This window comes from Noviherbaspirillum cavernae (genome assembly GCF_003590875.1).
Taxonomy (GTDB): Bacteria; Pseudomonadota; Gammaproteobacteria; order Burkholderiales; family Burkholderiaceae_D; genus Noviherbaspirillum; species Noviherbaspirillum cavernae.
On sequence record NZ_QYUN01000002.1, the window covers coordinates 3,440,661 to 3,494,906 of the forward strand.

The window sequence follows — 54,246 nt, forward strand, 5'->3', positions numbered from 1 at the left end:
TGCTGTCCTGGCTTCGAGTCAAGTTTGCATTTCGAGTCCAGCGAGCGGCGCGCGCTCTTCAGGAACAGGTCGGTGCCTTCACGGCGGGAGAGTTTAGCTTTGGGTCCGATATAACGTGCCACGAAAATTTCCTTTTATAAATGACGCCCCAAGCGAAGCTGACGTTGTGCACGACAGACTGGGCGCTAGTCTGATTCAACTGCCATCAGACGGTGGTCTTAAGAACAAAACCCGCCAAGGTCTTTGGCGGGCAACGTACTACTACTACTGTGATTTACCGCACTAAAGAATCAGATGCGGCGCCGCTTCGGCGGCCGGCAGCCATTGTGCGGAACCGGAGTCACATCTTGAATCTGCGTGATCTTGATACCGAGGTTATTCAATGCACGAACTGCGGATTCACGCCCGGGTCCCGGGCCTTTGATGCGCACTTCCAGATTCTTCACACCGAATTCAACTGCAACCTTGCCCGCTGCCTCTGCGGCAACCTGGGCTGCAAACGGAGTCGATTTCCGCGACCCTTTGAAGCCTGCGCCACCGGAGGTAGCCCAAGACAACGCATTTCCTTGGCGGTCGGTAATTGTGATGATCGTGTTATTGAAGGACGCATGAATATGTGCGATACCTTCGGCAACATTCTTTTTGACTTTCTTGCGCACGCGTGCAGCTGCGGCGTTACTGGGTGCTTTTGCCATGATTGTTTCCTTGAATCGGAATTATTTCTTCAACGAAGCCGCAGCCTTCCGCGGTCCCTTGCGGGTACGGGCGTTAGTACGCGTACGCTGGCCGCGAACCGGCAGACCTTTACGATGACGCATACCGCGATAACAGCCAAGATCCATCAAGCGCTTGATGCTCATCGAGATTTCACGACGCAGATCACCCTCGACGACAAACTTGCCAATCTCGTCGCGCAGCTTTTCCAGCTCGTTGTCGTCCAGATCCTTGACTTTCTTCGTCGTCGGAACGCCTGTCGTTGCGCAAATTTCTTCAGCGCGAGGACGGCCAATACCGTAAATCGCGGTCAAGCCGATAACGGTGTGTTGGTGATTTGGGATATTCACCCCTGCAATACGTGCCATTCGTTATTCCTCGATCAATAACGTTAATTAACCTTGGCGCTGCTTATGACGCGGCTCTGTGCAAATAACACGAACCACACCCTTGCGCTTGATGATCTTACAGTTGCGGCAAATCCGCTTGACTGATGCGAGCACTTTCATTTTTGCCCTCTTTCTTTCAGCTTTTAGTTACTTTACTTTGTACGGAACACGATGCGTGCCCGGCTCAAATCATAAGGCGTCAACTCAACCGTCACCTTGTCGCCCGGCAGAATACGAATATAGTTCATTCGCATTTTTCCGGAAATGTGCCCGAGTACCACATGCCCATTTTCCAATTTGACTCGAAACGTTGCATTCGGAAGATTCTCAAGAATCTCACCTTGCATCTGAATAACGTCGTCTTTTGCCATTCGCTCTGCTCATTCCTCCAACGACTTATCGCGTCGGAATGCCACCCTTGAAATTCGCCTTCCGAAGAAGCGACTCGTATTGTTGCGACATAACATAGTTCTGCACTTGAGCCATGAAATCCATCGTAACCACGACAATGATCAGTAGCGATGTTCCACCAAAATAGAATGGTACTTTCCAACGCGCGATCAAGAACTCCGGCAGCAAGCAGACCAGCGTTATATACACGGCACCAACGAGCGTCAAACGCATCAAGATTTTATCGATGTACCTCGCCGTCTGATCTCCCGGACGAATTCCAGGCACAAAGGCACCACTCTTCTTCAAATTATCCGCAGTTTCTTTGCTGTTAAAAACCAGCGCGGTATAGAAGAAGCAAAAGAACACGATTGCGACGGCATACAACAGGGCGTGAATCGGTTCGCCTGGCGCCATCGATGCCGCCAGATCCTTCAAAAAACGGACAACCGGATTACTCGTATCTCCTGATGTAAACCAACTCGTAATCGTTGCAGGAAACAAGATTATCGACGATGCGAAAATTGGGGGGATTACGCCGGCCATGTTGAGCTTCAGTGGCAAATGGCTGCTTTGACCACCGTAAATCTTGTTACCAACCTGGCGTTTCGCATAATTCACCAAAATCTTGCGTTGTCCGCGTTCGATATACACCACAAGGAAGGTTACTGCAGCAACTATCACGCAGATCAGGATCGCCGACAACGCATTCATCGATCCAGTACGGACAAGCTCGAACAACCCGCCAAGCGCGCTCGGCAAGCCTGCAGCAATACCCGCGAAAATAATGATTGAAATACCGTTACCCAAACCGCGCTCGGTAATCTGCTCTCCCAGCCACATCAAGAACATGGTGCCGGTAACCAGCGTAACCACGGTTGTGAAGCGAAATGCGAGACCCGGATCCAAGACCAAGCCCGCCTGCGATTCCAATGCAACCGCGATGCCCAGCGCCTGAAAAGTTGCGAGAAAAAGCGTCCCATACCGTGTGTACTGCGTTATCTTGCGCCGGCCGGCTTCACCCTCCTTCTTCAGGGCCTCCAATTGCGGCGACACTATGGACATCAGCTGCATGATGATCGATGCCGAGATGTACGGCATGATCCCAAGTGCAAATATCGTAAACCGCGACAACGCACCGCCGGAGAACATGTTAAACATTCCAAGAATACCGCCTTGGTTCTGCTTGAACAATTGAGCCAGCTGATAGGGATCAATTCCCGCAACGGGAATATGCGCGCCAATTCGATAGACCACTAATGCCGCGAGCAAAAACCATAGGCGCCCCCATGGAAATCCACTTGCCGCACTCTTAGCGAGTTGGGGTGTTGTCGCCAATTATCGCTCCGAACTAACCGTTTGCTTAAGCAACCGAACCACCAGCAGCTTCAATGGCGGCTTTGGCACCCTGGGTCGCAATCAATCCCTTGAGCGTAACCTTCTTGCTGATCTCACCTGCCTTGATGACTCGCACTACGCGCGCCAATTCGGATACCAGCCCCGCTTGTTTTAATGCCAGCATATCGATCTCTGCGACCGGCAGCTTTTCCAAGTCGCTCAAACGAACTTCTGCCTTGAATGGCGTTGCAAGCGATTTAAAGCCGCGCTTCGGCAGCCGGCGTTGCAACGGCATCTGACCGCCTTCAAAACCTACCTTGTGAAAGCCGCCCGAACGAGATTTCTGCCCCTTGTGGCCGCGGCCGGCTGTCTTGCCAAGACCTGATCCGATCCCACGTCCGACACGACGCTTGGCATGCTTGGCACCGTCTGCTGGTTGGATATTATTCAATTCCATGATTTGCTCCGCTCGCAAGCACTTGGCTTACGACACCACTTTCACGAGATACGATACTTTGTTGATCATGCCGCGAACTGCAGCCGTATCCTGCAGCTCCGAGACCGAATTTACACGACGCAGACCAAGGCCGCGCACAGTCGCGCGGTGATCTTGACGTGTACCGATCAAGCCTTTAATCAGCTTCACTTTGATTGTGTTTGCCATTCGGATCACCTCAACCCAGAATTTCTTCAATGGACTTGCCACGTTTTGCAGCAATTTCCGATGGCGTATTCATCTTTGACAGACCATCCAATGTGGCACGCACCATGTTGTACGGATTGGTCGAACCATTGGACTTCGCAACAACATTGGTTACGCCCATCACCTCGAAAATTGCGCGCATCGGACCACCGGCGATCACACCTGTACCATCCTTTGCCGGCGAAATCATCACCGAGGAGGCACCATGCTTACCGGTAACCGTATGTTGCAATGTACCGTTTTTCAACGTTACCTTGATCATCTTGCGGCGCGCTTCTTCCATTGCCTTTTGCACAGCGACCGGCACTTCTTTTGACTTTCCCTTACCCATGCCGATACGGCCATCTCCATCACCGACTACAGCCAGCGCAGCGAATCCCATAATACGGCCACCTTTGACGACCTTGGTCACGCGATTAACCGCAATCATCTTCTCGCGCATGCCATCATCGCGTTCTTCGCCCTGCTGCGGCTTTGCTTGCATTTTTGCCATGACGATATTTCCTTAGAACTTCAAACCGGCTTCGCGCGCGGCTTCCGCGACTGCCTTGACTCGGCCGTGATAACGGAAGCCGGAGCGATCAAATGCCACTTCAGCAATCCCCGCTTTCAGTGCTTTCTCTGCAACGCGCTTGCCAACCAAAGCCGCTGCCGCTGCATTTCCGCCCTTGCCGGACTTTCCTGCCAGCTCTTGGCGCACTTCCGCCTCGAGCGTCGACGCAGAAGCCAATATTTTTGCATCTGGTCCGATGATATTCGCGTAAATATGCAGGTTGGTCCGATGCACCGCAAGACGGTTCACCTTTAACTCTGCAATCTTGGCACGTGTTTGACGTGCACGACGCAGACGTGATTGTTTCTTGTCCATCGTCAACCCCTATTACTTCTTCTTGGTTTCTTTAAGCGTCACCACTTCGTCCACATAGCGGACGCCCTTGCCTTTATAAGGCTCAGGACTGCGATACGCACGGACCTCAGCAGCAGTCTGACCGACCTTCTGCTTGTCTATACCTTTGATTACAATTTCGGTCTGCGACGGCGTTTCACACTTTACGCCTTGAGGCATCAAATGAACGACCGGGTGCGAGAAACCAAGTGAAAGATTCAACTTATCGCCTTGCGCTTGCGCCCTGTATCCCACACCGACAAGACTCAGCTTTCTCTCGAAGCCTTTGGTTACGCCATTGACCATGTTATTGACCAACGCACGAACCGTTCCCGACATTGCATTCGCTTCACGACTATCATTCGCCGGCTCGAACGTCAGCGTACCATTGTCGCTCGCAATCTTGACCAAGCCCGTAAGCGGAAGAGTAAGCTGCCCCAACGGGCCTTTTACTGTGAAGAGCTCCGAAGTGGCATTAACATCAACCCCTTGCGGCAGCGCTATTGGCATTTTACCTACACGAGACATCTTGCACTCCTTAGGCCACGTAGCAAATCACTTCGCCACCGATGCCGGTTGCGCGAGCTTTGCGATCAGTCATGACACCCTTTGGCGTGGACACAATCGCCACTCCCAAGCCATTCATCACATTCGGGATCTCATTCTTGCCCTTATAGATGCGCAGCCCTGGACGAGATACACGCTCCAAGCGCTCAATGACCGGACGTCCGGAATAGTATTTCAGGCCGATTTTCAACTCTGCCTTGCCAGCCGTCTCGACTACAGAAAAATCTTCAATGTAGCCCTCGTCCTTCAAGACATTGGCAATCGCAACCTTTACTTTAGAAGAAGGCATTGCGACAGTCATCTTCTGCACACCTTGTGCATTACGGATACGGGTCAGCATATCGGCGATAGGATCGCTCATACTCATTGCTTGTTCTCCTATTACCAGCTAGCTTTAGTCATACCCGGAATTTCACCACGCATGGCGATTTCACGGAGCTTGATACGACCGAGACCGAACTTGCGGAACGTACCGCGCGGACGTCCCGTCAATTGGCAACGGTTGCGTTGACGGGTCGGATTCGCATTACGCGGCAATGCCTGCAGTTTCAAGCGAGCCTCATAGCGCTCTTCTTCCGACCTTGATTGATCTTCAATGATTGCCTTCAACTCAGCGCGCTTCGCAGAATACTTCTTCACGAGATCTGCGCGCTTTTGTTCACGGTTAATCAGTGCCAGTTTTGCCATGGCAGCCTCAGTTTCTGAACGGAAATTTAAATGCGGCGAGAAGCGCTTTTGCCTCATCGTCGGTCTTCGCAGTCGTGGTGATACTGATATTCATGCCACGCAGCGCATCGATCTTGTCGTATTCGATTTCAGGAAAGATGATTTGCTCTTTCACACCGATGTTGTAGTTGCCGCGCCCATCAAACGAACGACCAGAAACGCCACGGAAGTCACGCACACGCGGCAGAGCAACAGTGATCAAACGATCAAGAAACTCATACATGCGAGCACCACGCAGCGTCACCATGCAGCCGATCGGATAACCCTCACGAATCTTGAAACCAGCGATAGCCTTGCGCGCCTTGGTCACCACAGGCTTTTGACCGGCAATCTTTGTCAAGTCGCCAACGGCATGCTCGATGATCTTCTTATCCGCAACAGCCTCAGACAACCCCATATTCAAGGTAATCTTTGTCAGACGCGGCACCTCCATTACCGATTTGTAACCGAATTTTTCGGTCAAGCCGGCAACGACTTTTTCTTTATAAAATTGCTGGAGACGAGCCATGATGTCTTACACCTTAACAACTTCACCGCTGGACTTGTAGAGGCGGACTTTTTTACCATCCACCACCTTGAAGCCAGCGCGATCTGCCTTGCCAGTCGTCGCATTGAACAATGCAACGTTGGACACATGAATTGGCATCAACTTATCAACGATGCCACCAGTCGTACCCACCATGGGATTCGGACGCACCGCCTTCTTGGCGACATTAACACCCTCAACCACGATGTAATTTTCATCTACGCGCTGCTTAACCACACCGCGCTTGCCCTTGTCCTTACCAACCAAGACAATAACTTCGTCGTCTTTACGAATCTTGCTCATCACGACTCCTTACAGAACTTCAGGCGCGAGCGACACGATCTTCATGAACCGCTCAGTACGCAACTCACGCGTCACCGGGCCGAAAATACGCGTACCAATCGGCTCAAGCTTTGCATTCAATAAGACAGCCGCATTGCCATCAAATTTGACCAACGAACCATCCTGACGACGCACACCCTTTGCAGTGCGAACAACGACAGCATTGTAGATTTCGCCCTTCTTGACACGGCCGCGCGGAGCGGCCACCTTAACCGTCACCTTGATGACGTCACCAATGCTGGCATAACGACGCTTGGAACCACCAAGCACCTTGATGCACATAACTTCGCGCGCACCAGTGTTATCGGCCACTTCGAGCCGGCTTTCAGTTTGAATCATAGTATTTTCTTTCCCAACTTAATCCGCTCAACCACCCACTCGGGCTCGCGGTCAGTCTTGGTCCTGTCAGCCGACTTAACGAAGCCACGCCGATTAGGTGGACGGTCATAAAAACCCACTGCAAAACATCTCACGCAGCAGATCTAAGCAATTGCCAAAACTCTCAAACTGCGCACACCACAACTTGCCCCCATAAAACAACGGAGAGGACCAAGCCCAGCATTATGCCAGCAAAATGCCGGGCCCGCAACAATTATTTAGACAACCTGTGCAACTTGAACTACGCGAGTCACCGACCATGCTTTCGTCTTGGAAATCGGACGACCTTCTTGAATCTCAACGGTATCGCCTTCCTTCGCTTGATTAGACTCATCATGCGCATGATACTTGTTCGAGCGCACTACAATCTTTCCGTACAGCGGATGCTTGACGCGACGCTCAACCAAAACGGTGACAGTTTTGTCCATCTTATCGGAAACCACCTTGCCAATCAGCGTGCGCTTGAGCGCCTGTTTCACTTGATCGTTCATTACTTGGCGTCCTTCTGGTTCATGACCGTTTTCACGCGCGCGATATCGCGGCGCACCTTCTTGAGTTGAGCCGTGTTATTCAGTTGCTGTGTCGCCACCTGCATACGCAGACTGAATTGCGCCCTGAGCAGTTCGTTGAGCTCCTTTTTCAGAGCTTCCTGATCCTTGCCACGGAGTTCAGATGCTTTCATGTTTCACTCCTGTTATTGGCCAACTTGACGGACAACAAAGGTCGTCGACAGCGGCAGTTTGGCCGCAGCCAAACGGAATGCCTCGCGTGCCAGCGCCTCATCAACACCGTCCATCTCGTACAGCACCTTGCCCGGCTGGATCTCAGCCACGTAATATTCCGGGTTACCTTTTCCGTTACCCATACGTACTTCAGCGGGTTTCTGGGAAATTGGCTTGTCGGGGAATATGCGAATCCAAATACGACCGCCGCGCTTGATGTGACGAGTCATTGCGCGACGAGCCGCCTCAATTTGACGAGCCGTGATACGACCGCGCCCGACCGCTTTGAGACCAAACTCGCCGAAAGACACGGCTGTACCGCGCTCATGGGAAATGCCCTTGTTGCGGCCTTTTTGCTCTTTACGATACTTTCTACGTGCTGGTTGCAGCATGGTTATTCTCCTGCTTTCTCAGCCGGCGCTGCGCCATCAGCCTTCTTGGGAGCACGAACACGCTTGGCCGCCGGACTAACGGCACCAGTTTCGCCCTCCTTCTTGGCACGAGGACGGCCGCCCGGCTTTCCATCGTCACGGCGCGGGCCACGACGCTTCTTGTCCTCATCGGAAGGAGTCTCGATGGTCGGCGCTTCACCGCTGGCCAATCGATCACCCTTGTAGACCCAAACCTTGATACCAATAATGCCGTAGGTCGTTTCCGCTTCGCCGAAACCATAATCGATATCGGCACGCAATGTATGCAGAGGCACGCGACCTTCACGGTACCATTCCTTGCGAGCGATTTCGATCCCGTTCAGACGGCCGGACGACATGATCTTGATGCCTTGCGCACCCAAACGCATTGCGTTCTGCATTGCACGCTTCATGGCGCGACGGAACATGATGCGCTTTTCAAGCTGCTGCGCGATCGAGTCAGCGATCAACTGTGCATCAACTTCCGGCTTGCGAATCTCTTCGATATTCACATGCACCGGCACGCCCATCAGCTTCGCGAGATCGGATTTCAATAGTTCGATATCCTCGCCCTTCTTGCCGATAACAACACCCGGACGCGAGCTGAAAATCGTGATACGGGCATTCTTGGCCGGACGCTCAATGATGACGCGACCCACGGAAGCATTCTTCAGTTTCTTTTTCAGATACGCACGAACATCAAGATCCTCGTTGAGCATGCTGGCAAAGTTGCTATTGCCAGCGTACCAACGGGAACCCCAGTTACGCGTAACCGCAAGCCGGAAACCGGTCGGATGAATTTTCTGTCCCATCGTGACTCCTTAGTTACCGACAGTCACGTAGATGTGACAGGTTTGCTTCGAGATACGATCACCACGCCCTTTAGCGCGGGCGATGAAACGCTTCAGAACCGAGCCCTTCTCGACATAGATCGTCTTCACTTTCAATTCGTCGATATCCGCACCATCGTTGTGTTCTGCGTTCGCAATTGCGGACTCCAGAACCTGCTTGATGATGACCGCGCCCTTTTTGGGGCTGAAGCTCAGGATGTTCAACGCTTGATCAACATTTTTACCGCGGATCAAATCGGCAACCAGACGGCCTTTTTGGGCCGACAGGCGCGCGCCACGGAGGGTAGCTTTAGTTTCCATATCGGACCTTATTTCTTAGCCTTTTTGTCAGCGGCATGCCCCTTGAACGTACGGGTCAGCGCAAACTCACCGAGCTTGTGACCAACCATGTTCTCGGAAACATAAACGGGAACATGCTGCTTGCCGTTATGCACTGCGATCGTCAAACCAATGAAATCCGGCATGATCGTCGACCGACGAGACCAAGTCTTGATCGGCTTTTTGTCTTTCGACGCCAGAGCCGCATCAACCTTCTTGACCAGATGGGCATCGCAAAACGGCCCTTTTTTCAATGAACGTGTCATGTCTTACCCCTTATTTCTTGCCACGGCGCGAGACGATCATTGAAGTCGTGCGCTTGTTGCGACGTGTCTTCTTGCCCTTGGTTTGCTGCCCCCATGGTGACACCGGATGACGGCCTGCGGCTGTCTTACCTTCACCACCACCATGTGGGTGATCGACCGGATTCATGACCACACCACGCACCGTCGGACGGACGCCGCGCCAACGCATTGCACCTGCCTTACCGATCTTACGCAGACTATGCTCAGCATTACCGACTTCACCGACCGTTGCACGACACTCGATGTGCACACGACGAACTTCGCCAGAGCGCAGACGAATCTGAGCGTACGTACCCTCACGCGCCATCAACACAACACCAGCGCCCGCTGTACGCGCCATTTGCGCACCCTTGCCGGGCAACATCTCAACGCAATGCAGGATCGTACCCACCGGGATATTACGAATTGGCAGGCAGTTACCCGACTTGATCGGGGCTTCCGAACCATTCATCAACTGATCACCAACCGCCATACCCTTGGTCGCGATGATGTAATGACGCTCACCATCGGCGTAGCACAAAAGGGCGATATTCGCGGTGCGGTTTGGATCGTATTCAATACGCTCCACTTTTGCAGGAATACCATCCTTATTGCGCCTGAAGTCAATCACACGATAGTGTTGCTTATGGCCACCGCCAATATGACGAGTGGTGATATGGCCATTGTTATTGCGACCAGCACTTTTCGATTTCTTCTCGACCAGACCAGCGAACGGACGGCCTTTGTACAGGTCGGGATTAACGACCTTGACCATGCCACGACGACCGGCCGATGTCGGCTTAACTTTAACGAGTGCCATTATTTAGCCTCCTCGGTGAAGTTGATTTCCTGGCCCGGCTTTAGGCAAACATAAGCCTGACGTGTGTGGTTACGACGACCAGTGAAACGGCCAGAGCGTTTTTGCTTGCCTTGGCGGTTCAACACCTGCACCGACTCCACTTGTACCTTGAACAACAACTCAACAGCCGCCTTGATTTCCGGCTTGGTTGCATCCGGAGCAACACGGAAAACAACTTGCTCATTTTTCTCGGCGACGAAAGTAGCCTTCTCCGAAATTACCGGAGCCAGCAATACTTTCATCAGACGCTCTTCGCTATGCTTTACAGTCGCGTTCATGCCAGCATCTCCTCAATCTTTGCCAATGCCGGCTTGGTGATCAGGACCTTCTTGTAGAACACCAGTGAAACGGGATCAGCATGACGCGGCTCGACCACCAGCACGTTCGGCAGATTGCGCGAAGCGAGCAACAGATTTTCGTCGAGATTGTCAGTAATTACCAGCACAGACTCCAGACCCATGCCTTTAAGTTTTTGCGACAACAATTTGGTCTTCGGCGCATCGACGGACAAGGCCTCGACAACCGAGAGACGCCCCTCGCGCGCCAACTGGGAAAGAATCGAGCAGACACCTGCGCGATACATCTTCTTGTTGACTTTGTGCGAGAAATTTTCGTCCGGCGTATTCGGAAAAATACGACCGCCTCCACGCCACAAAGGTGAAGACGACATGCCCGCACGCGCCCGCCCAGTACCCTTTTGGCGCCATGGCTTCTTGGTCGTGTGATGCACTTCTTCGCGATCTTTTTGCTTGCGATTCCCGCTACGCGCGTTCGCCTGGTAAGCAACGACCACTTGATGAATCAATGCCTCGTTATAGTCGCGACCGAAAATCGTATCCGGCGCCACCACATTGGAAGCTGCTTGACCTTGATCATTCAGGAGACTCAATTCCATCGCTTACGCCCCCTTCTTTGCTTTGACTTTAACCGCCGGCAGAACGACCACCCGGCCGTTCTTCGCACCTGGAACAGCCCCCTTGACCAGCAGCAACTGACGCTCAGCATCAACACGCGCAATTTCCAGATTCTGCACGGTGCAGGTGACATCACCCATGTGACCAGTCATCCGCTTGCCGGGAAACACCCGACCCGGATCCTGCGCCATACCGATGGAACCCGGCACGTTGTGCGAACGGGAGTTACCATGGGTTGCGCGACCGGAACTGAAGTTATAGCGCTTGATCGTACCGGCGTAGCCCTTACCGATGGATACACCTTGCACATCCACCTTCTGACCAGCCTCGAACAGACTGACAGCGATGGCGTCACCAGCCTTCAACTCAGAAGCCTTAGCCGCATCGATACGAAATTCTTTGAGGACAGTACCAGCTTCAACACCTGCTTTTGCGAGGTGGCCGGCTGCGGCTTTATTCACACGCGATGCACGGCGCTGACCGAAGGTAACCTGAACAGCGGAATAACCGTCTGTTTCGGCAGTTTTGATTTGCGCCACTCGGTTGTTCGACACGTCGAGCACGGTAACAGGAATTGTATCCCCGTCATCCGTGAAGATGCGCATCATACCAACCTTGCGACCAACAAGGCCTAGGCTCATTGTTTTCTCCATTCCCACCTACGATTGGGCGGGGCTGATGTTTGTACTACTTAGAACGCATTGGCACGAACTCTCGCACCAATACCGAAGCCGAGCATTATAACCCGCGTTTTTTTATTCCACAACCACCAAGCGGTAAAATCGTGGTATGTCGGGCCATAATAACAATTACTGCAGTTTGATTTCGACATCGACGCCGGCCGGCAAGTCGAGCTTCATCAGCGCGTCAACCGTCTTGTCGGTCGGATCGACGATGTCCATCAGGCGCTGGTGAGTGCGGATTTCGAACTGATCGCGCGAAGTCTTGTTGACGTGCGGGGAACGCAGCACGTCAAAGCGCTGGATACGCGTCGGCAGCGGAACTGGGCCCTTGACCACGGCGCCAGTACGCTTTGCCGTATCAACGATTTCCAGTGCGGACTGATCGATCAGACGATAGTCGAATGCTTTCAGGCGGATGCGGATTTTCTGGTTTTGCATGATTCTTCCTTAAAAGAGCGAGCCGCGAGCGAGTAAGCGCTCGCGGCGATGTTTAATCAAAGAGCGGGAAATCCTGCAGCCTATTTACTCGATGATCTTGGCAACGACGCCGGCGCCGACGGTACGGCCGCCTTCGCGGATCGCGAAGCGCAGCCCCTCTTCCATCGCGATCGGATTGATCAGCTTGACCGTGATCGAGACGTTATCGCCCGGCATCACCATTTCCTTACCTTCCGGCAGCTCGATCGCACCGGTCACGTCGGTGGTGCGGAAGTAGAACTGCGGACGGTAGTTGTTGAAGAACGGGGTGTGACGGCCGCCCTCATCCTTGCTCAGCACGTAGATCTCGCCGGTGAAGTGCTTGTGCGGCTTGATCGAACCCGGCTTGGCCAGCACCTGGCCGCGCTCGACGTCTTCCCGCTTGGTGCCGCGCAGCAGCACGCCGACGTTGTCGCCAGCCTGGCCCTGGTCGAGCAGCTTGCGGAACATTTCAACGCCGGTGCAAGTCGTCTTTTGCGTATCGCGGATGCCGACGATTTCGATTTCCTCGCCGACCTTGACGATGCCGCGCTCGACACGGCCAGTCACCACGGTGCCGCGACCGGAGATCGAGAACACGTCTTCGACCGGCATCAGGAAGGCGCCGTCAATCGCACGCTCCGGGGTCGGGATGTAGGTGTCCAGCGCTTCGGCCAGCTTCATGATGGCCTGCTCGCCCAGCGGGCCGGTGTCGCCCTCAAGAGCCAGCTTGGCCGAACCCTGGACGATCGGCAGATCGTCGCCCGGGAATTCGTACTTGGACAGCAGCTCGCGCACTTCCATTTCGACCAGCTCGAGCAGTTCGGCGTCATCAACCATGTCGCACTTGTTCAGGAACACGATGATGTACGGCACACCGACCTGACGCGCCAGCAGGATGTGCTCGCGGGTTTGCGGCATCGGGCCGTCGGCGGCAGAACACACCAGGATCGCGCCATCCATCTGGGCGGCGCCGGTGATCATGTTCTTGACATAGTCGGCGTGACCCGGGCAGTCGACGTGCGCGTAGTGACGGGCAGCGGTTTCGTATTCGACGTGTGCGGTATTGATCGTGATGCCGCGCGCCTTTTCTTCCGGCGCTGCATCGATCTGGTCATATGCCTTGGCTTCGCCGCCAAATTTCTTCGACAGCACGGTCGCGATCGCCGCGGTCAGCGTGGTCTTGCCATGGTCAACGTGACCAATCGTGCCCACATTCACGTGCGGTTTGGTCCGCTCAAACTTGCCTTTTGCCATTTTAGATTTCCTTCAAAAAGAACGAATTGTTAATTGGGTATTTCTTACCGTGCGACACTCCTATTGCGGGTCGATTGACCCGCAATAGGGAACGGCATTACTTGCTCTTTGCAGTGACGATTGCATCGGCAACGTTTTTCGGCGCTTCCGAGTAGTGCTTGAATTCCATCGTGTACGTTGCACGACCTTGAGTCAATGAACGCAGCGTGGTGGAATAACCAAACATTTCGGACAGCGGCACTTCGGCGCGAATGACCTTGCCGCCGCCGCCTGCGATGTCGTCCATGCCCTGGATCATGCCGCGACGGGAAGACAGATCACCCATCACGTCGCCCATTTTTTCTTCAGGCATTTCCACTTCGACTGCCATCATTGGCTCCAGAATCACCGGGCTGGCCTTGCGGCAGCCGTCCTTGAACGCCATTGACGCCGCCATGCGGAACGCGTTTTCGTTCGAGTCGACGTCGTGGTACGAACCGAAGAACAGCGTGACCTTGACATCAACCACCGGATAGCCCGCCATCACGCCGGAAGTCAAGGTTTCGCGAACACCCTTTTCGACCGCAGGAATATATTCGCGCGGCACGGTGCCGCCCTTGATCGCATCAACGAACTCAAAACCCTTGCCCGGTTCTTGCGGCTCGATTTTCAAAACCACGTGACCGTACTGACCGCGGCCGCCGGATTGCTTGACGAATTTGCCTTCGATTTCTTCACAAGTCTTGCGAATCGTTTCACGATAAGCTACCTGCGGTTTGCCGACAGTCGCTTCGACGTTGAATTCGCGGCGCATACGGTCGACAATAATTTCCAGATGCAACTCGCCCATACCGGAAATGATGGTCTGACCCGATTCTTCGTCGGTTTTGACGCGGAACGACGGGTCTTCCTGCGCCAGGCGGTTTAGGGCCAGGCCCATTTTTTCCTGGTCTTGCTTGGTCTTCGGTTCGACAGCCTGCGAAATCACTGGCTCAGGGAATACCATGCGCTCAAGCGTGATCACGGAACCCGGATCGCACAATGTGTCTCCGGTAGTCGCCTCCCTCAGGCCGACCGCGGCGGCGATATCACCAGCACGCACTTCCTTGATTTCTTCGCGCTGGTTTGCATGCATCTGCAGAATACGGCCGAGGCGCTCTTTCTTGCCCTTGACCGGATTGAACACCGTGTCGCCGGAATTGACCACGCCTGAATAAACACGGAAGAAGATCAACTGGCCGACGAACGGATCGGTCATGATCTTGAACGCTAGGGCGGAGAATTTTTCTGAGTCTTCGGCCTTACGGCTGATCGGCTCTTCGCTTTCGCTAACACCCTTGACCGGCGGAATGTCGGTCGGCGCCGGCAGGTATTCAATCACGCCATCCAACATTGCCTGCACGCCCTTGTTCTTGAACGCCGTGCCGCACATCATCGGCACGATTTCGCCGGCGATCGTGCGCTGACGAATAGCTGTCTTGATTTCGGCTTCGGTCAGATCACCTTCTTCAAGGTACTTGTTCATCAAATCTTCATTGGCTTCGGCTGCGGCTTCAACCATCTTCTCGCGCCACTCCTTGGCGACAGCCTGGAGATTGTCCGGAATATCGCGGTAATCGAACTTCATGCCCTGCGATGCATCGTCCCAGTAGACAGCTTTCATCTTGACCAGATCAACAACGCCTTCGAAGTTCTCTTCGGCGCCGATAGGCACTTGCATCGGAATCGGATTGGCCTTCAAACGGGTACGCATTTGTTCGTACACCTTGAAGAAGTTGGCGCCGGTACGGTCCATCTTGTTGACGAACGCCAAACGCGGTACGCCGTACTTGTTGGCTTGACGCCATACGGTTTCGGACTGTGGCTGCACACCGCCCACGGCGCAGTAGACCATGCAAGCGCCGTCAAGCACGCGCATCGAACGTTCTACTTCGATGGTGAAATCAACGTGGCCCGGGGTATCGATGATGTTGATGTGGTGTTCGGGGAAATTACTGGCCATGCCCTTCCAGAAGCAGGTCGTCGCAGCAGACGTAATCGTGATGCCGCGCTCTTGCTCCTGCTCCATCCAGTCCATGGTGGCCGCGCCGTCATGCACCTCACCGAGCTTGTGATTGACACCGGTGTAGAACAGGATACGCTCGGTAGTGGTTGTTTTACCGGCATCAATGTGAGCGGAAATACCGATATTGCGGTAGCGCTCAATGGGGGTCTTGCGAGCCATAGCTAATCCTAAGTCTTTTAATGCACGAAACCGGGCGCCGCTTTTATCAAAGGGATGTGCCCGGCTTGTGCAAGTTACATATATAGATGAAGGCCTTCGACATGCGAAGGCGGTTATCCAGCCTGTTAGAAACGGAAGTGCGAGAATGCCTTGTTGGCTTCTGCCATACGGTGCACTTCATCACGCTTTTTCATCGCACCGCCGCGACCTTCTGCGGCCTCCATCAGTTCGCCACCCAAACGCTGCGGCATGGATTTTTCGCTGCGCTTGTTGGCAGCTTCACGCAGCCAGCGCATGGACAGCGCCATGCGGCGCACCGGGCGAACTTCAACCGGCACCTGATAGTTGGCACCACCGACGCGGCGGGATTTGACTTCGACCATCGGCTTGCAGTTGTTGATCGCAGCGGTGAACACTTCGAGTGGATCCTTGCCCGACTTGTTCTGGATATGATCAAACGCACCGTAAATGATGTTTTCGGCGACCGACTTTTTACCGGACAGCATCAGGACGTTGACGAATTTCGCTACCTCAACATTACCGAATTTCGGATCAGGCAGAATTTCCCGTTTCGGGACTTCACGACGACGTGGCATTTCGATTCCTTTCACTCTTCAGTTGAGCCGCGGCACCGAGTGATTTGCCGCTTGCTCGGGATGACCATCATGATCACCCACTTACTCGACCCATTCGGGGTCGACTCACATTCCGCTCAGTGAAGCACCGCGCGGAAACTTTGATTACTTCTTGGTAGCTTTCGCACGCTTAGCACCGTACTTCGAGCGCGACTGCTTGCGATCCTTCACGCCTTGCGTATCGAGCGCACCGCGCACCATGTGGTAACGCACACCCGGCAAGTCCTTCACACGACCGCCGCGAATCAGCACGACACTGTGTTCTTGCAGGTTGTGGCCTTCACCGCCGATGTACGAAATGACTTCGAAACCGTTGGTCAAGCGCACTTTGGCGACTTTACGCAGCGCCGAGTTCGGCTTCTTCGGAGTCGTGGTGTAAACACGGGTGCAAACGCCGCGTTTTTGCGGGCTGTTTTCCAGCGCCGGCGATTTACTCTTCACAACAGCGGAAACCCGCGGCTTGCGAATCAGTTGATTGATGGTTGGCATCGGTCTAAATCCAACAAAATTACAACGTTAAAAATACAGCCCCGAAATCGATTGCCCGGGACCAAGAGGGGATCCTTCATGCGCAGTGAAAGCGCGATTCGATTGCAGAACCAGGGAGAAGAAGCGTCACGAGAGGTGAGATGCAGACCAAAGAACGCTTAAGCCCGACGGAGCTTAAAATCGAGAACTCGCGAGTATATCCCTACTGGCGCCCTTAGTCAACCAACACTTGCGTGGTGTGTTGTGCCATGCATTGCCTCCCGCCAGACGTCTCCGGGAGGCTCTCCTGGCGCCATAAAAGAAGCCGGCCGAAATCATCTTTCTGCGCATAAACTATGCATCGCTCCACACGACACGCCATGCGCACCGCATCCCATCGATTTTTCTGCTCGACTTCATGCGCTTTTTGCACTGCCCTGCCAATCTCTTCGTCCTCTTTACCTATGCGGTGTTGTCGGCCGCGCCAGTTGCTCCATTGCTATTTCGGCGCACACTGGAAAATCCCGAACGCGTCATCTTGCTGGAACTTGTTTCATGGACCCTCATCTGGGCCATCTTCAAGCGTCCCGCGCGATTTCACTGGCTGCTGCTGCCGGCTTTTATCGCATTGCCGGTCGAACTGTATTTGCAAACCTATTATTCTCAGGGAATTTCGACACACCACATCGGCATCATTGCCGAGACGAGTCCGAGAGAGGCACTGGAATTCCTGGGCAATCGCACCTGGCTGCTGGCAGCAGCAATGCTTGCGGTGTTGGCGTGGTGGGTATTGAGCTGGAAAGCCGCCCTCGCGACGCGCGATCTCGATATGGGAAAACACTGGCGCGCCGTGACGCTGGTCTTGCTGGTACTGATTCTGTGCGCATGGCTGTATCAGCGGGGGAACGGAGTGCGGAGTGCGACCGGCGACGCGGATGACTCGGTATCGGCCGCCACCAGCGGGAAGCCGACACCATGGTTTCCCGGATTGCCGCGATGGGCAGAGCTGCCGGTCGAACGCGACACATTTGGCGCCACGTGGCCGTTCGGTCTGGTGGTGCACATTCACGCGTTCTGGAAAGAACGACAGTACCTTGCCCAGCTGGCGGACAGGAGTGGCGGGTTCAAATTTGGCGCAAGCCAGGCCGGGGCGAGCGACCTGCCGCAGGTGGTGGTAATGGTGATCGGCGAATCGTCGCGCCATGACCGCTGGAGCCTCAATGGCTACCAACGGGAAACCAATCCCCTGCTGAAGGACGAACCAAACCTGGTGAGTCTGTCGAACGTGGTAACGGCGGTTTCCGCGACGCGGCTTTCGGTGCCCGTACTGGTTTCGCGCAAGCCGGCGATGCAAAGCCTGAAGGCTGGCTTTTCGGAAAAGTCGTTTTTGAGCGCATTCAGGGAAGCGGGATTCAAGACTTACTGGCTGTCCAATCAAATGTCGTTCGGCCAGTTCGACACGCCGATCTCGGTGTTCGCGCGAGAGGCCGATGTGACGCAGTTCCTGAATCTCGGCGGCTTCACCAATGGCTCCAGTTTCGATGCCGTGCTGCTCGATCCGCTCAAGGTCGCCATCGACGATCCGGCGTCGAAGAAGCTGATCGTGTTGCACACATTGGGCAACCATTGGAATTACAGCCATCGCTACCCGCAAGAGTTCGACAAGTGGCAGCCGTCGCTTTTCGGCATCGACAAACCGGCCTACACTGAAGCGGCCCTCAAGCCACAGCTGAACAACAGCTACGACAACTCCATTCTGTACACCGATTGGTTCCTGTCGCAGGTGATCGGCGCACTGAAATCAAGCACCCGCATCGCGTCGATGATGTACGTATCGGACCACGGCCAGACCCTGTACGACGGCACCTGCAATCTGGCCTTCCATGGCCACAATACGCAATACGAGTTTCATATCCCGGCACTTGTGTGGTATTCCGATTCGTACCGTCAGACGCATCCGACGAAGATCACTCAGTTGAAGAAGAACCGGCATGCAAAGCTTGCCACCGAAAACGTGTTTCATTCACTGCTGGACATGGCGGACATCCGCTATGACTCGGAGCAGCTGGAATGGAGTTTTCTGGATGGGAGGTTCAAGCAGCACAAGCGCTACGTCGACAGTTATGGCTGGACCGACTACGACAACGCGATATTCAAGGGCGATTGCCGCGAGGTGATCGACAAGGGCAAACCGCTGCCTCGGTCGGAATAATGCTGAGACGGTAGATTTTCGCCCCGCAAAACAAAAACGGCACCGAGTTTCCCCGGTGCCGTTTTCATTGACGGAGCACTGATCAGCCTTCGCTGTCCGGCGTCCCGTTCGTTTCGATGGTTGCAGCAGCCTCGGCTTCGACTGCGCGAGCCGATTGCTCGGCTTGCAGCAGCGCGGTCCGCTCTTCCGCTTCCCACGTTTCCTTTTCCTTGCGAGCACGGTGGTAAGCCAAACCGGTACCGGCAGGAATCAGACGGCCGACGATGACATTTTCCTTCAGACCGCGCAGACCATCCTTCTTGCCCATGATCGCGGCTTCGGTAAGGACCCGCGTGGTTTCCTGGAAGGACGCTGCGGAGATGAAGGAGTCGGTCGACAGCGATGCCTTGGTAATACCGAGCAGCACGTTTTCGTAGGTCGCCGGACGCTTGTCTTCGCCGATGACGCGGTCGTTTTCGTCCAGCAGTTCCGAACGCTCGACCTGCTCACCCGGAATGTAGGACGTATCGCCGGCATCGACCACTTGCACGCGGCGCAGCATCTGACGCACGATCACTTCAATGTGCTTGTCGTTGATCTTCACGCCTTGCAAGCGGTACACGTCCTGCACTTCGTCGACGATGTAACGTGCCAGCGCTTCGATACCCAGCAGACGCAGGATGTCTTGCGGATCGGCCGGACCGTCCACGATCATTTCGCCCTTGTTCACCACTTGACCGTCGTGCACCAGCACCTGCTTGTCCTTGGTGATCAGGAACTCGTGCTTGTTGCCGTCCATGTCGGTGATTTCCAGGCGCTGCTTGCCCTTGGTTTCCTTGCCGAACGCGACCGTACCGGTGACTTCCGCCAGCATGCCGGCGTCCTTCGGCGAACGTGCTTCGAACAGTTCGGCCACGCGCGGCAGACCGCCGGTAATGTCACGGGTCTTCTGCGACTCGGTCGGGATACGTGCAAGCACTTCACCCACCGACACTTGCTGACCATCCTTCACCGTGATCAGCGCGCCGACCTGGAAGCCGATCGTCACTGCGTGTTCGGTGCCGGCGATCTTCACTTCCTCGCCCTTCTCGTTCAGCAGTTTCACCTGCGGCCGCACCGTCTTGGTGGCGGAACCGCGGCGCTTCGCGTCGATAACGACCAGGGTCGACAGACCAGTCACTTCGTCGATCTGCTTGGCGACCGTCACGCCTTCCTCGACGTTTTCGAACTTCACCGTGCCGGTGTATTCGGTAATGATCGGGCGGGTCAGCGGATCCCATGTCGCCAGCGCGGTGCCAGCCTTGATCGCGAGGCCATCCTTGACCAGCAGCGTCGCGCCGTACGGCACCTTGTGGCGTTCGCGTTCGCGGCCGTGGTCGTCGGTGATCAGCACTTCGCCGGAACGGGAAATGACGATCTGTTCGCCCTTGCCATTGGTGACGTAGCGCATGGTGGCGGTAAAGCGCACCGTGCCGTTCGACTTGGCTTCCACGCTCGAGGCAACGGCCGCACGCGACGCCGCACCACCGATGTGGAAGGTACGCATCGTGAGCTGCGTACCCGGTTCGCCGATCGACTGCGCGGCAATCACGCCGACTGCTTCGCCGGCATTGACGAGCATGCCGCGGCCGAGATCGCGACCGTAGCACTTGGCGCACAAACCGTAGCGGGTGTCGCAAGTCAGCGGTGTGCGCACCTTGACTTCATCAATGCCGAGGCGCTCGATTTCTTCGACTGCGTCTTCATCCAGCAAGGTGCCGGCTTCGTACAGCGTCGACTGGTCTTCGGGGTTGATCACATCGTTGGCGGACACGCGGCCGAGGATACGATCGCGCAATGCCTCGATGACTTCACCGCCTTCGACCAGCGCCTTCATCGAAGCACCATTGGCTGTACCGCAATCGTCTTCGATCACGACCAGATCCTGCGTGACGTCGACCAGGCGACGCGTCAGATAACCCGAGTTCGCGGTCTTCAACGCGGTATCGGCCAGACCCTTACGGGCACCGTGCGTGGAGATGAAGTACTGCAACACGTTCAGGCCTTCGCGGAAGTTCGCGGTAATCGGCGTTTCGATGATCGAGCCGTCCGGCTTGGCCATCAGGCCGCGCATGCCGGCCAGCTGGCGGATCTGAGCAGCGGAACCCCGCGCACCGGAGTCGGCCATCATGTAAATCGCGTTGAACGATTCCTGCACCGACTTCGAGCCGTCGCGCTTGATGACGTCCTCCACCTTGAGCTGGTCCATCATGGCCTTGCCGACTTCGTCACCGGCCTTGCCCCAGATATCCACCACCTTGTTGTAGCGTTCGCCTGCGGTGACCAGACCGGACGCGTATTGCTGCTCGATCTGCTTCACTTCATGTTCGGCCTTGGCGATGATGGTCGTCTTCTGCGGCGGCACCAGCATGTCGTCCACGCAGATGGAGATACCGGCGCGGGTCGCGAGGCGGAAGCCGGACTGCATCAGCTGGTCGGCAAACACGACGGTCGCGCGCAGACCGCACTTGCGGAACGAGGTGTTGATCAGCTTCGAGATTTCCTTCTTCTTCAGCGCGCGGTTGAGCACGGTGAACGGCAAGCCCTTCGGCAGAATTTCCGAAAGAATCGCGCGGCCGACGGTGGTCTCGTAGCGCTTGATGGTCTTCACGAATTCGCCGGTCGTCGCATCCTTCGGATACTCGGTGATACGCACCGTGATACGGGTGGTGAGCTCGACTTCCTTGTTGTCGTACGCGCGAATCACTTCGGACACGTCCGGGAACATCATGCCTTCGTTCTTGCCGTTGATCTTCTCGCGGGTCGCGTAGTACAGACCCAAGACGATATCCTGCGACGGCACGATCGACGGTTCGCCGTTCGACGGGAACAGCACGTTGTTGGAAGCGAGCATCAGGGCGCGCGCTTCCATCTGCGCTTCGATCGACAAGGGAACGTGGACCGCCATCTGGTCACCGTCGAAGTCGGCGTTGAACGCCGCGCAAACGAGCGGATGCAGCTGGATCGCCTTGCCTTCGATCAGCACCGGCTCGAACGCCTGGATACCGAGACGGTGCAGCGTCGGCGCACGGTTGAGCATCACCGGATGTTCGCGAATCACTTCTTCCAGGATGTCCCACACTACCGGTTCTTGGATTTCGACCAGCTTCTTCGCAGCCTTGATCGTGGTCGCGAGGCCCATCAATTCGAGCTTGTTGAAGATGAAAGGCTTGAACAGCTCCAGCGCCATCAGTTTCGGCAGGCCGCACTGATGCAGCTTGAGCTGCGGCCCCACCACGATGACGGAACGACCGGAGTAGTCAACGCGCTTGCCCAACAGATTCTGACGGAAGCGACCGCCCTTGCCCTTGATCATTTCGGCCAGGGACTTCAGCGGACGCTTGTTGGCGCCGGTCATCGCCTTGCCGCGACGGCCGTTGTCCAGCAGCGAGTCGACCGCTTCCTGCAGCATGCGCTTTTCGTTGCGGGTGATGATTTCCGGCGCGCGCAGTTCCATCAACCGCTTCAACCGGTTGTTACGGTTGATCACGCGGCGATACAAGTCGTTCAGATCGGAAGTCGCAAAACGACCACCGTCGAGCGGCACCAGCGGACGCAGTTCCGGCGGCAGCACCGGCAGCACTTCCATGATCATCCAGTCCGGCTTGATGCCGGAACGCTGGAATGCCTCGAGCACTTTCAGGCGCTTCGCATACTTCTTGATCTTCGCTTCCGACTTGGAATCCTTCAATTCCTGGCGCAGCGTCTCGACGTCGCGGTCGATGTCGATCGAACGCAGCAATTCGCGGATGCCTTCGGCGCCCATGAATGCCGTGAAGTCATCGCCATACTCGTCGTACTTGGCGGCGTAATCGTCTTCCGACATGATCTGGCACTTCTTCAGCGGCGTCATGCCGGGATCGGTCACGACGTAGGCTTCGAAGTAGAGAACGCGTTCGATGTCGCGCAACGTCATGTCGAGCACCATGCCCAGACGCGATGGCAGCGACTTCAGGAACCAGATATGCGCGGTCGGCGATGCCAGTTCGATGTGGCCCATGCGCTCGCGGCGCACCTTGGCCAGCGTTACCTCGACGCCGCATTTTTCACAAATGACGCCGCGGTGCTTCAGGCGCTTGTACTTGCCGCACAGGCATTCGTAATCCTTGATCGGGCCGAAGATCTTGGCGCAGAACAGGCCGTCACGCTCCGGCTTGAAGGTACGGTAGTTGATGGTTTCCGGCTTCTTGACTTCGCCGTAGGACCAGGAACGGATTTTCTCAGGCGACGCGAGGCCGATCTTGATCGCGTCGAATTGTTCATTTTGCTGAACTTGCTTGAATAAATCGAGCAGTGCTTTCATGTATCACTCCAGGTTGGCGTGAATAAAAATATCTTGTGCTTCACAGATGGGGCCTGCGATCTGCCGCAGGCCCGGCCATCTGCAATCAGTCGCGTTCCAGGTCGATGTCGATACCGAGCGAGCGGATTTCCTTCACCAACACGTTGAAGGATTCCGGCATGCCGGCGTCGATGACATGATCGCCCTTGACCAGGTTCTCGTACACCTTGGTACGGCCGGTGACGTCGTCCGACTTGACGGTGAGCATTTCCTGCAGCACGTAGGACGCACCGTAGGCTTCCAGCGCCCAGACTTCCATCTCGCCGAAACGCTGGCCGCCGAACTGCGCCTTGCCGCCCAGCGGCTGCTGGGTAACCAGCGAGTACGGACCGGTCGAACGCGCATGCATCTTGTCGTCCACCAGGTGGTGCAACTTCAGCACGTGCATGTAGCCCACGGTGACGGTGCGCTCGAATGCTTCGCCGGTGCGGCCGTCGTACATCGTGACCTGGTTCTTGGAAGGTGTCATGCCCAGCTGCTTGGCGATCGGTTCCGGATACGCGAGGTCCAGCATGCGATGGATTTCGCTTTCGTGCGCGCCATCGAACACCGGCGTCGCGAACGGCACGCCATGCTTCAGGTTCGCCGCGAGCTGCAGGACTTCCTCGTCGGTGAACTTGTCAAGCTCTTCCGAGCGGCCCGACTCGTTGTAGATGGTCGTCAGGAACTTGCGCAATTCGGCAGCCTTGGCTTGCGCCTTCAGCATTTCACCGATGCGCAGGCCGAGACCCTTCGAGGCCCAGCCCAGATGCACTTCCAGCACCTGACCGACGTTCATCCGCGACGGCACGCCCAGCGGGTTCAGCACGATGTCGGCCGGAGTACCGTCTGCCATGTATGGCATGTCTTCCACCGGCACGATGCGCGACACCACACCCTTGTTACCGTGACGCCCCGCCATCTTGTCGCCGGGCTGCAGGCGGCGCTTCACCGCCAGGTACACCTTGACCATCTTCTGCACGCCTGGCGGCAGTTCGTCGCCTTGCGTGAGCTTCTTGCGCTTCTCTTCGAACGCGAGATCGAACTGATGGCGCTTCTCGTTGATCGATTCCTTGATCGCTTCGAGCGCGGCAGCCGTGTCGTCTTCCGCCGGACGGATGTCGAACCAGTGGTACTTGTCGAGGTCGTCCAGATATTCCTTGGTGATCTTCGCGCCCTTGGCAAGCTTCTTCGGACCGCCGTTGACGACCTTGCCGATCAACATCTTTTCCAGACGCTGGAAGGCGTCGCCTTCAACGATACGGAGCTGGTCGTTCAGGTCGAGACGATAGCGCTTCAGTTCATCGTCGATGATCTGCTGTGCGCGCTTGTCGCGCTGGATACCTTCGCGCGTGAACACCTGCACGTCGATAACCGTGCCGACCATGCCGGACGGCACGCGCAGCGAGGTGTCTTTGACGTCGGATGCCTTTTCGCCGAAGATCGCGCGCAGCAGCTTTTCTTCCGGCGTCAATTGCGTTTCGCCCTTCGGCGTCACCTTGCCGACCAGCGTATCACCGGCTTCGACTTCCGCGCCGATGTAAACGATGCCGGACTCGTCGAGACGTGCCAGCTGGTTTTCCGCCAGATTCGAAATATCTCGGGTGATTTCCTCAGCGCCCAGCTTGGTGTCGCGTGCGACCACCGACAACTCTTCGATGTGGATCGAAGTGTAGCGATCATCGGCCACCACCTTCTCGGAGATCAGGATCGAGTCTTCGAAGTTGTAGCCGTTCCATGGCATGAACGCGACCAGCATGTTTTGACCCAATGCCAATTCGCCGAGATCGGTCGAAGCGCCATCCGCAATCACGTCATGCTTGGCAACACGGTCGCCGATCTGGACGATCGGACGCTGGTTGATGTTCGTGTTCTGGTTGGAGCGCGTGTACTTGATCAGGTTGTAGATATCAACGCCGACCTCACCCGCTGCCGCCTCGTCATCATTCACGCGAATCACGATACGGCCGGCATCAACATAGTCAACGATACCGCCGCGGAGTGCCTGCACCGTGGTACCGGAGTCGACGGCAACCGTGCGCTCGACGCCTGTACCGACGTAGGCCTTTTCCGGACGCAAGCAAGGAACCGCCTGACGTTGCATGTTGGCACCCATCAATGCACGGTTCGCATCGTCATGCTCGAGGAACGGGATCAGCGATGCCGCAACCGAAACCACCTGACCTGGCGCCACGTCCATGTACTGCACACGCTCCGGCGAAACCAGGATGGTCTCGCCTGCCTGACGGGCAGACACCAATTCATCCGACAGCTTGCCGTCCTTGTCGATGGTCGCATTCGCCTGAGCGATGATGTAACGGCCTTCTTCAATCGCGGACAGATAGTCAATCTGGTTGGTAACCGTGCTTCCATCGACCTTGCGATACGGCGTTTCGAGGAAACCGTATTCGTTCAGGCGCGCATACAACGCGAGCGAGTTGATCAGACCGATGTTCGGGCCTTCTGGCGTTTCGATCGGGCACACGCGACCGTAGTGCGTTGGATGCACGTCGCGCACCTCGAAGCCGGCGCGTTCGCGCGTCAAACCGCCCGGGCCGAGTGCAGAAACACGACGCTTGTGCGTGATTTCAGACAACGGATTGGTCTGGTCCATGAACTGCGACAGCTGCGACGAACCGAAAAATTCCCGGATTGCCGCCGAGATCGGCTTGGAATTGATCAAGTCGTGCGGCATCAGGTTATCCGCCTCCGCCTGGCCGAGACGCTCCTTGACGGCACGCTCGACACGCACGAGACCGGCGCGGAACTGATTCTCGGCGAGCTCGCCGACGCAGCGCACGCGGCGATTGCCGAGGTGGTCGATATCATCCACTTCGCCGCGGCCGTTACGCAATTCAACCAGGATCTTGATGACAGCCAGAATGTCGTCGTTCGACAGCGTCATCGCTCCGGTGAGTTCATCGCGGCCGATGCGGCGGTTGAACTTCATGCGGCCGACTGCCGACAGGTCATACCGCTCTTCGCTGTAGAACAACCCGTTGAACAGCGCCTCCACCGAGTCTTCGGTCGGCGGCTCGCCCGGACGCATCATGCGATAGATCGCGACGCGAGCGGCAGTTTGATCGGCTGTATCATCGACGCGCAGCGTCTGCGAAATATAGCCGCCCTGATCGAGATCGTTCGTGTACAGGGTCTGAATGTCGGTCACACCGGCATCGCGCAGACGTCCGAGCAGATCGTCAGTCAGTTCGTCATTGGCGCTGGCGACAACTTCGCCGGTTTCGGCATCGACGATGTTCCTGGCCAGTACGCGACCAAGCAGATAGTCCTCAGGCACGGAAATGTGCTTGATGCCGGCCGCATCGATTTCACGCACATGCTTGGCGTTGATCCGCTTGTCTTTCGCGACGATGACCTTGCCCGACTTGTCGGCGATATCAAAACGTGCAACTTCACCGCGCAGACGTTCGGCGACGAACTCCATCTCGGCCCCTTCGGAACGCAGAGTGAAGTTGTCGAACACGAAGAAGTTCGCGAGAATCTGCTCCGGCGTCATGCCGATTGCCTTCAGCAGAATCGTGACAGGCATCTTGCGGCGGCGGTCGACTCGGAAGAACAGGATATCCTTCGGATCGAATTCGAAGTCGAGCCAGGAGCCGCGATACGGAATGATGCGAGCGGAAAACAGCAGCTTGCCGGATGAATGCGTCTTGCCTCGATCATGCTCGAAGAACACGCCCGGGGAACGATGCAGCTGCGATACGATCACTCGCTCGGTTCCGTTGATCACGAACGAACCGGTGGTCGTCATGAGCGGCAATTCGCCCATGTAGACTTCCTGTTCTTTCATCTCCTTGACGACCGGCTTGGTCGGCGATTCCTTGTCGAGAATGACGAGACGTACTTTTGCACGCAGCGGTGACGCAAAAGTCAGTCCGCGTTGCTGACATTCCTTGACGTCGAACGGCGGGTCGCCCAACACATACGAGAGAAACTCTAGCCGTGCAAATCCATTGTGCGATACGATTGGAAAAATCGAGGTGAAGGCGGATTGCAAACCTTCATTCTTGCGTTGCGATGGAACTTTATCGGCCTGCAGGAAGCTCAGGTAAGACTCGAGCTGAGTCGCGAGCAGGAACGGAACGTTGTGGACGTTTGCGCGCTTCGCGAATGATTTGCGAATGCGCTTCTTCTCAGTAAATGAGTAGTGCATGGACACTCCGTGAGTGACAGGAAGGATGGAGAATTCAGGATTCGCTGCTGGCCACGAATGCAACCGCTGCCATCTGCGAAACCTCAAGTCTCTGCCATTGAACCTGACTAGACTGACTACCTGAGTCGACAAACTCTCGTCGAACTTTCAATCAAACCAGATTCATTGCGCGCTAAAACGTGAAAACGACAAAGGAGCCAAAGCCGAACCCTCTCTTGCGGAGAGAGTTCCACGCTTTGACTCCGGCGATTTGACCTCGCCCTGGCAAGCCGAGATTACTTGAGTTCAGCTTTCGCGCCAGCTTCTTCGAGCTTCTTCTTCGCAGCTTCTGCATCGGCCTTGGCGATGCCTTCCTTGACTGGCTTTGGCGCGCCGTCAACGAGGTCCTTCGCTTCCTTCAGGCCCAAGCCGGTGATTTCACGAACCGCCTTGATTACTCCAACTTTGTTGGCGCCAACTTCAGCCAGCACAACCGTGAATTCGGTCTGCTCTTCAGCCGCTGCGGCAGCACCGCCACCAACTGCCGGACCGGCGACTGCCATTGCAGCTGCGGAAACGCCAAACTTTTCTTCAAAAGCCTTGACCAGGTCATTCAGGTCCATCACGGACATCTGACCTACTGCTTCGAGGATATCGTCTTTGCTAATTGCCATTTAAAACTCCTAAATTGATTCGGTAATTACATCTAATCGGTATTGACGCAAAAGGGGCGGCTTGATCCTTCGAAGAATCTCGGGATCAGGCGCTTTCCGCTTCCTTCTTCGCTGCGAGTGCAGCCAAACCGCGTGCAAAGCCGGAAACCGGAGCCTGCATCACACCCAGCAACTGGGCGATGAGGACTTCACGGCTCGGAATGCTGGCCAGCGCAGTGACACCCGCTTTATCAAGCGATTTTCCTGCGTAGTTACCTGCCTTGATGACCAGTTTGTCGTTGGTTTTGGAAAAGTCGTGAACGACTTTCGCAGCAGCAACGGCATCCTCGGAGATCGAGTAGATCAACGGGCCGGTCATTTCGGAGGCGAGGCCGGCAAACGGCGTGCCCTCGACGGCGCGACGTGCCAGCGTGTTTTTCAACACGCGCATGTACACACCCTGGGAACGCGCCTTGGCGCGCAGTTGCGTCAAGTGACCAACCTGGATGCCACGGTATTCGGCCACGACGATCGTCTGCGCAGTTGCCACTTTCGCAGAGATTTCGGCGACGACGGCCTTTTTGTCATTCAGATTGAGACTCAAGATCAACCTCCAAAAATGATGCTCGATCAGTCATGAATGACTTGCTCTCGCATCGGTTCGAACACGGCGTCCGAAGTTCGGGAGTTCAGTGCCGGCAATTGCTGGCGTTGAGACTACAAAACTTGTTCGGGTTCACCATCTGCGTTGGGTACCGAAGGTTTTCCCTCGACGTTTTAACCTTGTGCATAAACCACACGCGGCCCAACGGTCTTTGATAATCCGGATCCACTTCCACATTGCCGAAGCAGATCCAGCCCAAAGATTCGCCTCATGCCATCTGCAGCACGAGGACTTGATTCAATACATCAGGCAGTCAGCGTGGCCTGATCGACGCGGACGCCGGCACCCATTGTCGAAGACAACGCGACCTTGCGTAGGTACACGCCTTTGCTGGTGGCCGGTTTGGCCTTGTTCAATGCTTCGATCAATGCTACCAAGTTGGACTTGAGCGCATCGTCACCAAACGACTTGCGTCCGATAGTCGCATGAATGATGCCGGCCTTGTCGGTACGGTATTGCACTTGACCAGCCTTGGCATTCTTGACCGCCGTCGCAACGTCCGGAGTGACAGTACCGACTTTCGGGTTTGGCATCATGCCGCGCGGACCCAGAATCTGACCCAAGGTACCGACGATACGCATGGTGTCCGGCGAAGCGATCACGATATCAAACGGCATGTCGCCGGCCTTGATACGATCGGCCAGATCTTCCATGCCGACGATGTCCGCACCCGCGGCCTTCGCCTGCTCTGCCTTGTCGCCAGCGGCAAACACCGCTACACGGACAGTCTTGCCTGTACCGGCCGGCAAGACGACAGAACCACGCACAACTTGATCGGACTTCTTGGCATCAACACCGAGTTGCACTGCAACGTCAATCGATTCATCGAACTTGGCAGTAGCACATTCCTTGACTAGGGCTATCGCATTATCGAACGCGTAAACCTTGGTGCGGTCGACTTTTGCTTTCAATGCCTTGGCGCGCTTTGATAATTTAGCCATTACAGACCCTCCACCGTGATGCCCATGGAGCGAGCGGAACCGGCGATCGTGCGCACGGCTGCATCCATGTCAGCTGCCGTGAGATCCGGCATTTTTGTTGTTGCGATTTCTTCAGCTTGCTTGCGGGTGATCTTGCCAACCTTGTCGGTATGCGGCTTGGACGAACCCTTTTGAATTCCTGCAGCTTTCTTGATCAAGATAGTCGCCGGCGGCGTCTTCATCACGAAAGTGAAGGATTTGTCGGCAAATGCCGTGATCACAACAGGAATCGGCAGACCCGGCTCAACGCCTTGTGTCTGGGCATTGAATGCCTTGCAGAATTCCATGATGTTCAAACCCCGCTGGCCCAGCGCCGGGCCGATCGGAGGGGAGGGGTTCGCCTTACCAGCCGGCACTTGCAGCTTGATAAAGCCTATGATTTTCTTTGCCATTTTGGCTCCTGCGTTGAATGAGTATTAACGCCTGTTCGTCAGCGCTTAAGCCGACTAGTAAGGCTCCTCTTGATTACCACTTAGATTCCGCAAGTTCTCGAGACAAGCGACGCTCTAATAACGTTTACTGCGAATTGATTATGGATCGGATCAAACCTTTTCGACCTGACCGAATTCCAGCTCGACTGGCGTAGCACGTCCGAAAATGGTCACAGAAACCCGTACACGCGATTTCTCGTAATTGACTTCCTCGACATTGCCGTTAAAGTCAGTGAAGGGACCATCCTTGATGCGAACAAGTTCGCCAACTTCGTACAAGACCTTGGGACGCGGCTTTTCAACGCCCTCTTGCATTTGCTGCATGATCTTGTCGACTTCATGGGGCGGAATCGGCGTCGGCTTGTTCGACTTCCCACCGATAAAACCAGTCACCTTGCTGGTATTTTTTACCAAGTGCCAGGTTTCATCAGTCATTTCCATCTCGACCAAGACGTAACCGGGAAAGAAACGACGTTCCGTTACCGATTTCTGGCCGTTTTTGACTTCAATAACTTCCTCGGTGGGCACCAGTATCTGACCAAACTTGTCTTGCATGCCGGCGCGCTCGATACGCTCGAGCAGCGCACGCTGCACGCTTTTTTCCATGCCGGAGTAAGCGTGCACCACATACCAACGCTTATTGCCTCCAGAGTGAGTCACTGCGGAGGCGCTTGCTGCGCTATCTTGCATGTTCTCGCTCATCATATTTTCCAGCCCAGAATCAGGTCGTACAACAAAAATTCCAGCAACTTGTCGGTGCCCCACAGGAAAATCGCCATGACAAGGACGAATCCAAAGACGACTGCCGTAATCTGCATCGCTTCCTTGCGCGTAGGCCAAACGACTTTCTTGGCTTCGCGCACAGACTCCTTGGCGAAACCAATAAATTCACGACCTATTGCGGAAGTGCATGCCAACGCGACAGCCACGATCAGGCCCGCAACCAGAGCAGCTGCTCGCACCGCTGTTGACTTATCCGACAGAAAATAAAAACCAACAACGCCCGCAGCGACAGCACAAATTGCCAAAGCAACCTTGATCTTGTCGCTCGATGTGCTGACAGTTTCGACGGGGTGGTTAGACATATGCTTTTGCTTTCGGTGCCCTGCACCTGAATCGGTGGCAGGGGCAGAGGGAATCGAACCCCCAACCTTCGGTTTTGGAGACCGACGCTCTGCCAGTTGAGCTATACCCCTACGTTCTAAACATGGGTGAATCTTCAACACCGCAACCCCGAAAATCCGGCATTGCGGCGCGACGACTCATTATTTACTCGATGATCTTGGCAACGACGCCGGCGCCGACGGTACGGCCGCCTTCACGGATCGCGAAGCGCAGCCCCTCTTCCATCGCGATCGGGTTGATCAGCTTGACCGTGATCGAGACGTTGTCACCCGGCATCACCATTTCCTTGCCTTCCGGCAGCTCGATCGCGCCCGTCACGTCGGTCGTGCGGAAGTAGAACTGCGGACGGTAGTTGTTGAAGAACGGGGTATGACGGCCACCCTCATCCTTGCTCAGCACGTAGATCTCGCCGGTGAAGTGCTTGTGCGGCTTGATCGAACCCGGCTTGGCCAGCACCTGGCCGCGCTCGACGTCTTCCCGCTTGGTGCCGCGCAGCAGCACGCCGACGTTGTCGCCAGCCTGGCCCTGATCGAGCAGCTTGCGGAACATTTCAACGCCGGTGCAGGTCGTCTTTTGCGTATCGCGGATGCCGACGATTTCGATTTCTTCGCCAACCTTGACGATGCCGCGCTCGACACGACCAGTCACCACGGTGCCGCGGCCTGAGATCGAGAACACGTCCTCCACCGGCATCAGGAAGGCGCCGTCAATCGCACGCTCCGGGGTCGGGATGTAGGTGTCCAGCGCTTCGGCCAGCTTCATGATGGCTTGCTCGCCCAGCGGGCCGGCGTCACCCTCAAGAGCCAGCTTGGCCGAACCCTGGACGATCGGCAGATCGTCGCCCGGGAATTCGTACTTGGACAGCAGCTCGCGCACTTCCATTTCGACCAGCTCGAGCAGTTCGGCGTCATCAACCATGTCGCACTTGTTCAGGAACACGATGATGTACGGCACGCCGACCTGACGCGCCAGCAGGATGTGCTCGCGGGTTTGCGGCATCGGGCCGTCGGCGGCGGAACACACCAGGATCGCGCCATCCATCTGGGCGGCGCCGGTGATCATGTTCTTGACATAGTCGGCGTGACCCGGGCAGTCAACGTGCGCATAGTGGCGCGCCGCGGTTTCGTATTCGACGTGCGCGGTATTGATCGTGATGCCGCGCGCCTTTTCTTCCGGCGCCGCGTCGATCTGGTCATATGCCTTGGCTTCGCCGCCAAATTTCTTCGACAGCACGGTCGCGATCGCCGCGGTCAGCGTGGTCTTGCCATGGTCAACGTGACCAATCGTGCCCACATTCACGTGCGGCTTGGTCCGCTCAAACTTGCCTTTTGCCATTTTAGACTCCTAACGATTTGATGAGAATGCCCAGGCCACGAGCCCGACCGCACTACAAAGTGACATGAAAAAACCAACAACCTGATGGTGCCCTTGACGTGGATTGAACACGTGGCCTCTCCCTTACCAAGGGAGTGCTCTACCACTGAGCTACAAGGGCATTTGCTGTCCGATACCTGCGGCACGTCCAACTGAAAACTGGAGCGGGTGAAGGGAATCGAACCCTCGTCATAAGCTTGGAAGGCTTCAGCTCTACCATTGAGCTACACCCGCAAGGGCTGAAACTCCAGCCGCGTAACAATTTCATTACTGCTTATTCTGGTGGAGGGGGCTGGATTCGAACCAGCGTACTCGTAAGAGGGCAGATTTACAGTCTGCTGCCATTAACCACTCGGCCACCCCTCCGCAGGGAACCCCAAACTATAGTGGAAGGAACCCTCGTTGTCAACAACCAAAAGATGTTGCGGGGTAAATTCTACGGAAATTTGTGGACTTGGAAAAGTCCCTCTTCAAGTCAATGCCCGGCAACGCGGAAGCGGACTCGCGCTAGAAGCGCGTTTCCCGCGCCGCCCTGAGGAAATCGTCAAGAATTGGCGTGCAATCCAGCAATTCAGCACTTCCTGCGCGATGAAATTCCGGATGCCATTGCAGCCCCATCACGAATCGGGATTTGCGGTAGCGGATGGCCTCGACGATTTGATCGGTTCCCGAAAACGCTTCGACGACGACATCGCGGCCAAGGTTCTTGACGGCCTGATGATGGATCGAGTTGACGAGCGCTTCGGTTTTGGCCGGGAAAAGCGCGGCAAGGGAGGATCCGGACGAAAAACGGATCGAATGATAGTGGCTGTCATACAAATCGTCGCTGACGTGCTTGATCGCCGCCGGCACGTCAGACGCAATGTCCTGATAAAGGGTGCCGCCGAACGCGACATTGATCAACTGACACCCCCGGCACACGCCGAGCACCGGCTTGCCCGCCTCCACAAACTCATGGAGCAGCTCGAGTTCGTACATGTCGCGCGCCCGATCGCCGTTCCATTCGGGGCGGGTCACGGCCTGTGAATAGGTTTGCGGCGACACGTCCGCACCGCCTTGCAGAACGAGCCCGTCGAGGTGCCGCGCATAGTCGCGCAAGCGGATATTGCTCGGATGCAGCAAGCCATTAGCATTCACCGTCGGGATCATGAAGACCAGTACGTCGCGCGACATTACCCATTGCGCGATGGATTCCTCCAGGTATTGCAGCGTCTTGCTGCGCAAGCCTTTAGCGCCGCTTTCGGGGTGAAAGATGCGGGCGGAAATGCCGATTTTGAGCGTGCGTTGCGTGATGCGTTTCAGGACGCTGTCGGAGAGGGCGCGGAATCGTGCGGAAATGACTCGGCGAGTCTGCCCCCAAGGCGAGTCGTCGCGTTCGGGGCGATGCGTCTGCCGCGGCTCCCCGTTCGAGGCATTCGGGCGCTGCGTTGCCGTCGCTGGTTCGCTGACGGATGAGTTGACTGAAGTCGGTTCGCGGGAATTCTGTTCTGACATGGGAATACGGCGGCAGCTGTTCGCGAAGCGTCGCTTGCAAGCGGGACAGCGCCATATAATCGGCTGGTTCGTTTCCGGATTCGCATGACGCAGCGCCACGGGAATCCGCTTGATCTGACTCCTGTGTCGCTCATCGAGTTCAATAGCGCGTCGCACAAGGTCCGATCAAGGCCAGCGTACCGCCTTTTTTATCGAGGGTCTCCCATGATTACGATTTATCACAATCCCGGTTGCTCCAAGTCGCGCGAGGCATTGACGATGGTTCAACAATTTGCCGAAGAGCGGAATCTGACGCTGCAGATCGTCGAATATCTGAAAACGCCGCCATCACTGGCGCAACTTGTCTTGCTGCATGAGCTGCTAGGAATCCCGGTGCGCGACATGGTGCGCGACAATGAAGCGGCATTTGCGGAGCTTGGACTCGCGAACGCGGATGATGCCGCGCTGCTGCGCGCAGTATCCGCGCATCCCCGACTGCTGCAGCGCCCGATCGTCAGCTACCGCGGACGGGCAATGATCGGACGACCGCCGGAACGCCTGAGCGGGTTTCTGTCTGCGGACTGAGCGTCGCGGGCTGCAATGCGGCTCAGACCGACAATTCGGTTTCCGCCGCCTGCCACAATTCGATGCTCGGCTCTTCGACCACTACCTGGTTGCGGCCGCCGCGCTTGGCGAGATACATGGCGGTATCCGTGCGGGAGAACAGGTCCAGCACCGATTCTCCCGGAATGTACTGGGTCAGGCCGATCGACACCGTGACGGGCCGCTTCAGCCCGCCCTGCCAGCCATGGCGCTCCACCTGGTCGCGAATGCGCTCGGCGGTGTTGAGTGCCGCCAGCAACGGCGTTTCGGGCAGGATCAGCACGAATTCCTCGCCGCCATAGCGGCCGAACACGTCGCCCTGGCGCACGTTCTCCTGCGCGATGCGCGCGAAGGTGCGCAGCACTTCATCGCCGGCAAGATGGCCGACTTCGTCATTGATGCTCTTGAAATGGTCGAGATCAATGACGGCGAGGCAGAGGGGAACGCCGGTTTCGTCGGACAGCCGCTTTTGCTCCTCCAGCACGGCGATCAGATAGCGCCGGTTGTAGCAGCCGAGCAGCTGGTCGCGCCGGGCGTGCTCTTCGATGTTTCTGATCGTCACGCCGGCCTTGTGGAGCGCGCTGTGCAATCGCCGCACCCGTCCCGCGAGCATGACGAAGCCGGGCAGGGTCAGCGCCAGCACGAGCCAGTGCAGCAAGGCCGACCTGAACGCGCCGGCATCCATCTGCTGCAGATAATGCAGGGCGATCACGGCCGCATCGCCGGCCAGTGCGGCAGCCGTCAGCAGCAGCATGCTCTGCTGGGGCAGGCGATACATGCCGTATGCCACCACGAGGAACAGAAAAGGCACGAAGACCATCCGGCTTTGCGGCGCAACGTAGTCCGTCCAGAGCAGAATCGCCAAAGCGAAAAGCGCGATCGGCGCGGTCAGGCTTTTCTCGCGCGCCTTCTGGTTGAGTCCGCTGAAGAAAATGCCGTACAGGCCGGCCATGGCAACTACAACAACGACCACGATGCCAGCCAGCACCTCGCGGCCAATGAGGCGCTGCGAATGAAACACGATCAGGATGGACAGATACAGTCCCGCGAACAGGCAGACCAGGCGCAGGCGCTTCAGACGCATTGCCTGACGCGATTTGTCGAGCGAATGATCCTGCCGCGGGATATGCGCCGCAGCCGTCGCTGAAACTGCGGACGCGGCGGGCGGCGGCTCGACGAAATCCATCGGCCCCTCGGTGAGAGGAAATATATCCGTATGCGGAACAATGTCCTTGGTACTGGTGTGCGCCATGAATATGTGCAATGGGACTGGTGGTTTCATGGTCCGAGGCCTTGCCGGATATGGCAGGGTGGACAAAAAGCGCACACCTTACACGAAACTTACTAATTGCGGCTAAATTACATCGACCATCTGTCACAAACTGTCAAGTTTGTGTTACAGGCTGCCTCAGCCCGCGTCCGCAGTGCGCGGTGCGGCCCGCATGCGCCACGCAGCAATCACTGCGATTGCGCACAAGGAGGCAATGAACAGGAAGGTTTCGTTGAATGCGGCGAGACGATCGGCTGCTTGCGTTGTCTTGCCGGCCAGCGCGGCGTGGTGCACCGCGAGACGCCACTCCAGCACAATGCCGGCCAGGCTGACGCCGATCGCGCCACCGAGCTGGCGCAGAAAATTGATCGTGCTCGCGCCCTGCGCGATCAGGTCGAACTCGATGCCGCGCATTGCGCCCAGGTTGAGCGATGGCAACACGAAGCCCAGACCGATGCGACCGATGACAGCCAGCGCCATCAACGCCAGGTAGCTGGTGGCCGCCGACCCCGTCGCCATCAGCACGAACGACAGCGTCAGCAGCGACAACCCGGCCGACACCAGCACGTAGGGAGGAAAGCGGTCGGCCAGCTTGCCCGCCACCGCGATTGTGACGGCCAGCACGACGCCTGCCGGCAGCAGGATCACGCCAGCCTGGGACGGCGCGTATTCCAGCGCCATCTGCATGTAGACGGGCAGCAGGTAGGTCGAGCCGAACAAGCCCGCGCCGTAGATGAATGCCACCAGCGCGCCCATTGCGAACTGGCGATGTCTGAACAACTTCATGTTCATCAGCGGCTGGTCGCTGCGCAACTGCGATGCGATGAAGACGGTGAAGCTGACGGCGCCGAGCACCAGCAGGCCGATCGCGGTCGCCGGTTCCTTGTGCAAATGCACGAGACCGTTGAGCAGGCTGATGGTGCAGACGCCGACCAGCAGCAATCCCTTCCAGTCGAGCGCCTTGGCCGCGCCGCTCATCGGCGAATTCACGGCCAGCAGGCGCCGTATCATGAGCTGCACGATCAGGCAGAACGGCACCACCACCAGGAAGATCGAACGCCAGCCGAAATGCTCGACGAGGAAGCCGCCGACACTCGGACCGATCGCGGGCGCGAGCACGACGCCGAAGCCGAAGATCCCCATCGCCCTGCCCTGCTGCGCCGGATCGAACGAACGCAGGATCACAATGGCGGGAATCGGCTGCAGAATGCCCGCCGCCAATCCCTCGACCACGCGCATCGACAGCAGCATCGGGTAATTGACGCTGAACGCGCCCACCACGCCGCCGAACAGCAAGAGCCAGATCGCGCCGCCGAAGGTGCGCCGCAAGCCGAATCGCAGCAGCAGCCACGGCGTGGTCAGCATCGACAGCGTCATCGCCAGCATGAATCCCGCCGACACCCATTGCGCGCGCTCCTGGCCGAGGATGAAATGGCGACTCAGGTCCGGCACAGCGACATTGACGATGGTCGAGGACAGGATCGAGGCGACCGTGCCGATCATGATGGTCAGCAACACGAGCCATTTGTAGCGATCGCCATAACGTTCGCGCAGTTGTTCAAGCGTGGGTTGCATGTTGTTCTTGTGCGGGGCCGGCTGGTAGTGGGGACAGTATAGGTGTTTGAACCGGACGCGGGCGCATTCAGCAGAACAGGCAGCTCAGGCTCACCAGTTCCGCGATCACCAGCGCCAGCACCGACCACAGCACGGTCGAGCCGAACGGCAGGCAGAAAATGATGCCGCGCAGCCGGAAACGCACATCGCCCGGCACGCGGCCGACGCGCAGCTTGCCGAGCCAGGGCAGCAGCGGATAGAAAACGAACAACGCGATGAAAATGACGGCGACCCAGCGGATCATGGACTATCTTTCACGAAGATCGATAGTGACGATTGTAGTGCGCCGGGATCGGAAGCGCATGTCTATCGCAGCAGCCGCGCGATGACAATCACGGCCATCGACAGCAGCAGCGTGGAGGCGAAGGGCAGAAAGAATTTTTTGCCGAACAGCGTGAAGCGCACGTCGCCCGGCAGCCGCCCGATGCCCAGCTTTTCCAGCCATGGCAACAGGGACGAGAAGACGACAAGCGCGATAAAAATGGTCAGTACCCAACGGATCATGTGCGGCCTTGCGAAATCGCTTTGAATTGTGGATCGGTCACGTCGATTCCGCTGCGGTCACAATCGATGGCTGCGGTCGTTGCGGGAGAACCTGTCGGACAGCCGGGCCGCCCTGCCCACCACCAGCACCTTGAACAGCTCGCCCATCTCTGCCGGCGAAATCAGTTTTTGCACGGCATTGGACTGCGGAAGATAGCGCAGCGGATCGTCCGGCGACGTCCGCAGCAGCAGGTCGCCGATGCCGGCATCCAGCAGGAACGCGGCCTGGCTCGTGTATCCGAGCATTTCCAGCCCGCCTTCGACCGCCGCAGTTGCCATCGCGGTGAAATCGACATGCGCGGTGACGTCCTGCAAGCCGGGCAGATAGAACGGATCGGGATGCGCATGATGCCGGTAATGGCACATCAACGTGCCTTGCGCGCGTTGCGGGTGGTAATACTCGCGGGCCGGGAAACCGTAGTCGATGACCACGGCGGCTGCGCCCCGGCCGGTCTCGTCCTGTCCGGCACACAGCATGGCAGCGAGCGAACGCATGAAGCCGGCGGCGACAGGATGCACCTCGGTAACATATCCAATCGGCAAGCTATCGGCATCGGGGATCTGCTCGACCAGGAAATCGTCGCAAGGCCGATCCTGCCAGCCGAACGCGCCGGACGAACATCCGACGCCGCGCTCCTGCCAGCCGGCTTCGGTCTTTGCCAGCAAATTGACCGGCATCGCGTCCAGCACTTCGTTGCCGATCACCACGCCCGAAAAAGACGACGGCATGTGATCGAGCCATGCCACTTGCGGGAAATCGCGCAGGGTTTCTTCCTGCCGCGCGCGCAGTTCGCCCGACAGGTCGACGATCAGGTAGCGCTCAAGCGGCTCGCCCAGCGCGGCAAGCTCGGTCAGGATGTCGCGCGCCAGCTTGCCGCTGCCGGCGCCGAATTCCAGCATCTGCGGCGCGGTCTGCTTCAGCAGATCGGCGACGACATGCGCCAGGCTTGCGCCAAAAAGCGGCGTGATTTCGGGCGCGGTTGTAAAATCCCCTTCTTTGCCCAGCTTTGCCGCGCCGCCGCTGTAATAGCCGAGCCCCGGCGCATACAGCACGAGCTCCATGTAGCGCGCGAATGAAATCCATCCGCCATCGCGTTGAATCTCGCCGGCAATCCGGTCTTGCAGCGCGCCGGATGCTGCCAATGCGTCGGAACCTGGTTCAGGAAGTTGCAGTTGCATGTTCGATATTGTTTGTTGAATCGGCGGCCGCAGCGCGTTTCCCATGTTCCGCGCTGTCGGCAGGCGGAAGATTAGCAGGCTATTGAAGAACGCAGCGGGCGGAGCGCGATTTGGCCAGGCTCGCAGGCCGCAGATCGGCGCGCAATTTCGGCAAAACACACCATACCCTATGACCGCAGACATGCAAAAAGTTGCCCTCGTTACCGGTTCGGCCAAACGCATCGGCCGCGCCATCGCGCTCGCACTGGCGCAGCGCGGCTGGGATGTGGTCGTGCATTACGGGCAATCCATCGATGACGCGCTGGCAACGGTGCGCGAGATCGAATCCCGGGGACGCCGCGCCGTCGCACTGCAATGCGACCTGGCCAGCGAGGCGGAAGTCAGAACATTGCTGCCGCGCGCAGCGACGGCGCTCGACTGCCGCATCAGCTGCGTGGTCAATAATGCATCGCTGTTCGAACAGGACAGCACGGCGGATTTTTCGCTGGCCGGACTGGATGCGCACATGCATGCCAATCTGGCAGCACCAATTCTTCTCGCGCAGGCACTGCACGATGCCACACCTGCGGGGCAGCAGGCAGTGGTCGTGAATCTGCTCGACCAGAAACTGTTCAACCTCAACCCCGATTTTCTGTCATACACCTTGTCGAAGGCGGCATTGCACACCGCAACCACCATGCTGGCGCAGGCGCTGGCGCCGAAGGTGCGCGTGGTCGGCGTGGCGCCCGGCATCACAATGGTGTCGGGCGACCAGACTGCGGAAGGTTTTTCCAAGGCGCATGCCGTCACGCCGCTGGGACGCTCCAGCACGCCGGATGATGTGGCGGGCGCCGTGTGCTTTGCCGCAGAATCCCCCGCCATCACCGGCACCACGCTCGTCGTCGATGGCGGCCAGCATTTGATTCCCCTGCAGCGCGACGTGATGTTCGTCGCGAAATGATTTTCGAACACCCATACACAATCACTTTCAAACCATGCTCTCTTCCCTCTCCTACCCCGGTCTTGCCGATTGCCGCCGCCTGTTTCTCCGCAACTACGAGGTGCAGATCAATATCGGCGTGCACGAATTCGAAAAGAAAGGCGAACAGCGCGTACTGATCAATGTCGATCTGTTCATTCCGCTCGCAATGTCGACGCCGAAGGACGATCATCTGCATGAAGTGGTCGATTACGACTTCATGCGCGACACCGTCGCCAAGCGCATGGCGGAGGGCCATATTCATTTGCAGGAAACGCTGTGCGACGACGTCGCCCGCGCCATGCTCGCGCATCCGAAAGTGCGCGCGGTGCGCGTCTCCACCGAGAAGCCGGATGTCTATCCCGATTGCGACTCGGTCGGCGTCGAGGTGTTTCGCATCAAGGATTGAACGTTGGAGATGAACATGAATGACGCGGCAGCTGCAACGATCGAGCCGGTCGATCTGAAGAAGGCGGAAAAGATCGCCTACGAAAACAACAAGCTGCACAAGCGGTTGTGCCGCCAGGTCGGCCAGGCAATCGGCGACTTCAACATGATCGAGGATGGCGACAAGGTGATGGTGTGCCTGTCCGGCGGGAAGGACAGCTACGGCCTGCTCGACATCCTGCTCACGCTGCGCGAGCGCGCGCCGATCCATTTCGACATCATCGCCGTCAATCTGGACCAGAAGCAGCCGAATTTCCCGGCGCATGTGCTACCGGAATATCTGACGAAGCTCGGCGTGCCCTTCCATATTGAAAACCAGGATACTTACAGCATCGTCAAGCGCGTCGTTCCGGAAGGCAAAACCACCTGCGCGCTATGCTCGCGGCTGCGACGCGGCATTCTCTACCGCGTCGCCGGCGAACTCGGCGCGACCAAGATCGCGCTCGGCCATCACCGCGACGACATCCTCGAAACCTTCTTCCTCAACATGTTCTTCGGCGCAAAACTGAAAGGCATGCCGCCCAAGCTGCAATCCGACGACGGCAAGAACATCGTGATCCGTCCGCTCGCCTACGTGAAGGAAGCGGACATGGAACGCTATGCGCAGGTGAAGCAGTTCCCGATCATCCCGTGTGACCTGTGCGGCAGCCAGGAAAACCTGCAACGCAAGCAGATCAAGGCCATGCTGCGCGAGTGGGAAAGGAAATTCCCGGGCCGGGTCGAGAATATTTTCTCGGCACTATCGACAGTCACGCCCTCGCATTTGATGGACCGGAATCTGTTCGGGTTTGCAGAGTTGAAGGCGACGGGCGAGGCATCGGCGCAGGGGGATATCGCGTTCGATGAGGAGCCGTGCGCGCCGCCAACCGCACCCAATGTCATCCGTTTCGATGGCTTCGGCGATCTGCCCGATTGATGCATTCACGACATGGCTGGCGGGTGTTGCAGTGCCGCCGGCCGACATGTTGCGCCTCGCCAGCCGCCAATGCCGGCGACCTAGCCTTCTTTCCCTGCCATCGAGCGGCAATCGTCAATCCATTTCTGCAACCGCGTCATCGCATTCGCCGTCTGCTGGGGCGTCGCCATGTTGATAATCATTACAGACAGTTGAACCGTACTGTCGGCGTAGGCATCGGCCACCGCCTTCTGTTTCTCATCCCCGAAATGAACCATCGTCGCCGTCACATAAGTACGCAGCATGCGCATCGCCGTCTCGTGCTTCGGCTTTTCTACCTGGATTTTTCTTAGCAGCGCGACCATCTCCTGCTGGCGGCGCATCCGTCCCGCCATGTGCGCTTCGAAATTCGCGGGCCGTGCATCGGACGCAGCACGAATGCGCGCTTCCTGCTCGGCGCTGAAGTTGCCGAACCAGTACTCGGCCTGCTTCATGACTTTCTTGTATCGGACGTGTTGACGCTGCTCAAGATCGCCCTGCAAATACTCTTTACGATATTTTTCGTTGTTGGATTCGAATTTTTTCTCGATCTGGGCAATCTGCTGCGGTTGCAGCGACAAGGCCAGATCGGTCAATTCGGGAATCGCCTTATCGATCACAATCAGCATGCGCTTCTTGAGGGCATCGTAATCAGCCGCCACGTCAGCCGGCGTCACCTTGCGCTGCAACTGTTGTTGCGTCTGCGTCAGCAACTTCGCGTAATCGTCGAGCTGCGTCTTGCGATGCCAGTCGAACAAGTGGCTGATGTGCCGCTTGACCCAAGGGGTCTGATCGCTTTCAAAATCGACATAGCTATTCAGCCACCAATACACCACCGTCTCGCCGTTGCTGTAGCCAAGCCGCACCGCGCTGCAGCCAACCAGCAGGCATGCGAGCACGAAAATGCCTGCCCTCGAAGAAAAAGCACGGGATGAGCGCATGGTAAAATTTTGCATCACTTCAATAAGTCGCCTATGAACGTTGTCATTCTCGCCGCCGGCATGGGAAAGCGCATGCAGTCTGCGCTGCCGAAGGTACTGCATCCGCTGGCCGGCAAGCCTTTGTTGTCGCATGTCATCGATACCGCACGTGCCCTGTCTCCTTCAAATTTATGCATCATCTACGGTCATGGAGGTGAGGCCGTTCCCGAAACTGTCAAGGCTTCGGATCTCGCTTTTGCCAAACAGGAGCCGCAACTCGGCACCGGCCATGCCGTCATGCAAGCGATTCCGCATCTGGACAACCATGTGCCGACCCTCGTGCTGTACGGCGACGTGCCGCTGACGACGACACATTCACTTCAGCAACTCTTGGACAGCGCCGGCCGCGAAAAGTTAGCGATCCTCACTGTTGAATTGGAGAATCCCACCGGCTACGGCCGCATCGTGCGCGAACACGGCAACATCGCGCGCATCGTCGAACAGAAGGATGCCACCGATACCGAGCGCGCCATCCGCGAAGTCAACACCGGCATCATGGTCGCACCGACCGCCGCGCTCAAGCGCTGGCTGACTACGCTGTCGAACGACAATGCGCAAGGCGAGTATTACCTCACCGATATCGTCGCGCGCGCGGTGGCCGACGGCGTGCCGGTCGTTTCCGCGCAGCCATCGGCAGTGTGGGAAACGCTGGGCGTCAACAGCAAGGTGCAGCTGGCCGAACTGGAACGCATCCATCAGAACAACATCGCCAACCAGTTGCTGGAACAGGGCGTGACGCTGGCCGATCCGGCGCGTCTCGATGTGCGCGGCACGCTGACCTGCGGCCGCGACGTCGCGATCGACGTCAACTGCGTGTTCGAAGGCAAGGTCGAGCTGGAAGACGGCGTGACGATCGGTGCGCACTGCGTGATCCGGAATGCGCGCATCGCGAAAGGTGCGAACATCAAGCCGTTCTGCCATATCGAGGACGCCGTGGTCGGCGCGCAATCCGTCATCGGTCCGTATGCGCGCCTGCGCCCCGGCACCGAGCTTGCGGAAGACGTCCACATCGGCAACTTCGTCGAAGTGAAGAACAGCCAGATCGCCGCGCACAGCAAGGCCAACCATCTGGCCTATGTGGGTGATGCGACAGTCGGCTCGCGCGTCAACATCGGCGCCGGCACGATTACCTGCAACTACGATGGCGCGAACAAGTTCCGCACCGTCATCGAAGACGACGCCTTTATCGGCAGCGACACGCAGCTGGTCGCCCCGGTGCGCGTCGGCAGGGGCGCAACGCTGGGTGCGGGCACCACGCTGACCAAGGATGCACCGGAAGGCAAGCTGACCGTTTCGCGCAGCAAGCAAATGACCATCGAAGGCTGGCAACGGCCCGTCAAACTCAAGAAATAACAGGAAACCATCATGTGCGGCATTGTCGGCGCGGTTGCGCAACGTAATATTGTTCCCATCCTGCTCGAAGGCCTGCGGCGACTCGAATACCGCGGCTACGATTCCTGCGGCGTCGCCGTGCACAACGGCGGATTGCAGCGCGCGCGCAGCGTCTCGCGCGTGGCGGAACTGGACATGCAGATTGCGCAATCGGGCTTCGAAGGCACGACCGGCATCTCGCACACGCGCTGGGCGACGCACGGTGCGCCGGCGACCAACAATGCTCACCCGCATTTCTCGCCGAACCGCAACGGCGACCAGACCGTCGCGCTGGTGCATAACGGCATCATCGAAAACTACGAGGAAATCCGCAGCGAACTGAAGGCGCTCGGCTACCAGTTCGAGTCGCAGACCGATACCGAGGTGATCGCGCACCTCGTCAACCACATGTACGACGGCGACCTGTTCCGCACCGTGCAGAAGGCGGTCAAGCGCCTGCACGGCGCATTCGCCATCGCGGTGTTCTGCAAGGACGAGCCGCATCGCGTGGTCGGCGCACGCCTCGGCTGCCCGCTGCTGATCGGACTCGGCAATGGCGAAAACTTCCTCGCCTCGGACGCGATGGCGCTGGCCGGCACCACCGACCAGATCATCTACCTCGAAGAAGGCGACGTCGTCGATGTGCAGCTGAATTCAGTCAAGATCACCGACAGGAACGACATCCCGGTCGAGCGTCCGGTCAACACCGTGCACGCCTATTCCGGCGCGATCGACCTCGGCCCGTACCGCCACTACATGCAGAAGGAAATCTTCGAGCAGCCGCGCGCCATCACCGACACGCTGCAAGGCATCGAAGGCTTCGTGCCCAGCCTGTTCGGCGACAAGGCCGCCACCGTATTCGAGCGCATCAATGCGATCCAGGTGCTGGCCTGCGGCACCAGCTACTACTCCGCGATGACGGCGAAGTACTGGCTCGAATCCATCGCCGGCATCCCGACCAATGTCGAGATCGCCAGCGAATATCGCTACCGCACACCGGCGGTGAACCCCGACGCGCTCGTCGTCGTCGTTTCGCAATCGGGAGAAACCGCCGACACACTGGCCGCGCTCAAGTACGCCAAGGAACTCGGCCACAAGCATTCGCTCGCGATCTGCAACGTCGGCACCTCGGCGATGGTGCGCGAAACAGAGCTGTCCTACCTGACCCGCGCCGGTGTCGAAATCGGCGTCGCCTCGACCAAAGCATTCACCACGCAACTGACCGCGCTGTTCCTGCTGACCATGACGCTGGCAAAGATGCGCGGCCGCCTGACGCCGGAGCAGGAACATCAACACCTGAAGAACCTGCGCCACCTACCGAACGCGCTGCAAAGCGTGCTCGCGCTGGAACCGAACATCATCGCCTGGGCCGAGAGCTTCGCGCGCAAGGAAAACGCGCTCTTCCTCGGGCGCGGCCTGCACTACCCGATCGCGCTGGAGGGCGCGCTGAAGCTGAAGGAGATTTCCTACATTCACGCCGAAGCGTATCCGGCGGGCGAGCTGAAGCACGGCCCGCTCGCACTGGTGACGGAGGAAATGCCGGTCGTCACCGTCGCGCCGAACGACGCGCTGATCGAAAAGCTGAAGTCCAACATGCAGGAAGTCCGCGCGCGCGGCGGTCAGCTCTATGTCTTCGCTGACTCCGATTCGCACCTCGCCTCGAGCGAAGGCGTGCACGTGATCCGCCTGCCGGAACACTATGGCGAGCTGTCGCCGATCCTGCACGTGGTGCCGCTGCAATTGCTGGCGTATCACACCGCGCTGGCACGCGGCACCGATGTGGACAAACCGCGCAATCTGGCGAAGTCGGTCACGGTGGAGTAAGGAGCGGGAAAATCCGCATCGGTCCTAAAGTGACAATTAATACGGATATTTTTTGCCTTGTACGCCACAAATAATGACAATAATTCTTAATTTAGGATATTAGTAACAATTATTAGAGGTGGTCCCGTTTGGTTGGACACGAATTTGAATTCGTTAAGTGGGGCTTTGCGGATGCAGGGTTATCCACGGCACCGCTCGCCGCCCCATGAAAAGAGCCTTAACTTGACAAATATTACGGAGAATTTAGCTCTCGTATCTCCTTATTTCGCCATACTCTGCTCGACATGACAAAAAATCTTTAATTACGGATAGTTGTAACAATTAATTGCGTAAAAATCGATTCCCGCTAATAGGCAGATGTGAATAGATAAAAAATCGGGCATAGATTTCGATCTGTGATGAAGCTGTGGGGCGTGGACTGCCCCAAGCAAGTCTGCGTGTGGGTTTGCGGCGCGAATGCGTCGGCAACGCCAATTGCAGAGGGTGTATTTCTCCTTGCTTGCTGATGGTTTTGAATTATGTGTGTCGGTTTCGAAGTATGTGTGTCAGTTCCCAAGCATACATAATGATAGTGCCTACATGCGCGCTTCCATAATTTCAAAAGGAAAATGATGGCCATGGTCAGGTAAACGTCGGTAAGAAACGGAAAATGGTGACAAACCTATAGTGGAACGGTCATCATGAATACAGCAGCTCTGAAGCACGGTGATCCAAAGATGCTACAAGCCACAAACCAGCTCTGAACATGGTCCGAAAAACCCAAACGGATCAAGCTTCACTTAACGAAGTCAAATTCGCGCCCAACTAAACGGGGCCACCTTTTCGGTGCCAAGATGGTGGGTCAGTTCGGCAGCCAGCTTGCGCTCGGCCAGTTGTTTCTTGAGCTGGCCCGCAAGCCAGGACTCGCCGAGGATTGATTCGGCATCCTTGTTCTGAACTTGCGCCAGCAGTTGACCGATCAGCTCATCCGGAGAAAGCCTGAGCACCTTCGGTTTTTTGGTCGTGCTCATCACATCGGTCATGTCGTTTTGCTTTCGACCTCATCTCATGGCCTCTTGCACACAGAGAATCTGACCATGCTCGTGGCACGATAAAATCACCACATTGAACAATTGAATTTGGCCTGACGAATCTTCTTCGTCAAACCGGGCAACCGTCAGATCAGATCGCGTCTACTCCATCATATGAAAACATTAATAGTACCTGGCGCTAAGTCTTTATCGCTGCCGTCCCGTTTCCTTGACCGCTTTATCTTCCTCCGTGGAGGCGCATACAATGCCGCGATTGCGCGGATGCTTCTTGCCATTTCGTTATGGCTGACGCTCGACACAGCAGGGGGCGCGTGGAGTTGGGATCACTATGTTGCTTCCTTTAGATCGATTGGGTGGATTCCCAAGGGCTTAGTGAAGTGTTTGGACCTCGTAACGCATGGACCGCCATCTCAAGATTTTGTGATCAGTCTTTTTGTCGTCGCCAAGGTGGCATGCGCAATGATGTTTTTTGGCTTGTTCTCCCGCACAGCGGCCATTGTTGCGGCTTTGACGACCACCCTCTACGCAAGTTTGATGTCATCGTTTGGGCCTTACTGGTCACACAGCTTCAACGTGCAGCTATTGGCCGCGCTTTCCTTCATGCTTGGACGCTCTGGCGATGTGTTATCAATTGACGCCCTGATTCGTCGCATTCGCTCCCTTCCTTCGCCGTTGAAACAGCACGATGGACTGTATTGGTGGCCCGTCCTGTTTGCCGAGCTGTCCACTCATATGTTCATGTTCGGCGCGTTCTATCAAAAGTGGACAGTGGGGAATGGCATCTGGTGGGCTTGGTCGGACAATCTCCGCAACGCTTTGGCCGTTAGTTGGGGAGTCGCCCGGTTTAACGTTCCGGAAACGACGTTATGGGTGATGAACAATCCATGGGTATATAAGACTGCCGGAACGATGCAGCTTATCGCGCAGTTCTCCACCATCTTTTGTTTGTTCCTCGTCCGCCATCCAGTGCTTCGAATGGTCATCGGCGGGTCGTTCTTTTTCCTCGAGATTATTGGGCTTACCCGACTGTTTGAGTTTTGGCATCCGTTCTGGGTGCCGTTATGTCTACTTTCTGTAGATTGGGAATGGCTTTACGGGAAAATCAAGGGACGGGATGTGCGGCCCAAATCGGCACAGCGCGGCTATCTCGTTGTCAGCGCCTTCTTGATCACCGTGCAAAAGCGCACCTTGGACGTGGTTGACAATATCGTTCCGACCTACCGTCTTGCCGTCTATGCATTCATGGCGCTCTTTTTCGGGTACTACGCTGCCAACATCGTCTGGAAGCTCGGTGAGAAGCACCTGAATTACCCATTTAGCTCGATGGCCTTTTACTCCGAAAATCGGGCGATTCCCCCTTACTCAAACCCCAATTATTTTCCGTATCTGCGGGGTTGGATCGAGATTGAAACGGCCAAGGGGAAGATACTCGAGCCCCAAGAACTTCCGTCAACAATGTTGGATTCGGTCCTTGGGGCTGGAAGAAGTGAAGAAGAGCAGCGGAAATTGCATGAGTCGGAAATGCTGTTGGCAACGCATGCGTACTGGCGAAATTCAGCGCCGATAAAATCGGACGATGTTGTGAGACTGCGCGCCTACACCCAAATCGTTGCCGTGCCACCTCGCCCCCGTCCTGCGCTGCCGATGGTAGTTCTTCATTCCGGGCTGACTTCCGTCAAAGACGAACGGGGCTTTCGCGGTGTCACACCTTCGATTCAATGGGATAAGGAAGTTGGGCAATACGTTATCAGCATCCAGACGTTCGGTTTCACTAATCCTTCATTCAGGATTCTGGCAAGGCGCAATATATGGCAGATTCCCAGTGAGCACGCGGCACAGCCATTGGCGGGAGAATGGCGAAACGGGCGATTCTATATGGCAAACATTCCGCGCGAGAGTGAATATCTGTACCTCTACACGGTTATTGAGGTAACCGACAAGGCGCTTGGTGTCATTGAAGAATATGCTGGTCCGGAAAATTTCCCAGCTTACAAATGAACAAAGACAACTATATTTTGTATGACGGCGACTGTCCGTTCTGCTCCAATTTCGTCAAGTTGGTGCAGCTTAAAAAGGCGGTCGGTCCAGTTTCGCTTCTCAATATTCGAGAAAATGCAGACTTGGCTGAGCACTATAGCGACAAGGGTTACAACCTGGATCAGGGTATGCTCTTGCACCTCGACGGCAACGACTATTGGGGCGCGGATTGCATGAATCGTATAGCGCTGCTCAGTTCGGAAAGCGATATCTTCAACAAATTGAACGCGGCAGTTTTCAGGCACAAGCGTCTGTCAAAACTTCTTTATCCGGTATTGCGCACCGGACGGAACATGACGTTGCGGCTGATGGGGCGCAACAGAATAGCCTGATGAGGCCGCCAGAAAAAAGTAATTATCCGCGCCTGGTAACTAAGGCTCATAAATAAACTTCCAGTCGACATATGTTTGCGCATTCAGGAATTCAGCATTATTTTTCTCGAAAGCCCCGTCTCGTCACCCGCTCTATCGAAAGACTATAAACACCTTGATTCCTCCATCAGCCCCCTAACGATTCCCCATTTCGATTGCAATGTCATGGGATCCAAGTAGGGCGTATTGCCGTTCTCCTCAGCAATACGCTAATCTGAAGCCGCGGCTCGCACCAGGTCGAAATTTCGGAAAAAGACCAAGGGGATGCTAGCTTCGGCGGTGCGTATAGCAATCGAGATTATTTTGATGGCAGAGGAGTACGGGCCGAATCATCATCCGAAGTTTGATGCTGGTGGGTGTGGTGACCAAGATGCGATGTCTGCCCTTCCTTTTCTTGCTCGCATTACGCTGCTGCCGCTGCCCAAGTGTATTGGAGCGGCAGAATCGTTAGCTGCAAGATAAGAAGAAGTTTTTTCACGGGCCAAACAATAGCATTGAATCCTTGGCCCCTCGCATGCAAGTAATCGATAGAGGCGCAGCATTCGGACAGGTTGTCAGTCCACCAAATCGCGAATAGCGCGGTCAATCGGCAATCGCTTAAACATGCTGATATTGGTCCCGCCGGTGTTACCCACAGGGACAATTCCAACCGCAGAACCAAGAGCGCCAAGAACAATACGTACCGCTTGGCCAAGGACCTCGACTGGGGAGTGTCGCTTTATCCCTATCTTGAGCATCCACCAATGTGTCGCAACATGCGGGGCCACATATCGCTGACCCGACACATGTGCGACCTCAAAATGTTTGAACGCCTGATCCAACTGACCTTTGTCGTAATGGTGGACACCCGCTGCCATTTCGGCATCGAATGCTTGTCTCAATTCCGGTTTCATATTTTCAGCGCCGCTTAAGCTCAATCGTGGTTGTCTGTGGCTGGGCAGGAACCGGCACCGCTTCCGCCTTGAGTTCGCGGCGTGCCTGTGCAATCACGGTACGTGCTGCGGACAAGCCGAGAATTCCCATAATGCTCGCCACGACAATGTCCGGCCAGCCAGCGCCGGTACCGAACACGCCCAACGCTGCCAGCATGACTGCAACGTTGCCAATTGCGTCGTTTCGGGTGCAGAGCCAAACCGAACGCATGTTCGAATCACCATTCCGATATGCGTACAAGAGGACCGCAACCAGCAGGTTTGCCAAGAGCGCAATGAACCCAATGGTACCCATGGTCATATGTTCCGGTACGGTGCCGGACACCAGGTTCCAAACCGCAGCTCCAAGTACGAAGACGCCGTAGCTGCCCATCGTCAGCCCCTTTATCAGAGCTGTGCGTGAACGCCAAACAGGAGCCAGCCCTAAGACGAATAGCGACACGGCATAGTTGGCTGCATCGCCGAAGAAGTCAACGGCGTCAGCCAAGAGGGAAACTGACCCGGCGGCCCAGCCACTGAACAGCTCGACGCCGAACATCCCGGCATTGACCGTCAGTGCAACCCAGAGGATACGGCGGTACGCAGGGTCAACAGGTGGTTTTTCGGAGGAGCAACCCCCGGAGCAGCAAGCAGACATATCATGTTCCTTTCAGATACACCCACATTAAAAATCCTGTAGCCGCTCCAGAGTCAAGCGATTTTTTCCGAGGGGCTTTCAAGCACGGGTCCGCGGTATCCATTGCAATCCTTGACTCGCTCGCGCTCACAATGAAGATTTGTCGGGTCTTTCCCCACGGATATCCTCCTGACACTGTTCTAATTTGTTCTCGAAAGCTCCACTTCGACCAGTTTCTGCAATTGGTCCGGCCCAAAGGAAGGCAACGGCCGGCCATTTACGAAGAATTCCGGCGTTCCCCGCACGTTGAGTGTTTTCACGTCCTCAAGGTCTTGCTGAATCAGCTTCGTAATGTCGGGAGATTTCATGTCCTCCTTCAAACGCTCTATATCGAGGCTTAAACCGTTCAGATGGGGCCACACGAGGTCCAGGTGAGCAGAATGGTCGGGCGCCCATTGTGGTTGTGCGACAAGCAGTGCTTCAAGCGTTTCCCAGTACTTACCCTGTTTCCGTGCTGCCTCGAGTACCTTCACAACCTCATCGGCTCCCTTGTGAAACGGTGCATACCGGATGGTCAGTCGAATCTTGTCCGGATTCGACGCCATTATCTCTTTGACGAACGGATAGAACGCACGACAGGATTCGCATGCCGGGTCCAGGAACTCGACAATGTGGACCGGTGCATTCGCGTTGCCCAGAGTCGGCGAATGGAAGCGCACGAGCGCTTCCTTGTTCTGGGCGGTCGCCTGAGTTGCTTGCTCGGTCTTCTGAGTTTTGTAGAAGCTTGTTCCGAGCGCGAAGGCAATCGCGAGCAGGACTACGGTACCGATAAAGATTGTTCGTTTTTTCACTTGAAAGCCTTGAAGTAGATAGCGATAAGCATCGCGTTGATAATGAGGAATGCCGCGACAGACAGCATCGGAATCGTCAGGAAACCGAACCACTCGATGAGCTGCTGCGAACAGGGAACGCCTGGCGTGCAGGGAGTGACAGCCTCCGAGACGATGCCCTCTGACACAAGAAGATGGAACACTGCGATTCCCAAACCTGCAAACGCAAGGGGGAATGCGTAACGCACTACCCGCGTATCGAGTGGAAAGAGCGCACCTGCTAGTACGAGCACCAGCGGGAACATGCAGATGCGCTGGTACCAGCACAAGATGCAAGGTGTTAGCCCCATCACCTCACCCAGGAAGATGGCTCCTAGAGTAGACGCCGTGGCGACAAGCCAGCAGGCGAAAACCAGGGGCCACACGGTATCTTTTGTTGTATCCATGGTCTTATGCCTTGAGCAGCGTCTTCAGGTCCTGGGCGATGATGTCAGCAGAGTCTGCGTCCTTGACGAACAAGCGCAGGCGCCCTTCGGGGTCGAACACATAGCTGCCACCCGAATGGTCTACCGAGTAGAACCCGTTCTCATCGGCCTTCTGCAGCACTCGGATGACCTTGAACTCTTTTGCGGTGTTTTCCACCTGCTGCTCATCCCCTGTTAGTCCAAGGAACGATGGATGAAAGGCCGGCACGTACTTTTTCAGGAGTTCAGGTGTATCGCGCCTGGGGTCCAAAGTGACCATCAGTACCTGAACGCGGTTTGCATCCTTTCCGAGCTTCTCCATCACTGAAGCGAGCTTGACCATGGTGGTTGGGCAGACATCCGGGCAGTTGGTGTAGCCGAAGAACAGCACAACAGCCTTTCCCTTGAAATCCGCAATATTGCGCGCCTGTCCGTTGTGGTCGGTCAGTTGGAAATTGTTGCCCCACGAACCGCCCGTTATGTCCACGGTTCCGAACATCTCCTGCGGTGCGTTTGCTTTGTCGCACCCGAGTAGAGCAGCGGCCATCAGCAGCCCGGCGGCCAGGTATCGAAGTTTTTTCATCTGCTGCCTCATCGCTTACTTGCCGATAGCGCGGATGGGAACCGTGACCGTCGACGTGCTCCTGGTGTTTTTGGCGTCCTGGAACGTCATCTTCACGGTGACTGGTTCTCCAGCTACCAGCGGTTTTTTCAGGCCTAACAGCATCAGGTGCACCCCTCCTGGCGCCAGTTCGACAGTCTGACCTGCGGGCACTTCCAGTTGTCCGTGGTCGCGCATCTTCATCACGCCATTTTCCATCTTCATGGTGTGCACTTGGACATCCTTTGCAACGTCGGTCTGGACGTCGACCAAGCTGACCGCAGCCGGACTACTGATTTTCATGTAGACGGCGCCGACCGGCTGTCCGGGTACCGTCGCGCGTGCCCAGGGTTCGTTGATGGTGATATCTGCGAATGCAATGGGAGCAATGGCCGCAAGGATTGAAGCAAACACTAGGTTTTTCATCGTTGACAATCTAAAAAGTTATGGGTTGTGCGCGCAGTCGGGTAGGACCGTGCAGCATGGCGAAGTGCGAGCGGACAATGGGTCACTACGGTCAAAACGGAGTGGCGGTCGCTCACACGCGACGTTGCCGCACTCCAGTACACCGGGATGGAGCAACGCCTGGGTAAATCAGGAATTGAGAGGTGGAGCGCGAGATTGCGCCGGCGCCCAGGTGAATAGTGGACGGGGAGCCTGGTAGAAGAGAAATGGATATGAGAGAGAGGTGTCCGGACCGAAAACGACGGTAACGGTCGTTGGAGGTGGACCTACGGAATCAGCTTGTGTCCTGCAGAATGGACAATCCTCAGAGTGTTGGTCGTGCTCGCTCGGATCGAACGGCTCGGCACTCTTGCCTACTGTCACCTCGACCTGCTTGACGCCGGTCGACGTGCAAATCTCTGTCCACTCCTTCGAGGAAGCCCTTTTTGAGGCGAACGCATGAGAAATCGACGGCGCAAGCGCGACCAGCAGGATTGCAAAGCATGCAATCCATGCAGTCACAACTCTTGCTGTCCGGTTCATTCGCATGTCGGTATTTTATCCGAGTCCTTCGCGCCCCTTGGCGACGCCATTGGTGTCCCCCAATCGCGAATACCGAGGCGAGCATCTCGAACGTCTCCAGTTCATTCGGCATTGCCGCTCGCTGCAACTGGGCCTGCCTGAAATCCGCGTGCTTCTTGATTTGAAGGTCAACCCTTCTTCCGGCTGTTAACGTGTCGATGACTTACTCGACGGCCACATTGCAAAAGGACG

Annotated in this window: 65 protein-coding genes, 4 tRNA genes and 1 pseudogene (2 of these 70 running past the window's edge); 10 read left to right on the forward strand and 60 right to left on the reverse strand. The window is 56.7% G+C overall.

Going from position 1 to position 54,246, the window contains the following annotated elements; translation table 11 throughout:
- From rpsD to rpsL, 31 genes are all read right to left on the reverse strand, one after another.
- Positions 1 to 122, reverse strand: partial view of a 30S ribosomal protein S4 gene (gene rpsD / locus D3870_RS16085; protein ID WP_119740656.1) — the 5' end (the start) only. The gene continues 502 nt to the left of window position 1, outside the view; the window shows 122 of its 624 coding nt (coding positions 1–122); the start codon lies at positions 120 to 122; its stop codon lies off the left edge, out of view.
- Between the two features lie 168 nt (positions 123 to 290).
- A complete protein-coding gene (gene rpsK, locus D3870_RS16090; RefSeq protein WP_119740658.1) occupies positions 291 to 695 on the reverse strand; it encodes a 30S ribosomal protein S11 in 405 nt (134 codons plus the stop codon).
- Positions 696 to 716: 21 nt separating this feature from the next.
- On the reverse strand, positions 717 to 1,082 hold the full coding sequence (gene rpsM / locus D3870_RS16095) for a 30S ribosomal protein S13 (protein ID WP_119740659.1): 366 nt from the start codon (positions 1,080 to 1,082) through the stop codon (positions 717 to 719).
- 27 nt (positions 1,083 to 1,109) lie between these two features.
- Complete coding sequence (rpmJ, locus tag D3870_RS16100; protein ID WP_014004415.1) at positions 1,110 to 1,223, reverse strand: 50S ribosomal protein L36; 114 nt, start codon at positions 1,221 to 1,223, stop codon at positions 1,110 to 1,112.
- Positions 1,224 to 1,255: 32 nt separating this feature from the next.
- On the reverse strand, positions 1,256 to 1,474 hold the full coding sequence (gene infA, locus D3870_RS16105; RefSeq protein WP_005663428.1) for a translation initiation factor IF-1: 219 nt from the start codon (positions 1,472 to 1,474) through the stop codon (positions 1,256 to 1,258).
- Positions 1,475 to 1,499: 25 nt separating this feature from the next.
- A complete protein-coding gene (gene secY, locus D3870_RS16110) occupies positions 1,500 to 2,831 on the reverse strand; it encodes a preprotein translocase subunit SecY (RefSeq protein ID WP_119740661.1) in 1,332 nt (443 codons plus the stop codon).
- Between the two features lie 25 nt (positions 2,832 to 2,856).
- The gene (gene rplO, locus D3870_RS16115; protein WP_119740662.1) at positions 2,857 to 3,288 is read right to left on the reverse strand and encodes a 50S ribosomal protein L15; all 432 of its coding nucleotides are present in this window, start codon (positions 3,286 to 3,288) and stop codon (positions 2,857 to 2,859) included.
- 27 nt (positions 3,289 to 3,315) lie between these two features.
- Positions 3,316 to 3,495 carry a 50S ribosomal protein L30 gene (rpmD, locus tag D3870_RS16120; protein WP_119740664.1) on the reverse strand — a complete coding sequence of 60 codons (180 nt, stop codon included), beginning with the start codon at positions 3,493 to 3,495 and terminating at the stop codon, positions 3,316 to 3,318.
- A gap of 10 nt (positions 3,496 to 3,505) precedes the next feature.
- A complete protein-coding gene (rpsE, locus tag D3870_RS16125; protein WP_119740666.1) occupies positions 3,506 to 4,027 on the reverse strand; it encodes a 30S ribosomal protein S5 in 522 nt (173 codons plus the stop codon).
- A gap of 12 nt (positions 4,028 to 4,039) precedes the next feature.
- Positions 4,040 to 4,402: a 50S ribosomal protein L18 gene (rplR, locus tag D3870_RS16130; RefSeq protein ID WP_119740668.1), complete on the reverse strand. Its 363-nt coding sequence runs from the start codon at positions 4,400 to 4,402 to the stop codon at positions 4,040 to 4,042.
- A gap of 12 nt (positions 4,403 to 4,414) precedes the next feature.
- A complete protein-coding gene (gene rplF / locus D3870_RS16135) occupies positions 4,415 to 4,948 on the reverse strand; it encodes a 50S ribosomal protein L6 (protein WP_119740670.1) in 534 nt (177 codons plus the stop codon).
- Between the two features lie 10 nt (positions 4,949 to 4,958).
- Positions 4,959 to 5,354: a 30S ribosomal protein S8 gene (gene rpsH, locus D3870_RS16140; RefSeq protein ID WP_119740672.1), complete on the reverse strand. Its 396-nt coding sequence runs from the start codon at positions 5,352 to 5,354 to the stop codon at positions 4,959 to 4,961.
- 14 nt (positions 5,355 to 5,368) lie between these two features.
- Positions 5,369 to 5,674 (reverse strand): 30S ribosomal protein S14, encoded by a 306-nt coding sequence (rpsN, locus tag D3870_RS16145; protein WP_119740674.1) that lies wholly within the window; start codon positions 5,672 to 5,674, stop codon positions 5,369 to 5,371.
- 7 nt (positions 5,675 to 5,681) lie between these two features.
- Positions 5,682 to 6,221, reverse strand: a complete 540-nt coding sequence (gene rplE / locus D3870_RS16150; protein ID WP_119740676.1) for a 50S ribosomal protein L5 — start codon at positions 6,219 to 6,221, stop codon at positions 5,682 to 5,684.
- Positions 6,222 to 6,227: 6 nt separating this feature from the next.
- A complete protein-coding gene (rplX, locus tag D3870_RS16155; protein ID WP_119740678.1) occupies positions 6,228 to 6,542 on the reverse strand; it encodes a 50S ribosomal protein L24 in 315 nt (104 codons plus the stop codon).
- A gap of 9 nt (positions 6,543 to 6,551) precedes the next feature.
- The gene (rplN, locus tag D3870_RS16160; RefSeq protein ID WP_014004403.1) at positions 6,552 to 6,920 is read right to left on the reverse strand and encodes a 50S ribosomal protein L14; all 369 of its coding nucleotides are present in this window, start codon (positions 6,918 to 6,920) and stop codon (positions 6,552 to 6,554) included.
- 257 nt (positions 6,921 to 7,177) lie between these two features.
- Positions 7,178 to 7,450 carry a 30S ribosomal protein S17 gene (rpsQ, locus tag D3870_RS16165; protein ID WP_119740680.1) on the reverse strand — a complete coding sequence of 91 codons (273 nt, stop codon included), beginning with the start codon at positions 7,448 to 7,450 and terminating at the stop codon, positions 7,178 to 7,180.
- Entirely contained in the window at positions 7,450 to 7,641 is a 192-nt protein-coding gene (rpmC, locus tag D3870_RS16170) for a 50S ribosomal protein L29 (RefSeq protein WP_119740681.1), read from the reverse strand. Before rpmC ends, rpsQ begins: the two co-directional genes overlap by 1 nt.
- Before the next feature lie 12 nt (positions 7,642 to 7,653).
- Positions 7,654 to 8,073 (reverse strand): 50S ribosomal protein L16, encoded by a 420-nt coding sequence (gene rplP / locus D3870_RS16175; RefSeq protein ID WP_119740683.1) that lies wholly within the window; start codon positions 8,071 to 8,073, stop codon positions 7,654 to 7,656.
- Between the two features lie 2 nt (positions 8,074 to 8,075).
- A complete protein-coding gene (rpsC, locus tag D3870_RS16180) occupies positions 8,076 to 8,903 on the reverse strand; it encodes a 30S ribosomal protein S3 (protein WP_119740684.1) in 828 nt (275 codons plus the stop codon).
- A 9-nt stretch (positions 8,904 to 8,912) separates the two neighbouring features.
- Positions 8,913 to 9,242: a 50S ribosomal protein L22 gene (rplV, locus tag D3870_RS16185; protein WP_119740686.1), complete on the reverse strand. Its 330-nt coding sequence runs from the start codon at positions 9,240 to 9,242 to the stop codon at positions 8,913 to 8,915.
- An 8-nt stretch (positions 9,243 to 9,250) separates the two neighbouring features.
- Positions 9,251 to 9,526 carry a 30S ribosomal protein S19 gene (gene rpsS, locus D3870_RS16190; protein ID WP_119740688.1) on the reverse strand — a complete coding sequence of 92 codons (276 nt, stop codon included), beginning with the start codon at positions 9,524 to 9,526 and terminating at the stop codon, positions 9,251 to 9,253.
- Between the two features lie 10 nt (positions 9,527 to 9,536).
- A complete protein-coding gene (rplB, locus tag D3870_RS16195; protein WP_119740690.1) occupies positions 9,537 to 10,364 on the reverse strand; it encodes a 50S ribosomal protein L2 in 828 nt (275 codons plus the stop codon).
- Positions 10,364 to 10,681, reverse strand: coding sequence for a 50S ribosomal protein L23 (gene rplW, locus D3870_RS16200; RefSeq protein WP_119740692.1), 318 nt, complete (start codon positions 10,679 to 10,681; stop codon positions 10,364 to 10,366). The genes rplB and rplW overlap by 1 nt, the downstream gene beginning before the upstream one ends.
- Entirely contained in the window at positions 10,678 to 11,298 is a 621-nt protein-coding gene (gene rplD / locus D3870_RS16205; protein ID WP_119740694.1) for a 50S ribosomal protein L4, read from the reverse strand. Before rplD ends, rplW begins: the two co-directional genes overlap by 4 nt.
- A 3-nt stretch (positions 11,299 to 11,301) precedes the next feature.
- The gene (rplC, locus tag D3870_RS16210) at positions 11,302 to 11,970 is read right to left on the reverse strand and encodes a 50S ribosomal protein L3 (RefSeq protein ID WP_199710676.1); all 669 of its coding nucleotides are present in this window, start codon (positions 11,968 to 11,970) and stop codon (positions 11,302 to 11,304) included.
- Between the two features lie 156 nt (positions 11,971 to 12,126).
- On the reverse strand, positions 12,127 to 12,438 hold the full coding sequence (gene rpsJ, locus D3870_RS16215; RefSeq protein ID WP_089400500.1) for a 30S ribosomal protein S10: 312 nt from the start codon (positions 12,436 to 12,438) through the stop codon (positions 12,127 to 12,129).
- Positions 12,439 to 12,522: 84 nt separating this feature from the next.
- Positions 12,523 to 13,713: an elongation factor Tu gene (gene tuf / locus D3870_RS16220; protein ID WP_119740696.1), complete on the reverse strand. Its 1,191-nt coding sequence runs from the start codon at positions 13,711 to 13,713 to the stop codon at positions 12,523 to 12,525.
- Positions 13,714 to 13,810: 97 nt separating this feature from the next.
- On the reverse strand, positions 13,811 to 15,916 hold the full coding sequence (gene fusA, locus D3870_RS16225) for an elongation factor G (RefSeq protein WP_119740698.1): 2,106 nt from the start codon (positions 15,914 to 15,916) through the stop codon (positions 13,811 to 13,813).
- A 125-nt stretch (positions 15,917 to 16,041) separates the two neighbouring features.
- Positions 16,042 to 16,512, reverse strand: a complete 471-nt coding sequence (gene rpsG / locus D3870_RS16230; protein ID WP_119740700.1) for a 30S ribosomal protein S7 — start codon at positions 16,510 to 16,512, stop codon at positions 16,042 to 16,044.
- Between the two features lie 144 nt (positions 16,513 to 16,656).
- The gene (rpsL, locus tag D3870_RS16235) at positions 16,657 to 17,040 is read right to left on the reverse strand and encodes a 30S ribosomal protein S12 (RefSeq protein WP_119740702.1); all 384 of its coding nucleotides are present in this window, start codon (positions 17,038 to 17,040) and stop codon (positions 16,657 to 16,659) included.
- A gap of 517 nt (positions 17,041 to 17,557) precedes the next feature.
- Here rpsL and D3870_RS16240 point away from each other — a divergent pair.
- Positions 17,558 to 19,231: a phosphoethanolamine transferase gene (locus D3870_RS16240; RefSeq protein ID WP_340638448.1), complete on the forward strand. Its 1,674-nt coding sequence runs from the start codon at positions 17,558 to 17,560 to the stop codon at positions 19,229 to 19,231.
- Between the two features lie 82 nt (positions 19,232 to 19,313).
- Here the strand turns inward: D3870_RS16240 and rpoC are convergent, their stop codons facing one another.
- The 14 genes from rpoC to D3870_RS16310 all read right to left on the reverse strand — a co-directional run bounded on the left by rpoC (position 19,314) and on the right by D3870_RS16310 (position 34,444).
- The gene (gene rpoC / locus D3870_RS16245; protein WP_119740706.1) at positions 19,314 to 23,552 is read right to left on the reverse strand and encodes a DNA-directed RNA polymerase subunit beta'; all 4,239 of its coding nucleotides are present in this window, start codon (positions 23,550 to 23,552) and stop codon (positions 19,314 to 19,316) included.
- A gap of 85 nt (positions 23,553 to 23,637) precedes the next feature.
- Complete coding sequence (gene rpoB, locus D3870_RS16250; RefSeq protein WP_119740708.1) at positions 23,638 to 27,744, reverse strand: DNA-directed RNA polymerase subunit beta; 4,107 nt, start codon at positions 27,742 to 27,744, stop codon at positions 23,638 to 23,640.
- A 275-nt stretch (positions 27,745 to 28,019) separates the two neighbouring features.
- On the reverse strand, positions 28,020 to 28,397 hold the full coding sequence (gene rplL / locus D3870_RS16255; protein ID WP_119740710.1) for a 50S ribosomal protein L7/L12: 378 nt from the start codon (positions 28,395 to 28,397) through the stop codon (positions 28,020 to 28,022).
- Between the two features lie 85 nt (positions 28,398 to 28,482).
- Complete coding sequence (gene rplJ / locus D3870_RS16260; RefSeq protein WP_119742239.1) at positions 28,483 to 28,980, reverse strand: 50S ribosomal protein L10; 498 nt, start codon at positions 28,978 to 28,980, stop codon at positions 28,483 to 28,485.
- 305 nt (positions 28,981 to 29,285) lie between these two features.
- A complete protein-coding gene (gene rplA / locus D3870_RS16265) occupies positions 29,286 to 29,981 on the reverse strand; it encodes a 50S ribosomal protein L1 (protein ID WP_119740712.1) in 696 nt (231 codons plus the stop codon).
- Positions 29,981 to 30,412 (reverse strand): 50S ribosomal protein L11, encoded by a 432-nt coding sequence (gene rplK / locus D3870_RS16270; protein ID WP_119740714.1) that lies wholly within the window; start codon positions 30,410 to 30,412, stop codon positions 29,981 to 29,983. Before rplK ends, rplA begins: the two co-directional genes overlap by 1 nt.
- A gap of 150 nt (positions 30,413 to 30,562) precedes the next feature.
- Entirely contained in the window at positions 30,563 to 31,141 is a 579-nt protein-coding gene (gene nusG, locus D3870_RS16275; RefSeq protein ID WP_119742241.1) for a transcription termination/antitermination protein NusG, read from the reverse strand.
- A gap of 11 nt (positions 31,142 to 31,152) precedes the next feature.
- Positions 31,153 to 31,536 (reverse strand): preprotein translocase subunit SecE, encoded by a 384-nt coding sequence (gene secE, locus D3870_RS16280; protein WP_119740716.1) that lies wholly within the window; start codon positions 31,534 to 31,536, stop codon positions 31,153 to 31,155.
- Positions 31,537 to 31,571: 35 nt separating this feature from the next.
- Positions 31,572 to 31,647: transfer RNA gene (locus D3870_RS16285), tRNA-Trp, on the reverse strand.
- 73 nt (positions 31,648 to 31,720) lie between these two features.
- Positions 31,721 to 32,911: an elongation factor Tu gene (tuf, locus tag D3870_RS16290; protein ID WP_119740718.1), complete on the reverse strand. Its 1,191-nt coding sequence runs from the start codon at positions 32,909 to 32,911 to the stop codon at positions 31,721 to 31,723.
- Positions 32,912 to 32,996: 85 nt separating this feature from the next.
- Positions 32,997 to 33,071 (reverse strand) — tRNA-Thr (locus D3870_RS16295).
- Between the two features lie 39 nt (positions 33,072 to 33,110).
- Positions 33,111 to 33,184 (reverse strand) — tRNA-Gly (locus D3870_RS16300).
- Between the two features lie 46 nt (positions 33,185 to 33,230).
- Positions 33,231 to 33,316: transfer RNA gene (locus D3870_RS16305), tRNA-Tyr, on the reverse strand.
- A gap of 141 nt (positions 33,317 to 33,457) precedes the next feature.
- Positions 33,458 to 34,444: a gamma-glutamyl-gamma-aminobutyrate hydrolase family protein gene (locus D3870_RS16310; protein ID WP_119742243.1), complete on the reverse strand. Its 987-nt coding sequence runs from the start codon at positions 34,442 to 34,444 to the stop codon at positions 33,458 to 33,460.
- A 204-nt stretch (positions 34,445 to 34,648) separates the two neighbouring features.
- Here D3870_RS16310 and arsC point away from each other — a divergent pair, with 204 nt between their 5' ends.
- Complete coding sequence (gene arsC / locus D3870_RS16315) at positions 34,649 to 35,008, forward strand: arsenate reductase (glutaredoxin) (protein WP_119740719.1); 360 nt, start codon at positions 34,649 to 34,651, stop codon at positions 35,006 to 35,008.
- A 22-nt stretch (positions 35,009 to 35,030) separates the two neighbouring features.
- Here arsC and D3870_RS16320 read toward each other — a convergent pair whose 3' ends face one another.
- The 5 genes from D3870_RS16320 to D3870_RS16340 form a co-directional block, all read right to left on the reverse strand.
- Positions 35,031 to 36,278, reverse strand: a complete 1,248-nt coding sequence (locus D3870_RS16320; protein WP_119740721.1) for a GGDEF domain-containing protein — start codon at positions 36,276 to 36,278, stop codon at positions 35,031 to 35,033.
- Between the two features lie 156 nt (positions 36,279 to 36,434).
- Positions 36,435 to 37,871: a DHA2 family efflux MFS transporter permease subunit gene (locus tag D3870_RS16325; protein ID WP_119740723.1), complete on the reverse strand. Its 1,437-nt coding sequence runs from the start codon at positions 37,869 to 37,871 to the stop codon at positions 36,435 to 36,437.
- Positions 37,872 to 37,938: 67 nt separating this feature from the next.
- Entirely contained in the window at positions 37,939 to 38,154 is a 216-nt protein-coding gene (locus tag D3870_RS16330; RefSeq protein ID WP_119740725.1) for a DUF2905 domain-containing protein, read from the reverse strand.
- A gap of 62 nt (positions 38,155 to 38,216) precedes the next feature.
- On the reverse strand, positions 38,217 to 38,414 hold the full coding sequence (locus tag D3870_RS16335; RefSeq protein WP_119740727.1) for a DUF2905 domain-containing protein: 198 nt from the start codon (positions 38,412 to 38,414) through the stop codon (positions 38,217 to 38,219).
- 57 nt (positions 38,415 to 38,471) lie between these two features.
- A complete protein-coding gene (locus D3870_RS16340; protein WP_199710678.1) occupies positions 38,472 to 39,632 on the reverse strand; it encodes a class I SAM-dependent methyltransferase in 1,161 nt (386 codons plus the stop codon).
- A gap of 181 nt (positions 39,633 to 39,813) precedes the next feature.
- Between D3870_RS16340 and D3870_RS16345 the strand changes: the two genes are divergently transcribed.
- From D3870_RS16345 to ttcA, 3 genes are read left to right on the forward strand one after another with little or no spacing between them, the layout of a single operon-like run.
- On the forward strand, positions 39,814 to 40,572 hold the full coding sequence (locus D3870_RS16345; RefSeq protein WP_422879654.1) for an SDR family oxidoreductase: 759 nt from the start codon (positions 39,814 to 39,816) through the stop codon (positions 40,570 to 40,572).
- A 34-nt stretch (positions 40,573 to 40,606) separates the two neighbouring features.
- The gene (locus D3870_RS16350) at positions 40,607 to 40,999 is read left to right on the forward strand and encodes a dihydroneopterin aldolase (RefSeq protein ID WP_119740731.1); all 393 of its coding nucleotides are present in this window, start codon (positions 40,607 to 40,609) and stop codon (positions 40,997 to 40,999) included.
- A 15-nt stretch (positions 41,000 to 41,014) separates the two neighbouring features.
- The gene (ttcA, locus tag D3870_RS16355; protein WP_242490003.1) at positions 41,015 to 41,953 is read left to right on the forward strand and encodes a tRNA 2-thiocytidine(32) synthetase TtcA; all 939 of its coding nucleotides are present in this window, start codon (positions 41,015 to 41,017) and stop codon (positions 41,951 to 41,953) included.
- Between the two features lie 80 nt (positions 41,954 to 42,033).
- On the opposite strand, the gene D3870_RS16360 is transcribed toward ttcA, so the two are convergent.
- The gene (locus tag D3870_RS16360; protein WP_242490004.1) at positions 42,034 to 42,912 is read right to left on the reverse strand and encodes a DUF6279 family lipoprotein; all 879 of its coding nucleotides are present in this window, start codon (positions 42,910 to 42,912) and stop codon (positions 42,034 to 42,036) included.
- 33 nt (positions 42,913 to 42,945) lie between these two features.
- On the opposite strand from D3870_RS16360, the gene glmU reads away from it, so the two are divergent.
- Both glmU and glmS read left to right on the forward strand, forming a co-directional pair.
- Positions 42,946 to 44,304 (forward strand): bifunctional UDP-N-acetylglucosamine diphosphorylase/glucosamine-1-phosphate N-acetyltransferase GlmU, encoded by a 1,359-nt coding sequence (glmU, locus tag D3870_RS16365; protein WP_119740737.1) that lies wholly within the window; start codon positions 42,946 to 42,948, stop codon positions 44,302 to 44,304.
- A 12-nt stretch (positions 44,305 to 44,316) separates the two neighbouring features.
- Positions 44,317 to 46,146: a glutamine--fructose-6-phosphate transaminase (isomerizing) gene (gene glmS, locus D3870_RS16370; protein WP_119740739.1), complete on the forward strand. Its 1,830-nt coding sequence runs from the start codon at positions 44,317 to 44,319 to the stop codon at positions 46,144 to 46,146.
- An 821-nt stretch (positions 46,147 to 46,967) separates the two neighbouring features.
- On the opposite strand, the pseudogene D3870_RS16375 reads toward glmS, so the two are convergent.
- Positions 46,968 to 47,168 (reverse strand): annotated as a pseudogene (locus D3870_RS16375) (IS256 family transposase); the annotation flags it as partial.
- Positions 47,169 to 47,330: 162 nt separating this feature from the next.
- Here D3870_RS16375 and D3870_RS16380 point away from each other — a divergent pair.
- Together D3870_RS16380 and D3870_RS16385 are read left to right on the forward strand one after the other, a co-directional pair.
- The gene (locus D3870_RS16380) at positions 47,331 to 49,175 is read left to right on the forward strand and encodes a hypothetical protein (RefSeq protein WP_147375806.1); all 1,845 of its coding nucleotides are present in this window, start codon (positions 47,331 to 47,333) and stop codon (positions 49,173 to 49,175) included.
- Positions 49,172 to 49,546, forward strand: coding sequence for a DCC1-like thiol-disulfide oxidoreductase family protein (locus tag D3870_RS16385; RefSeq protein WP_119740743.1), 375 nt, complete (start codon positions 49,172 to 49,174; stop codon positions 49,544 to 49,546). The genes D3870_RS16380 and D3870_RS16385 overlap by 4 nt, the downstream gene beginning before the upstream one ends.
- Before the next feature lie 593 nt (positions 49,547 to 50,139).
- Here D3870_RS16385 and D3870_RS16390 read toward each other — a convergent pair.
- The 7 genes from D3870_RS16390 to D3870_RS16420 form a co-directional block, all read right to left on the reverse strand.
- Positions 50,140 to 50,478: a DUF3703 domain-containing protein gene (locus D3870_RS16390; RefSeq protein ID WP_119740745.1), complete on the reverse strand. Its 339-nt coding sequence runs from the start codon at positions 50,476 to 50,478 to the stop codon at positions 50,140 to 50,142.
- A gap of 4 nt (positions 50,479 to 50,482) precedes the next feature.
- Complete coding sequence (locus tag D3870_RS16395) at positions 50,483 to 51,154, reverse strand: cation efflux transmembrane domain-containing protein (protein ID WP_119740746.1); 672 nt, start codon at positions 51,152 to 51,154, stop codon at positions 50,483 to 50,485.
- A 179-nt stretch (positions 51,155 to 51,333) separates the two neighbouring features.
- Entirely contained in the window at positions 51,334 to 51,984 is a 651-nt protein-coding gene (locus D3870_RS16400) for a DsbA family protein (RefSeq protein WP_119740748.1), read from the reverse strand.
- On the reverse strand, positions 51,981 to 52,409 hold the full coding sequence (locus D3870_RS16405; protein ID WP_119740750.1) for a disulfide bond formation protein B: 429 nt from the start codon (positions 52,407 to 52,409) through the stop codon (positions 51,981 to 51,983). The genes D3870_RS16400 and D3870_RS16405 overlap by 4 nt, the downstream gene beginning before the upstream one ends.
- A gap of 4 nt (positions 52,410 to 52,413) precedes the next feature.
- The gene (locus D3870_RS16410; protein ID WP_119742247.1) at positions 52,414 to 53,010 is read right to left on the reverse strand and encodes an SCO family protein; all 597 of its coding nucleotides are present in this window, start codon (positions 53,008 to 53,010) and stop codon (positions 52,414 to 52,416) included.
- A gap of 15 nt (positions 53,011 to 53,025) precedes the next feature.
- The gene (locus D3870_RS16415; protein WP_119740752.1) at positions 53,026 to 53,454 is read right to left on the reverse strand and encodes a copper chaperone PCu(A)C; all 429 of its coding nucleotides are present in this window, start codon (positions 53,452 to 53,454) and stop codon (positions 53,026 to 53,028) included.
- A gap of 168 nt (positions 53,455 to 53,622) precedes the next feature.
- Positions 53,623 to 54,021 carry a DUF2946 domain-containing protein gene (locus tag D3870_RS16420; protein WP_340638449.1) on the reverse strand — a complete coding sequence of 133 codons (399 nt, stop codon included), beginning with the start codon at positions 54,019 to 54,021 and terminating at the stop codon, positions 53,623 to 53,625.
- Between D3870_RS16420 and D3870_RS22830 the strand changes: the two genes are divergently transcribed.
- Positions 54,020 to 54,205 (forward strand): MerR family DNA-binding protein, encoded by a 186-nt coding sequence (locus tag D3870_RS22830; RefSeq protein WP_242490006.1) that lies wholly within the window; start codon positions 54,020 to 54,022, stop codon positions 54,203 to 54,205. The genes D3870_RS16420 and D3870_RS22830 overlap by 2 nt on opposite strands.
- On the opposite strand, the gene D3870_RS22835 is transcribed toward D3870_RS22830, so the two are convergent.
- Positions 54,202 to 54,246: the 3' portion of a DUF411 domain-containing protein gene (locus tag D3870_RS22835; protein WP_242490007.1), read on the reverse strand. Its footprint extends 309 nt past the window's final position; the window shows 45 of its 354 coding nt (coding positions 310–354); its start codon lies off the right edge, out of view; it ends in the stop codon at positions 54,202 to 54,204. The two genes, D3870_RS22830 and D3870_RS22835, sit on opposite strands and share 4 nt — an antisense overlap.

Bases quoted from the DNA above. Each gene is read 5' to 3' on its own strand.
- rplD (WP_119740694.1), bottom strand. From the start codon at position 11,298: ATGGAATTGAGTCTCCTGAATGATCAAGGTCAAGCAGCTTCCAATGTG.
- D3870_RS16350 (WP_119740731.1), top strand. From the start codon at position 40,607: ATGCTCTCTTCCCTCTCCTACCCCGGTCTTGCCGATTGCCGCCGCCTG.
- D3870_RS22830 (WP_242490006.1), top strand. From the start codon at position 54,020: ATGTCGGTATTTTATCCGAGTCCTTCGCGCCCCTTGGCGACGCCATTG.
- rplE (WP_119740676.1), bottom strand. From the start codon at position 6,221: ATGGCTCGTCTCCAGCAATTTTATAAAGAAAAAGTCGTTGCCGGCTTG.
- secE (WP_119740716.1), bottom strand. From the start codon at position 31,536: ATGTCTAACCACCCCGTCGAAACTGTCAGCACATCGAGCGACAAGATC.
- rplB (WP_119740690.1), bottom strand. From the start codon at position 10,364: ATGGCACTCGTTAAAGTTAAGCCGACATCGGCCGGTCGTCGTGGCATG.
- D3870_RS16330 (WP_119740725.1), bottom strand. From the start codon at position 38,154: ATGATCCGCTGGGTCGCCGTCATTTTCATCGCGTTGTTCGTTTTCTAT.
- tuf (WP_119740718.1), bottom strand. From the start codon at position 32,911: ATGGCAAAAGGCAAGTTTGAGCGGACCAAGCCGCACGTGAATGTGGGC.
- D3870_RS16340 (WP_199710678.1), bottom strand. From the start codon at position 39,632: ATGCAACTGCAACTTCCTGAACCAGGTTCCGACGCATTGGCAGCATCC.
- D3870_RS16325 (WP_119740723.1), bottom strand. From the start codon at position 37,871: ATGCAACCCACGCTTGAACAACTGCGCGAACGTTATGGCGATCGCTAC.
- tuf (WP_119740696.1), bottom strand. From the start codon at position 13,713: ATGGCAAAAGGCAAGTTTGAGCGGACCAAACCGCACGTGAATGTGGGC.
- rpsJ (WP_089400500.1), bottom strand. From the start codon at position 12,438: ATGCAAAACCAGAAAATCCGCATCCGCCTGAAAGCATTCGACTATCGT.
- rplA (WP_119740712.1), bottom strand. From the start codon at position 29,981: ATGGCTAAATTATCAAAGCGCGCCAAGGCATTGAAAGCAAAAGTCGAC.
- rpsS (WP_119740688.1), bottom strand. From the start codon at position 9,526: ATGACACGTTCATTGAAAAAAGGGCCGTTTTGCGATGCCCATCTGGTC.
- glmU (WP_119740737.1), top strand. From the start codon at position 42,946: ATGAACGTTGTCATTCTCGCCGCCGGCATGGGAAAGCGCATGCAGTCT.
- rpoB (WP_119740708.1), bottom strand. From the start codon at position 27,744: ATGCACTACTCATTTACTGAGAAGAAGCGCATTCGCAAATCATTCGCG.
- infA (WP_005663428.1), bottom strand. From the start codon at position 1,474: ATGGCAAAAGACGACGTTATTCAGATGCAAGGTGAGATTCTTGAGAAT.
- D3870_RS16415 (WP_119740752.1), bottom strand. From the start codon at position 53,454: ATGAAAAACCTAGTGTTTGCTTCAATCCTTGCGGCCATTGCTCCCATT.
- rplX (WP_119740678.1), bottom strand. From the start codon at position 6,542: ATGAGCAAGATTCGTAAAGACGACGAAGTTATTGTCTTGGTTGGTAAG.
- arsC (WP_119740719.1), top strand. From the start codon at position 34,649: ATGATTACGATTTATCACAATCCCGGTTGCTCCAAGTCGCGCGAGGCA.
- ttcA (WP_242490003.1), top strand. From the start codon at position 41,015: ATGAATGACGCGGCAGCTGCAACGATCGAGCCGGTCGATCTGAAGAAG.
- rpmD (WP_119740664.1), bottom strand. From the start codon at position 3,495: ATGGCAAACACAATCAAAGTGAAGCTGATTAAAGGCTTGATCGGTACA.
- D3870_RS16385 (WP_119740743.1), top strand. From the start codon at position 49,172: ATGAACAAAGACAACTATATTTTGTATGACGGCGACTGTCCGTTCTGC.
- rpsC (WP_119740684.1), bottom strand. From the start codon at position 8,903: ATGGGACAGAAAATTCATCCGACCGGTTTCCGGCTTGCGGTTACGCGT.
- D3870_RS16410 (WP_119742247.1), bottom strand. From the start codon at position 53,010: ATGAAAAAACTTCGATACCTGGCCGCCGGGCTGCTGATGGCCGCTGCT.
- D3870_RS16395 (WP_119740746.1), bottom strand. From the start codon at position 51,154: ATGTCTGCTTGCTGCTCCGGGGGTTGCTCCTCCGAAAAACCACCTGTT.
- glmS (WP_119740739.1), top strand. From the start codon at position 44,317: ATGTGCGGCATTGTCGGCGCGGTTGCGCAACGTAATATTGTTCCCATC.
- D3870_RS16320 (WP_119740721.1), bottom strand. From the start codon at position 36,278: ATGGCGCACACCAGTACCAAGGACATTGTTCCGCATACGGATATATTT.
- D3870_RS16380 (WP_147375806.1), top strand. From the start codon at position 47,331: ATGAAAACATTAATAGTACCTGGCGCTAAGTCTTTATCGCTGCCGTCC.
- rpmJ (WP_014004415.1), bottom strand. From the start codon at position 1,223: ATGAAAGTGCTCGCATCAGTCAAGCGGATTTGCCGCAACTGTAAGATC.
- fusA (WP_119740698.1), bottom strand. From the start codon at position 15,916: ATGGCTCGCAAGACCCCCATTGAGCGCTACCGCAATATCGGTATTTCC.
- rplP (WP_119740683.1), bottom strand. From the start codon at position 8,073: ATGCTGCAACCAGCACGTAGAAAGTATCGTAAAGAGCAAAAAGGCCGC.
- rpoC (WP_119740706.1), bottom strand. From the start codon at position 23,552: ATGAAAGCACTGCTCGATTTATTCAAGCAAGTTCAGCAAAATGAACAA.
- rpsG (WP_119740700.1), bottom strand. From the start codon at position 16,512: ATGCCACGTCGTCGTGAAGTCCCGAAACGGGAAATTCTGCCTGATCCG.
- rpsH (WP_119740672.1), bottom strand. From the start codon at position 5,354: ATGAGTATGAGCGATCCTATCGCCGATATGCTGACCCGTATCCGTAAT.
- rplW (WP_119740692.1), bottom strand. From the start codon at position 10,681: ATGAACGCGACTGTAAAGCATAGCGAAGAGCGTCTGATGAAAGTATTG.
- D3870_RS16390 (WP_119740745.1), bottom strand. From the start codon at position 50,478: ATGAAACCGGAATTGAGACAAGCATTCGATGCCGAAATGGCAGCGGGT.
- rpsN (WP_119740674.1), bottom strand. From the start codon at position 5,674: ATGGCAAAACTGGCACTGATTAACCGTGAACAAAAGCGCGCAGATCTC.
- D3870_RS16345 (WP_422879654.1), top strand. From the start codon at position 39,814: ATGCAAAAAGTTGCCCTCGTTACCGGTTCGGCCAAACGCATCGGCCGC.
- rpsM (WP_119740659.1), bottom strand. From the start codon at position 1,082: ATGGCACGTATTGCAGGGGTGAATATCCCAAATCACCAACACACCGTT.
- rplR (WP_119740668.1), bottom strand. From the start codon at position 4,402: ATGGACAAGAAACAATCACGTCTGCGTCGTGCACGTCAAACACGTGCC.
- rpsL (WP_119740702.1), bottom strand. From the start codon at position 17,040: ATGCCAACCATCAATCAACTGATTCGCAAGCCGCGGGTTTCCGCTGTT.
- rplK (WP_119740714.1), bottom strand. From the start codon at position 30,412: ATGGCAAAGAAAATCATAGGCTTTATCAAGCTGCAAGTGCCGGCTGGT.
- rplL (WP_119740710.1), bottom strand. From the start codon at position 28,397: ATGGCAATTAGCAAAGACGATATCCTCGAAGCAGTAGGTCAGATGTCC.
- D3870_RS16360 (WP_242490004.1), bottom strand. From the start codon at position 42,912: ATGCGCTCATCCCGTGCTTTTTCTTCGAGGGCAGGCATTTTCGTGCTC.
- rpsQ (WP_119740680.1), bottom strand. From the start codon at position 7,450: ATGAACGATCAAGTGAAACAGGCGCTCAAGCGCACGCTGATTGGCAAG.
- D3870_RS16420 (WP_340638449.1), bottom strand. From the start codon at position 54,021: ATGCGAATGAACCGGACAGCAAGAGTTGTGACTGCATGGATTGCATGC.
- rpmC (WP_119740681.1), bottom strand. From the start codon at position 7,641: ATGAAAGCATCTGAACTCCGTGGCAAGGATCAGGAAGCTCTGAAAAAG.
- D3870_RS16405 (WP_119740750.1), bottom strand. From the start codon at position 52,409: ATGGATACAACAAAAGATACCGTGTGGCCCCTGGTTTTCGCCTGCTGG.
- D3870_RS16310 (WP_119742243.1), bottom strand. From the start codon at position 34,444: ATGTCAGAACAGAATTCCCGCGAACCGACTTCAGTCAACTCATCCGTC.
- rpsK (WP_119740658.1), bottom strand. From the start codon at position 695: ATGGCAAAAGCACCCAGTAACGCCGCAGCTGCACGCGTGCGCAAGAAA.
- rplV (WP_119740686.1), bottom strand. From the start codon at position 9,242: ATGGAAACTAAAGCTACCCTCCGTGGCGCGCGCCTGTCGGCCCAAAAA.
- nusG (WP_119742241.1), bottom strand. From the start codon at position 31,141: ATGCAAGATAGCGCAGCAAGCGCCTCCGCAGTGACTCACTCTGGAGGC.
- rplO (WP_119740662.1), bottom strand. From the start codon at position 3,288: ATGGAATTGAATAATATCCAACCAGCAGACGGTGCCAAGCATGCCAAG.
- rpsE (WP_119740666.1), bottom strand. From the start codon at position 4,027: ATGGCAAAAATGCAAGCAAAGCCGCAGCAGGGCGAAGAACGCGATGAT.
- rplF (WP_119740670.1), bottom strand. From the start codon at position 4,948: ATGTCTCGTGTAGGTAAAATGCCAATAGCGCTGCCGCAAGGGGTTGAT.
- rplC (WP_199710676.1), bottom strand. From the start codon at position 11,970: ATGGAGAAAACAATGAGCCTAGGCCTTGTTGGTCGCAAGGTTGGTATG.
- rplN (WP_014004403.1), bottom strand. From the start codon at position 6,920: ATGATTCAAACTGAAAGCCGGCTCGAAGTGGCCGATAACACTGGTGCG.
- D3870_RS16335 (WP_119740727.1), bottom strand. From the start codon at position 38,414: ATGATCCGTTGGGTACTGACCATTTTTATCGCGCTTGTCGTCTTCTCG.